The following is a 49,661-nucleotide window of genomic DNA, read 5'->3' as shown; positions in this document are numbered from 1 at the left end:
GTCGGTAAGACACGCCGAGGTCGCCGCGGACGGGCTGATATAGGGAGAGGGCCTGACCCCATATCGTTGGGGCCAGGCCCGATTTTGCCTCTTGACAATGTCCTGCTCATATTAAAAGGAACGTCCCCAGCTGCCGGATTAAGCGAGACTCTCCAGCACGCGACGGAGCTCCTGCTGGACGGCGTGGTCGCGATTACAACCCACCACGCGATCGGCCACCGCTTTGAGCGCGGGACGCGCGTTTTCCATCGCGCAGCCCGTGCCGACAAAGCGAATGATCTCGTAGTCGTTCATCGAGTCGCCAAACGCCATGACCTCGTCGCGTTCGACGCCATAGTGCTCCATGAGCTGCTCGATTCCCGAGGCTTTCGACACACCGGGCTGCATGGCATCGATCCATGCGTTTCCAGAAGGCGCAAAGGTAAAGAGCTGGCCAAGCTCGCGCTGCAGTACGTAGGCACTGTCCATAACGGCACAGTCATCGCAAAAGATACTCGCCTTGATGATATTTACGCTGGGATCGGGCAGCTCCCAAATGCGCTCGGCATTGGGAAGGTCCTTATCGACCTCACGCACGAACTTGCACTCGTCATCGAGCAGGAAGGACTTGGTTCGGTCAAAGAGCGCAAGATGCAGATTGGGAAACGTCCTGACGGCTTGGGCGAGCCTTCGAATCGCCAGGTGGGAATACACCTCACGGTCTACCATCTTACCGTCGGCGTAGACTTGGGCGCCGTTAGCGGCGACAAAGTCCATCTTGTCGCGAACGGGCGCAAAGAACTCGCACAGGCGATCGTAGCGACGACCTGACGATGCAGCGAAATGCACGCCATGCTCGTGTAGCGCCAGAATCAGTTCGTAGGTCTCGGGAGGCACCTGGCCGTTTTCGTCAAGCAGTGTGCCGTCCATATCGGATGCAATCAGTTTAAACATAGAAAAGCTCCCTTCGGGCTTGATGGAATCGGACGTATATCCAAAATCACCGTACCCAAAGGGAGCTCAAATAAGACTCCGCGGGCGCAAACGTTACAAGGACCTAGCAAATAGCTCACGCGCGCCAGAGGCCCCACGGTCGCGACGTCAGGCAGCCCGCCAAAGAGTGTCCCCGATGACTAGTCGGCGTAGGTGAAGGTCGTGACGTCGAACATGCCCTCGGGGCGGATGCGGAGCGTCGGGATGACCGGCAGGGGCAGGAAGATGATGCCCATGATGGGGTCGAGCGGTGGCTCAATACCCATGGCGCGCGCCTTGACCATAAAGTCGTCGTGCTGCGCGGCAACGTCCTCGGCCGTGCCCTCGCTCATAAGGCCACCGAGCGCCAGCGGAATGCGCGCCACGACCTCGCCGTTGCGCACCAGCACGTGGCCGCCCTGGCCCACGGCCTCAACGGCAGCCATCATATCCGCCGCATTGTCGCCCACCACGCACACGTTGTGCGAGTCGTGGCCGATCGTGGAGGCAATGGCACCACCGGTGATGGTGAAACCGCGCACCCAGCCGCGACCGATATGCTTGCCGACCAGGCCCAGGCCAGCGGGGCCGTCGCCATCGGCGCCCTCGGCCTGCAGCGACACGCCGCGGCCATGGCGCTCAATCAGCATAATGCGACGCAAGTCCTCGTCAGTCTCGGGACGGACCATGCCCGTGATAGCCATGCCCGGGATCACATCAATAACCGCCTCGCCCGGCTTAAAGGCATAATCGAACACGTCAAGCGAAAGCTTCGGCAGCTTAACGGAAGCACGCAGCTCATCGGCAAGGGCCGCAACCTCGGCCATCTCGGGTGCAATCTCGCCCACAAAGGTGCCGTCCTGCGCCACGAGCGCGCCATCGGCATATACGCGATGCGGAGCCTTGGCAAACGTCAAGTCATCGAGCAACAGCAGGTCGGCGCGCTTGCCCGGGGCGATTGCGCCGCGGAGCTCGTGCGGGTCGCGGCAGCCGTGGTCCAGGCCAAACGCCTCGGCCGTGGACAGGGACGCCATAGAGATGGCAACCACGGGGTCAATACCGGCCTCGATAGCCACGCGGCAGGCATTGTCAATCATACCGGTCGAAAGCGCATCGGAGGGAGCACGGTCGTCGGTCGCAAAGCAGCAGCGGCGGGCACGGGCAGGATTCTCCAGCAGCATAGGAGACAGGTTGGCCAGGTCATGGCTGCACGTGCCCTCACGCAGCATCACGTACATGCCGCGAGACAGCTTGTCGAGCGCCTCCTCGGGAATCGTCGACTCGTGGTCGGCGATAATACCTGCTGCGGCATAGGCGTTGAGGTCCTTACCGGCAACGAGCGGCGCGTGGCCGTCAACCTGCTTGGACGGCGTCTGGTTGGCAGCATCGATGCGAGCACAGGTCTCGGGGTCGGCCATAAAGACGCCCGGCAGGTTCATCATCTCGCCCAGACCAAAGACATCGCCCGGATGCTCGGCAAAAAACGCCTGCATATCGGCAGCCGAAATAACGGCACCGGCCTGCTCGTCGGGCAGCGCGGGCACACACGAAGGCATCATGTACTTGATGGAGATGGGTGCGCGGCGGCCGTCCTCGATCATAAAGCGCAAGCCGTCGAGACCGGCAACATTGGCAATCTCGTGGCTGTCGGCAATGGCGGTGGTAGTACCGCGCGTCGCGGCCATGCGAGCATACTCGGCGGGACGGATGTTCGAAGACTCGATATGCAGATGCCCGTCAATAAAACCGGGAGCGAGATAGCGACCCTGGCAGTCGATAACCTCGGCAGCCTCGTAGGTGCCAGCGACATCGTCGCGACCATCGTAGAGCACGCCGACGATCACACCGTCCTTGACGGCAACGCTGCCGGGCGCCACACGCTGGCCATACACGTCGACGATCTGCGCATTGGTAAACAGCGTGTCGACGGGCACGCGGCCCTCGGCGGCCTCGATCACAGACCTCATGACCTCAACGGACATACATACTCCTTTAACCGTAGAAAAAAGCTGCGGAGCGGACAGACCTTCACCGCAGCAAGCCAATAGCCATTGTATGCCCAAACGATGGGTCAACAATACGCCTCTCCGCTTAACGGCACACGCCGCTTGGCGCAATGGGGGCAGGTTACTTTGCACCAATGACAAGGAGTGTCCCAAAGTGCCGGCACAAAAGGAACGTCCCCAAGTGCCAACCACGGAAGCGCCGATGTTTTGGCATCGCCAGCGAGCGGGTCGCATTTGAGACAAGGTGACGTGAAACGAAAGGGCGCTGACCTTCTGGTCGCGCCCTTGAAGTTGAACGTCAGATTGTCCAAATGCGGCCCGCGCAGCGTCGGCCGGTCCGCCGTTCGGTAGAACGGCGGAACTAAATCAACTTGAAGCCCTTGCGCTTACCCACAGAAAGGGTGTCGCCCAGCTTGAGGGCGCTGGGATCGATGTTGTAGCTCTTGGGAGCCACGGCCTTGCCGTTGATCTTGACGCCACCGCCGTCGATATCGCGACGAGCCTGGCCGGCGCTCGCCGAAAGGCCCAAGTCCTTGAGCAGGCCGGCGAGGTAGATCTGGCCCTCGTCGTTGACGGTCAGCTCGACATGCTTCTCGGGGAAGTCGGCAAGCTGGCCCTCCTTGAACACGCGGTCGAACTCGGCCTGAGCCTCGTCTCCGGCGCCGGCGCCGTGGTAGGTGTCGCACAGGTCGCGGCCCAGAGCGCGCTTGAGCTCGTAGGGGTCGGCAGAACCATCGGCCAGGGCGGCGTCGATCTTGTCGACCTCGGCCGGGGTGAGCGAGCTGGCCAGACGATAGTACTTGCCGATCATCTCGTCGGGGATGGACATGGTCTTGCCGAACATATCCTTGGGAGCGTCGGTCAGGCCGATGTAGTTGCCATAGGACTTGGACATCTTGCGCACGCCATCGGTGCCCTCGAGCAGCGGCATGGTGAGCGCGATCTGCGGCTCCATGCCCATCTTCTCCATGAGCTCACGGCCAGCGAGCAGGTTGAAGAGCTGATCGGTGCCGCCCATCTCGACGTCGGCCTTGATCTGCACGGAGTCGAAAGCCTGCATCACGGGATACAGGAACTCATGCAGGGCGATCGGCGTCTGAGACTGGTAGCGCTTGGTAAAGTCGTCGCGCTCGAGGATGCGGGCGACGGTGAACTTGGAGCACACCTGCAGCAGACCGGCCAGATCCATCGAAAGGATCCAGTCACCGTTGTGCACGATGGTGGTCTTCTCGGGATCCAGGATCTTCATGGCCTGGCTCACGTAGGTCTCGGCATTGGCCTCGATCTGCTCCTGCGAAAGCTGCGGACGGGTGGAATTCTTGCCCGAAGGGTCGCCAATCAACGCGGTACCGTTGCCGATGATGAGGGTGACGTTGTGGCCCAGGTCCTGGAACTGACGCATCTTGCGCAGCGGCACGGCGTGGCCCAGGTGCAGGTCGGGGCTGGTGGGGTCGACGCCGAGCTTGATGTTGAGGGGCTCGCCCTTCTCAAGCTTCTTGCGAAGGTCGGCCTCGGGAACGATCTGCGCGGCGCCCGAGGTGATGATACGCATTTGCTCGTCAACAGACAGCATTGGGTATCCTCCTTTTGCTATAGCACCCTCGCCGAAAACGGCGGTGCTGGAAGTCCATAAACTCTCTTATGATAACAAACTGACGCGACGCAGCACCTACGACAGGAAAATCCTCGTCCTGCCGCATGCGTCAATGGCAACTGGCAGACGTGTACCGTCACGCTCGACCAGATAGCGTACCTGCCGACGACGCAAGCAGTCGCGGCAACGAACCTGTCCCGTCGCATCGGTGGCGCAGACGCCCTCGGCGGTCAGCAGGCAGTGCTCGCACACCATAAGCTCGGGACGGTCGGCGTCGACCGGACCCAAGACGCCGGGTTCAGCGGCCAGTTCGGCAATACGCTCCGCATCATTGCCGAGCAACTCCGCCGGCAAGCACACCCGCCCCGCACCGAGTCCGCGCAGCCAGGTAAGCGTGGCCCGATTCGCGCAGAACACCGGCGCCGCCACGTCAAACGTCACGCCCAGCTCGCGAGCGATCACCACCTGTCCCAGGTTGCGGCAGACGACGCGCCCGGCACGCTGTATCAGTGAGCGGGTCCAGTCAGCGTCACCCGTGCGGCACACCTCGTCAAGCACCACAACGGCGTCGGACAAATCAAGTTCTCCGCGCGGGTCGGCATCCATCAGCTGCCAAGCAAAAACCATGCGAGTGGGAACCGCGCACTCCACCAACTCCGTGGACGCACCGCCATCCACCGCAACGTCCTCAAAGGGCAGCACCTCAACGGCACGCGCAACGGGCGCAATCGCATCCGCCTCGGCCCGCATGCGCTCCAACACCGCCGCCGTCTGATCCAACACGCCGGCGCTGCGAATCAGGTACACCTCGCAGCCCGTGTCAACCTTACGCTTGCAATGCACGACGACGCGCTCCCCCGCTGCGGCATCCACCGGACAGGGCACCTGCGGCCAGCGCTTGGGCACATCGGGACGCGCGTCGGCACCCGGATAAAACCGGATCTCGAGCGTGTCACCCGCCGCCACGGCGGCGTCGAGCTCAACGGTCACCTCTTCGTGGCCCACAGCGACCAAGCGCCCCACGCGCACGCCCTGGTTAATCGCACGCTCAAAGCTCATCAGCTCGGCACCCGAACGCCCTCGCAGGTACGCATCGGTAAACCCACGGTTAAACGACCTTCCCAGCTCGCGCTCAAGCTCTTCCACGGCACCGGGGTCCCACGCGCCGTCGTACAGCATATCGAGTGCCCGGCGCCACACCCGCACCACGTTGAATACGTAATCGGGGTTCTTCATGCGCCCCTCGATCTTGAGCGACGCCACGCCGGCATCTACAAGCTCGGGCAGATGTGCAATACCCAGATAGTCGCGCGGGCACAGCAGGCGATCTCCCTCGACGGCGACAACGCTCTGCCCCGCCTCGTCCACCAGGTCGTACGCCAGACGGCACGGCTGCGTGCAGTCGCCGCGCATCGCCGAGCGCCCACGCCGCAGGGCCGAGAACTCGCACGCCCCCGAATAGCCGATGCAAATCGCACCGTGGCAGAATACCTCGATGGGCACGCCCGTGGCACATAGCGCCGCAATCTCGTCGACCGTCAGCTCGCGTGCCGTCGTCACGCGCTCGACCCCCAGCTCATCGGCGGCAAGTCGCACGGCGCCTTCGCTATGAACGCCCGCCTGCGTGGACAGGTGAATCTCGACCCCGGGAATCGCCGCGCGCAGCGCGCAGGCCAGCCCGGCATCGGCGACAATCAGAGCATCGGCGCCCAGCTCCAGTGCATGAGCTCCCAACACCACCGCGTCGGACAACTCATCGTCAAACACGAACACGTTGAGCGTCACGTACACACGCACGCCATGGGCATGCGCCACGGCGCAGCCGCGCGCAAACTCGTCGTCGGTAAAACCGTGCGCACTCACACGGGCGTTAAAGCCGCCCAACCCCGCATAGATGGCATCGGCGCCCGCGGCGATGGCCGCAAACATCTGGTCGAGCCCGCCCGCCGGCGCCAGCAGCTCGGGCAGCGCCGCACCGGCAGCATCCAATCCAGTCTTGTGTTGTCCGCTCGGCCCCATCGCCCGAATCGCCATCGGCAAACTCCTTACCAAGGTATGCATTCACTCTGAAAAATGCCGTCTTCCAGCATACACGAGGCCTCGCGCGCCCCGTTTGGTTTATCGTGTAATAACTTATGTCCATCCTGCCCCGACGGCACATCCGCCGTCCGGCACGACATACCTGGAGGTCAATATATGGGTCCTCGCCAACGACAGGGACGCAGCCGTTCAAAGACGCATGCCCTGCCCATAATCCTGCTCTCGTTTTTGGGCTTTTTGCTGATTGCGGGCGTGGCATTTGGCATCGGCATGGTCGGCAACGTCAACCGCTGGCTGTCCGATCTGCCCGACTACACCGACGCCAACGCGTATCTGGTGAGCGAGCCCACCGAGATCGTCGACTGCAACGGCAACAAGATCGCGAGCTTCTACACGCAAAACCGCAAGTCCATCACCAAGGACAAGGTCTCCCCCTACGTGCTACAGGGCACCGTTGACGTCGAGGACGAGCGCTTCTACGAGCACGGCGGTATCGACCTGTGGGGTATCGCGCGTGCTGCGGTGGCAACCCTCGGCGGCGGGCACGAAGGCGCCTCGACTATCACCCAGCAGCTGGTGCGCAACACTATCCTGCAGGAGGAGCAGTTCGACTCGACCATCGAGCGTAAGGTGCGAGAGGCCTACATCGCCGTAAAGATGGAGGACATGTACTCCAAAGACGAGATCCTCATGATGTACCTCAACACCATCTATTACGGTCACGGCGCCTACGGTATTGAGGCCGCCGCCGAGACCTACCTGTCCAAGAGCGCCGCAGACCTCACCCTGAGCGAGGCCGCGCTGTTGATCGGCCTTCCCAACTCGCCCTCGCAGTACGACCCCACGGTCAACCCCGACCTGGCGCTGTCCCGTCGCAACAAGGTCCTCGACAACATGCTGCGCCTGGGCCACATTACGCAGGAGGAGCACGATGCCGCACAGGCCGAGCCCATCACCCTCAACGTGACCGAAATCTCGGGCAGCGGCGTTGACGTATACTCGCAGCCCTACTTTGTCGCCTATGTTAAGCAGCTGCTGGAGCAGGAGTTCTCGACCGACGTGCTCTTTAAGGGCGGCCTGACCGTCAAGACCACCATCGACCCCACGATGCAGCAGGTGGCAGAGAATGCCGTTCGCGAGCAGCTCGACACGCTCTCGCTCGACGGCCTGGACATGGGCATGGTCGTCGTCGACCCCAAGACCGGCTACATCAAGTGCATGGTGGGCGGCTACGATTACAACGCCGACGAGAACCACGTAAACCATGCCACGGCCAAGCGTCCCGTCGGCTCCACCTTTAAGGCCTTTACGCTGGCAACTGCCATCCAAAACGGCATGAACCCCAACGTCACCCTCAACTGCAACTCGCCGCTCAAGGCCAAGGGCACCACGACCGAGGTCCAAAACTACGCCAACCATAGCTATGGCAACATCACGCTTAAGCAGGCGACGGCATACTCCTCCAACACCGGCTACATCCAGGTGGCGGAAGCCGTCGGCAACAGCAAGATCATCTCGCTCGTCAAAAAGCTCGGCATCGATCCCGCCAAGGACAACATCGAGGACGTTCCCGTCATGACCCTCGGCACCGGCTCGATCTCGCCGCTCGAGATGGCCGCCGCCTACGCGACGTTTGCCAACGGCGGCTACTATCGCCAGCCGATCGCCATCACCGAGATTGACTCTCGTACCGGTTCGGTGCTGTACCAGCACACCGACAATCCCTCACAGGTACTTACCGAGGGCGAGGCCGCCGCGGTCACCGATGTTCTGTCCGGCGTCATGAAGGGCGGCGGTACGGGTGCTGCCGGCGCCCTGAGCGTCAACCAGCCCTATGCCGGCAAGACGGGCACCACCGACAACACCACCAACCTGTGGTTCTGCGGCTATACCCCGCAGCTGGCGTGCGCCCTGTGGACCGGCTATTCCGCGGGCGAGATTCCCATCCAAAAATACGGCACAGACCTGCTGGGCGACAGCACCAACCTGCCTGTCTTTAAGCGGTTTATGAACACCGTTCTGACCGGTACCGAGCGCGAGGAGTTTGCGACCGGAACGGCGCCCACCTACAAGAACAACAGCGTCTGGAAGTTCTACGGCACCAACAACGCCAAGAAGACGGAAAACGACGACAAGGACAAGGACGAGAACGAGGACGAAGACGAAACCACCACGACGACTACCACAACCACCACGACCACCGAGACCACGGGCGGCGACACCACCGGCGGCACCGGTACGACCGGTGGCTCGACGGGCGGCTCCACTGGTGGTTCGACCGGCGACGATGGCGGCACGCCTACGCCTACGCCTACGCCTACGCCTACACCCACTCCCGACCCCTCGCCCACGCCTGACGATACGGTTGGCTAGAAATTCATCCGGCCATTAGCAACAAGGCCCCCGAGCAGCTTATTAAAGTGCTCGGGGGCCTTTTAGTTTAAAGCGACCTGGTGGACGGCCTTTATACCGGCAAACAATATAGGGGGTACCGACCAACGTCGATACCCCCTTACAAGCCACCATGTCACGCACACAGTGCCGAGCGCACGACCCGCACGCCTACTTGCGAGAATTGCTCAGCTTATTGATCAGCGCCTCGAGACGCTCGCCGTCCTCGGCCGTCTGGGCAATAACCAAAATCGTATCGTTGCCGGCAAGCGAGCCAAGCACATCGGGCAACTCTGCCGCATCAACGGCGGCGGCGATGCCGGAAGCCGTACCAGGCTGAGCCTTGATCATAACCAGATTATCGGTGCGCAGAACGCCCGTTACGAGCTCGGAAACCATACGCTGCAGGTGCAGGTCCTCTGCCAGAACATAGATACCCTCGGGGAGCTTACGCAGCCCCATATCGGCAATATCGCGAGAGACAGTCGCCTGCGTGCAATCAAAGCCCATAGCGCGGAGCTCATCGACCAGCACGCGCTGCGTGCGGACGTCCTTATTGCGCACAATATCTCTAATGGCATCCTGGCGCCCATTGCGTTTTTTAGCCATACAAACCCTCTCTCCAAAAGATGGCGGAGACAATCAATCAGTGACTGAATAGTTTAACGCTATTTGAAGGCTTTTGTGTATAAGAACGCATTTCGAAACAATTCTATGCAAATTTGTTTCGAAATGAGCCGTTTAGGCGGTTTTTGCGCCCGTCCGGTTAAGAAAAGCTGCCAGATGCGTACACATCACGCAGCGCGCGGGCTTGGCGCTGGCAATCGGCCCAAACAACAGACCCAGTCCCCGATGGTTATCCTTGAGCGCGGCGACCATCTGACGGGTTCGAGGCGCCTCGAGCATATCACGCATGCGGGCGGAACGCTCGATTGACGACACTCCATGCGGGCTAAGACACAAATTCTCGATGCAGGCGACCAGTCCGGCAAAGTAGAACTTTTGGCTTGCCAGCTTGAGCCGACCACCGCTATCTGCTTCCGAGAGTGAGTCCGCAAGCTCGTCGAGCGCTCGAGTGTCATCGGATATCCTGGCATACATGGTGGGATCAAAGGCATCTGTAAGCTTAGGTGCCACCGCGTGGAAACAAGCGTCGCCGCAACCGGACACGAATCGTGTCTGCGAGAGCGCATAAGCCATAAACTCAACCGTACGGTACGCCTTGCCGCGCGACAGGCATGCCTCAAACAGCGGACGGCTATACATCACGCCAGAGGTCTGAGCGACTAGGCCGCCCAAAATCAACTGGGGCAGCCCAGTCACCATAGAAGACTCGTCTTCTATGGCAATAGAGGCAGCATCCAAGACGCGCGAATGGCGTTCTCGATGTGCATCATAGCGGTCGAGCGACACCGTGGGGAACACTATGTCTGCCGCAGTATCGCACGCGATATCGACCATCTTGGAAAGGGACTGCGGAGCAAGCCACTCATCGGCGTTCATAGCGATGATTTGAGAGCCACGCGAGGCAGCAAAACCGGCACGAAGACAAGCACCGCGCTTCGCGTCCTCGACGTCAATCAAATCAATATGGATGTCCCTGTCGGCAGCAACTTGAAGCGAATGGCGCACACCGGGCGCAGCATCGCGGCAGACAACAACAATCTGCAAATCGTAGAGGTCTTGGTTCTGGATACTCTCGAGCGCACGCATCGCATAGCTGGGCGAACCTTCTACCACAAGGATCACCGAAAGTCGCGGATGCGAGCCACGTCGAACCAAGTTATCCGTCCTCTCGACAGCAATGAATCAAACCGTGGTTCATGGTACACCCCGGCAATAAAAGCAATGAGACACCGGTTGTATTGCACGCCAAGAACAGATGTTGAACACGCGCAGCCCACAGATGACGGGTGTCGACGCACGACGCGTCGAGCCCTCCCCTAGTCGAGCACGACGAGCTCGGCGGGATCGTAATCCACGCCCATAAACGTAAGGCCGCAGGCAGGAGCCGTGGGGCCCGCAGCGGGACGGTCGCAAGCATCGATGACCTCACGCATCCACTCGGGTTCACGGCGATGCATGCCAATCTCGACAAGCGTGCCCACGATCGTACGGACCATCGAATGCAGGAACGCATTGCCCTCGATGGTAAACGTCAGGATGTCCTCGCCAAACGCAATCTCATGGCCAAACTCGGCACGCATCACGCAGCGATGCGTGGGCTTGCCAACGGCCGAGGCAACCTTGCAAAAGCTTTTAAAGTCCTGTTCGCCCAGCAGCGCGGGGCAGGCAGCAGACATAGCCTCAACATCCAAGGGATAGCGATGCCACCACACGGCACCGCGGGACAGCACGGGGCGCGCATCTCGATCGGCAATACGGTACGTATACGTACGGGAACGCGCGTCAAAACGTGCAGAAAAGCCTTTACGGGCCCTGTAGACCTCGTTTATGGCGATATCTTTGGGCAGCAGGGCATCCATGGCCCTCAGCCACCTACGGCGCGTCAGGACAAGCTCAGCGTCCGTTACGGGCACACTAATGTACTGCGCCACCGCATGCACGCCGGCATCGGTGCGCCCTGCGCACGTCAGGTCGATCGGACGGCGCAGGAGCGTCTCGATAGCGCGGCGCAGCTCGCCCGCAACCGTCGTCTGGCCAGGCTGCTCGGCAAAGCCGCTATAGGACGAGCCATCGTAGGCCACGCGGAAAACGAGCGTGGCGTCGAGCTCGGGAATCGAATTGAAATCAGACGGCGCGGTCATGGGCGCTCCCAACAAACAGGCAATGGCATTTCGACAAAAAAAGAGGGGTACGCGAACGTACCCCTCGAATATAGCCTATGCAGACGGATTGTCTACTCAGCGGTCTCCTCAGCAGGAGCCTCCTCGGCAGCCTCGACCTTCTTGGGAGCAGCGGCCTTCTTGGGGGCCGGAGCAGCCTTCTTGGCCTTAGGCGTGCAAGGCTCGGTGACGAGCTCCATGATAACGATGGGAGCATTGTCGCCCTTACGGTTACCGAGCTTCATGATGCGGGTGTAACCGCCGTTGCGGTCCTGCCACATACCCTGGGCAGCCTTGTCGAAGATCTCGGCAACGAGCTGCTTATCGCCGAGCTTGGCGATAGCCAGACGACGAGAGTGCAGGTCGCCCTTCTTGGCCCAAGTGATGATCGGATCGACGACCGAACGCAGCGCCTTAGCGCGGGTCTCGGTGGTCTTGATGCGGTCGTTCTCGAAGAGGGCCTTAGCAAGGCTCTTCTTCATGGCCTTGGTGTGGCTCGCATCGGTGCCGAGCTTCAGGCCCTTCTTAACGTTGTGACGCATGGTCTAGTTTCTCCTCAAATATGCGAAGCATTAAGCCTTCAGGCTCAGGCCCATGGACTCAAGCTTGTCCTTCACTTCCTCGATCGACTTAACACCGAAGTTACGGATGTTGAGCAGATCGTTCTCCGAGAACTCAACGAGCTGACGGACCGAGTGAATGCTGGCGCGCTTAAGGCAGTTGTAGGAACGGACGGAAAGGTCCAGATCCTCGATCTGCTTGTCCAGCTCGGCGTTGTCGTTGGTGACCTCGGGAGCGAAGATCGAAGCCTCCTCCTCGACCTCGGGGGTCTCGGCAAGGTTCATAAAGGCGGCCATATGCTGGTTGATGATATTGGCAGCCTGGACCACGGCGTCGCGCGGGGCGATGGAGCCGTTGGTCTCGATCTCGAGGACAAGGCGGTCGTAGTCGGTGTGCTGACCGACACGGCAAGCCTCAACGAGCTTGGCGCAACGGGAAACCGGCGAGTACAGCGAGTCGACGTGGATCACACCGATGGGATCGTTGTCGCGCTTGTTGGCCTCGCCAGAAACATAGCCGCGGCCATAGCCGATGCGCATGCTCATGGTGAGATGGCCACCCTCGGTGAGCGTAGCGATGTGCTGCTCGGGGTTGACCAGCTCAAACTCGGACGGAATAAAGAAGTCCGCACCGGTGACCTCGCAGGGGCCGTCAACCGAAATGGTGGCGGTCGCCTCGTCGGTCGTGCCGAGAGCCCTGAAGACAAGACCCTTGACATTCAGGACGATGTCGGTGACATCCTCGACCATGTTAGGGATGGTCATGAACTCGTGCTGCGCACCATCGATCTGAATAGCCTCGACGGCGGCACCCTCGAGCGAGGACAGAAGAACGCGACGAAGGGAGTTACCCAGAGTATCGCCGTAGCCACGCTCGAGCGGCTCGACGGAGACACGAGCAGACGTCTCGTTGATCTCTTCGACCTGAACCTGAGGCCTAATGAATTCTGACATGTATTACCTCCAGCCTCAGCAGCCCGGATGGACTACTTAGAGTAGAGCTCGACGATGAGCTGCTCGTTGATATCACCGCTGATCTGCTCACGCGTCGGCAGAGCGAGCACGTTACCAGACAGCTTCTCGATATCGACCTCGAGCCAGCCAGGGACCTCAAAGCGCTCGGAGGAAATCAGGGCCTCCTTGATGGGGAGGAGGTCACGGAACTTCTCGCCGACAGCGACGACGTCGCCGGCCTTGACGCGGTAGGACGGGATGTCCACGCGCTTGCCGTTCACGGTGAAGTGACCGTGACGGACGGACTGACGAGCCTCTTTGCGGGTGCGGGCGAAGCCAAGACGGAAGACGACGTTGTCGAGGCGAGACTCAAGGATGATCATGAGGTTCTCACCGGTGACGCCGTTCATCTTGCGGGCCTTGTTGAAGTAGCCGTGGAACTGCTTCTCCAGAACGCCATAGATGAACTTGACCTTCTGCTTCTCGCGCAGCTGCATGCCGTACTCAGATTCCTTGCGACGGCGCTTGGGCTGACGGATAGATTCCTTCTTGCTGCTGTAACCGAGCTCAGCGGGATCGATCCCGAGCTGACGGCAGCGCTTAAGAACAGGAGTCCTGTCGATTGCCATATTGATACGATCCTTTCAGTTACACGCGGCGACGCTTCTTGGGGCGGCAGCCGTTGTGCGGAATGGGGGTCTTGTCCTGGATGCTCGAGACCTCGAGGCCAGCAGCCTGGAGGGAGCGGATGGCGGTCTCACGACCGGAGCCGGGGCCCTTGACGAAGACGGAAACCTTCTTCATACCGTGCTCCATGGCCTGCTTGGCAGCAGCCTCGGCAGCCATCTGGGCAGCGAACGGCGTGGACTTACGGGAGCCCTTGAAGCCCACCTGGCCAGCCGACTTCCAGGAAATGACGTTGCCCTGGGGATCGGTGATCGAAACGATCGTGTTGTTGAACGTAGAACGAATGTGAGCCTGGCCCACGGAAATGTTCTTACGGTCCGCGCGCTTCAGACGGGCAGCGCGAACGTTCTTCTTAGCAGTAGCCATCTATCTAGCGCTCCTTATTTCTTCTTCTTAGCACCGATCTGACGCTTCGGGCCCTTGCGGGTACGAGCGTTAGTGTGGGTGCGCTGGCCGCGGACCGGGAGGCCCTTGCGGTGACGAAGGCCGCGGTTGCAGCCGATGTCCATAAGGCGCTTGACGTTCTGGTTGCGCTCACGGCGGAGGTCGCCCTCAACCATGATCTGGTTCTTATCGATATAATCGCGGATGGCGTTAACCTCATCCTCGGTGAGGTCCTTAACGCGCGTATCCACGTTAACGTTGCACTCGACGCAAATCTTCGTCGCAGTGGTGCGGCCGATGCCGTAAATGTAGGTCAGACCGATCTCAACGCGCTTCTCACGCGGGAGGTCGACACCATTAATACGGGCCAACGTAGTCTCCTCTCTTAACCCTGACGCTGCTTATGACGGGGGTTCTCGCAAATGACGAGGACCTTGCCATGGCGCCTAATGATTTTGCACTTATCGCACATCTTCTTGACCGAAGGACGTACCTTCATCGTTCTTCCTTTCGGTAGCGCTCAAACTACTTCCCTACTATCTACTCGCCCAGCCGCAGGCGTTTAAAACTATGGCTGGTCTTCACACACAATCCGACCGTAGGTTGAGCTAAGCCTGCAGTCGGAAATGGAGTGCGTGTATGCGTGCCGCTATTTGTAGCGATAGGTGATGCGGCCGCGGGTCAGGTCGTACGGGGAAAGCTCCACGACAACCCTGTCACCGGGGAGAATACGGATGTAATTCATTCGGATCTTGCCAGAAATGTTGCACAGAACCGAATGACCGTTCTCGAGCTCGACCTTAAACATGGCATTGGGCAGCGGTTCCTTTACCGTACCCTCGAGCTCAATTGCGTCTTCCTTCTTCACAAGCAATCATCTTTCTCTAGAAAACGACAGCGATTGAGTATTCTACAACACGTATGCACGCATCGTAATAACTTCGTAATGGCTCCACAACTAAGTGGAACTTGTTACATTTCTCCGCCTTGGAGCGAACACCAAGCACCTTGGGCATCCGTGGTCAGAATCACCGGACCGTCATTGGTAATGGCGACGGTGTTCTCGTAGTGCGCGGCGGGCAGGTGGTCGTTGGTCGTAACAATCCAACCGTCGGAGCCCGTGCTCACATGGTTGGAACCCATCGTAACCATCGGCTCGATGGCAATGACCATGCCGGCCTGGAGGCGAACGCCCCTCCCCTTCTTTCCATAGTTAGGAACGTTGGGGTCCTCGTGCATCACACGGCCAATGCCATGGCCCACATAATCACGAAGCACTCCGTAACCGTGAGATTCGGCGAGGGACTGAACGGCATAACCGACGTCCCCGATATGGTTACCGGGAACAGCCTGCTCGATGGCAGCCTTAAGGCAGTCGCGCGTGACCTCGCACAAAGCCTTGGCTTCGGGCGTGGGGGTGCCGACGAAAAAGGTCCAAGCGTTATCGCCGACCCAACCGTCGACAACGGCTCCCGTATCGATGGAGATGATATCGCCATCGCGCAGGATCATGTCGGGGTTGGGAATACCGTGGACCACGGCATCGTTGATCGATGCGCAAATGGTCCCCGGGAACCCGCCGTAACCCTTAAAGGCCGGGGTGCCGCCATGCATGCGGATAATCTGCTCCGCGAGTTGATCGAGCTCAAAGGTGGAAACGCCGGGACGCACCATGGCTCCAACGTGGCGGAGCGCCATCTTAGATAGCGCTCCTGCCTTCTTCATCTGCTCGATTTGCGTTGCAGACTTAATCTTGATCATAGACCGAGAGCCTCTTTGACATCCCCGTACACGGTCTCGCGAGCCTGATCACCGTTGACCGACTTGAGCAGACCCTGGCCACGATAGTAGTCGACGAGCGGGCTCGTAGACTTCTTGTAGACGTCGAGACGGTTCTTGATGGTCTCGGGCTTGTCGTCGTCGCGCTGATACATCTCGCCTGCGCACTTGGGGCAGGTGGCATCGGCAGCGGTGCCGGTGTAACCGCAGGCGCGGCAGGTGCGACGCGAAGACAGACGATCGATAATGACCTCGGGGGCCACATCGACCAGAAGGGCGCAATCGATCTCGCGACCCATGGCGGAGAGCTCGGAATCGAGCGTCACAGCCTGGGCGGTGTTGCGCGGGAAGCCGTCGAGGATGAAGCCCTGCTGGGCGTCATCGGCGGCAAGGCGCTCCTTGACAAGGTCGATCACGAGCTGGTCGGGAACGAGCTCGCCAGCGTCCATGTACTTCTTAGCCTGAATACCAAGCTCGGTGCCACCCTTGACGGCAGCACGCAGCAGGTCGCCCGTGGAAATATGGGCGACGCCAAACTCGGCGACGAGCTCCTGTGCGACGGTGCCCTTACCGGCACCCGGAGCTCCGAGCAATACGAGGTTCATGAGCAATCCTCCTCTAGCCTATTTAAAGAATCCATCGTAATCATACATCTTGATCTGGCCTTCGAGCTTATCGACCGTGTCGAGCACGACGCCGACCATGATGAGGATGGACGTGCCGCCAAATGCCTGGATCAGATGGTTACCCGTGAAGGAGAAGATGATCGAAGGCACGATGGCGATGAGCGCCAAAAAGACAGCGCTGGGAAGCGTGATCTTGTTGAGCGCGTTCTTGATGTAGGCCGCGGTAGCCCTACCCGGACGGACGCCCGGAATAAAGCCGCCCTGCTTCTTAAGGTTATCGGCCGTGTCATCGGGGTTGAACACCATGGAGGTGTAGAAGTACGCGAAGAACACGATGAGGACAACGTTAAGCACCCAGTTGAGCCAACCGGTCGAAAGCGCGGAGGCAACTGCCTGAATCCAGCCGATGCCGGGGAAGAACACGGCAATCTGAGCCGGGAAGTACAGCAGCGCCGAAGCGAAGATGATCGGCACGACACCCGCGGTATTGACCTTGATGGGCAGGTAGGTGGTCTGGCCACCCATCATGCGACGGCCCACGACGCGCTTAGCGTAGGAGACCGGGATGCGGCGCTGGCCGCGCTCAAGGAAAACAATCAGCGGGATAACCAGCAGGATGATGGCGCAGATGATCACCATGGTGATGAGGCCACCGGCATTGCCCTCGGTGCTGGAGAAGATAGCCTGCGGCAGACCGGCCATGATGTTCGCAAAGATGATCAGCGACATGCCATTGCCGATACCGCGCTGGGTGATGAGCTCACCAATCCACATGATCAGCATGGCGCCCGCAGTGAGCGTGCCGACAATCATGAGGTCGAAGATGATCTCGGGAGCGCCGGCGCCATTGAAGCTGATGCCGAAGCTCTTAAAGAGGAAGAGGTAACCAACGGAGTTGAGGATTGCCAGAGCCAGGGTGAGGTAACGCGAATACTGCGTAATCTTGGTCTGACCGACCTCGCCCTCGCGAGCAAGCTCATGCAGGGAAGGCACGACGGCCTGGAGCATCTGGAGGATGATCGAGCTGGTGATGTAAGGCATGATGCCCAGCGAAAACACCGACACATAGCTCAACGCGCCGCCAGAGAAAAGATTCAGGAGGGCCATAGCACCTGCGGCGACCGAATTGTTATCGGTCGAGAAAAGGCCCAGCATCCCCTGGAAGGGAATGCCGGGCACAGGAACGTGCGCACCAATGCGGTACACGACGAGCATAGCTATGGTAAAAAGAATCTTTTCGCGCAATTCTTTGATGCGGAAAGCATTCTTAAGACCATTTAGCACGGCAGCTCGACCTTTCCGCCGGCGGCCTCGATCTTGGCCTGCGCAGAAGCGCTGACCTTGTCGACCTTGACCGTGAACTTCTTGGTGAGCTCACCATTGCCGAGCACCTTGACGGGCTCGAACTCGCTCTTGGTGATGCGAGCGGCCTTAAGAGCGGCACCGTCGATCACAGCGCCGTCCTCGAACTTACGCTCGAGACGCTCAACGTTAACAGCGGTGTACTCGATACGACGGGGGTTACGGAAGCCCGGAAGCTTGGGCAGGCGCATAGCCAGCGGAGTCTGGCCACCCTCGAAGCCGGCACCCTTGGTGCCACCAGAGCGGGAACCCTGGCCCTTCTGACCGCGGCCAGAAGTGGTGCCGTGACCCGAAGAATTGCCACGGCCGACGCGCTTGCGGTTCTTGGTGGAACCGGGCGCGGGAGTAAGATCGTGAAGCTGCATTTGCTACTCCTCTACAATCTCGACAAGGTGCTTGACCTTGAAGATCATGCCGCGGACGGACTCGTTGTCAGCAATCTCGCGAACCTCGCGGATCCTGTGGAGACCGAGGGCACGGACAGTACGGACCTGGTCCTGCTTGCAACCGTTGGTGCTGCGGACCTGCTTGATCTTGATGGTGTCAGCCATGCTTAGTTCTCCTTACCGACGAACATCTCGGAGACCGTCAGGCCACGGCGAGCCGCGACGTCCTCAGGGCTGGAGAGCTCCTTGAGGCCCTCGACGGCAGCCTTGATGATGTTGAGGCCGTTGTCAGTACCGAGGGACTTGGACAGGACGTTCTTGATGCCAGCAAGCTCAAAGAGGGGACGCACAGCGCCGCCGGCGATAACGCCGGTACCCTCGACAGCGGGCTTGATGATGATGCGGCCGGCACCAAAGTGGCCGAGAACCTCGTGCGGGATGGTGCCCTGCTCGGTCACCGGCACGTGGAACATGTTCTTCTTGGCATCGAGAGATGCCTTGGAGATGGCCATGGGCACCTCAGCGGACTTGCCCATGCCAACGCCGACGTTGCCCTTGCCGTCGCCAACGACGACGAGAGCGACGAGGCTCATGCGACGACCACCCTTGACGGTCTTCGACACGCGGTTGATGTAAACGACGCGCTCCTCGAACTCGGAGGCCTCGCGCTGCTGCTTCTGATTACGAGCCATGTGCTACATACCTCCTAGAACTCGAGACCGGCGGCACGAGCACCGTCGGCGAGGGCCTTGACGCGGCCATGGTAGATACGGCCACCACGATCGAAGGCGACCTTGGTGATGCCGGCCTCGATGGCGCGCTTGCCAACGAGCTGACCGACCTTCTCCGCAGCCTCCTTGTTCGAGGTGTGGGTGCCCTTGAACTCGGCCTCGAGGGTCGAGGCAGAGACGAGCGTCAGGCTGGAGCCCTTGCTGTCGTCGATGATCTGGGCATAGATGTTGGCGTTAGTACGGGTCACGCGAAGACGCGGACGCTCGGCGGTACCCGAGACCTTGCCGCGAACACGACGCTGACGACGCTTGAGGCCTTCCAGCTTCGCCTTATGCTTGTTCATACGTAAACTCCTAAAAAGGTTGATCTTGCCAGCACCTGACGGGGTGCTGGTCTTATGCGAGTGAGTCGGTTACGACTACTTGGCGGCCTTACCCAGCTTGCGGCGGATGTGCTCGCCAACATAGTGGATACCCTTGCCCTTGTAAGGCTCGGGAGGACGATGACCGCGGATCTCAGCGGCGATCTGACCGACCTGCTGCTTGTTGATACCCTTGACGTTCACGTGGGTGTTGTCGGGAACCTCGAAGGTAATGCCCTCGGGAGCCTCGACGATCACGGGGTGCGAGAAGCCCAGGGAGAACTCGAGGTTCTTACCCTTCTGCTGCACGCGGTAACCGACGCCGGCGAGCTCGAGCTTCTTCTCGAAGCCCTCGGAAACGCCGACAACCATGTTGTGGATGAGGGCGCGGGTGAGGCCGTGGCGGGCACGGGTCTCACGCTCGTCGTCGGGACGGGAAACGGTGAGGACGTTGTCCTCGACGTTGATAGCGAGCTTCTCAAAGACATCGAGCTCGAGCTGGCCCTTGGGGCCCTTGACGACAACGTTGTTGCCATTGACTGCCACTTCGACTCCGGCGGGAATCTGGACAGGCTTATTACCGATACGAGACACGGTGATCTCCTTTCCTTCTACCTACCGAGCGAATTACCAGACGTAAGCGATGATCTCGCCGCCGACGTTGTGCTTGCGAGCATCGCGGTCGGTCATGACGCCATGGCTGGTGGAAATAATGGCGGTACCAAGGCCACCGCGGACGCGGGGCATGTCGGCAACGCCGGTGTACTTACGCAGGCCCGGCTTGGAAATGCGGCGGATGCCGTTGATGACCTTAGCCTTCTTGGGACCATACTTAAGCGTGATGTGCAGAGTCTTCTGGGGAACGGTGTCCTCGACATCGTAGCCCTCGATGTAGCCCTCCTCGTGCAGAACACGAGCGATCTCGACGAGCTTCTTGCTGCTCGGCATGGAGACCGTGGCCTTGTTCACAGAGTTAGCGTTACGGATGCGCGTAAGCATATCTGCGATCGGGTCTGTAAGGTTCATACAGATTCTCCTTCGTTCTTGATGAACACGTGCTCTTGGTTCTTCGCCGCCCTTAACGGCAAAGCCTAACTAGCGCGTTTTCCCTGTTCCAAACGGATGCTTGAAACGCTGGTAGTGACTTACCAGCTGGCCTTCTTAACGCCGGGAAGCTCGCCCTTGAGTGCAAGCTCACGGAAGCAGACACGGCACAGGCCGAACTTGCGGTACACAGAGTGCGGACGGCCGCAGCGCTGGCAGCGCGTGTACTCACGAGTAGAGAACTTCTGCTTGCGATTGCACTTGACGATCATCGATGTCTTAGCCACTTATATCCTCCTCACATAGAGTATTGTTCGCCCCAAGCGCCGCTCCCTTGTGGAAACGGCGCTTTTAGGGCAGGTGAACCTATTTCTTGAACGGGAAACCGAAGGCGTCCAGAAGGGCCTTGGCCTCCTCATCGGTGTTGGCGGTGGTCACGAAAGTGATGTCCATACCACGCTGGTGATCGACGGAATCGAAGTCGATCTCGGGGAAGATGAGCTGCTCGGTGACGCCCATGGAGAAGTTACCACGGCCGTCGAAGCTCTTGGCGGAGATGCCGCGGAAGTCGCGGATACGGGGGATCGCGACGGAGGTCAGACGATCGAAGAACTCCCACATACGGTCGCCACGCAGGGTAACCTTGCAGCCGATCGGCATACCAGCGCGCAGGCGGAAGGTAGCGATGGACTTACGGGCACGGGTGATCATCGGCTGCTGGCCGGTGATGGCGCGCAGGTCGCGCACGGCACCGTCGATGGCCTTGGAATCGGTAGCGGCCTCGCCGACACCCATGTTCACGACGATCTTCTCAAACTTGGGGATCATCATGACGTTCTCGTACTGGAACTTGTCCTGAAGCTGCTGCTTGACCTCGTTGTTGTACTTGGTCTTCAGACGCGGCACATACTTCTCTTCTGCCATTGTTCACTCCTTCTTGGGGTTTTAAGCACGGGGCGTGGCCACGGTGGGTTGTCCTCGTGCCTCCTGACTGCATCCGCACCGCTCATGGCATTTTGCGGTTTGGACTCGACGCAGCAGGAGCCGACAAAACAATCGGTACTATACGCGCATCGGGAGCGTATTTCCAGAAAAACCTCGTCTGCCTGCACAACTCCACAACTCCCCCGCACAAATGGATCCCAACAAGCAGTTGCGGTGAAATAGGGACTGTTTGGCGGCCTAACAGGCTTAAACAGTCCGTATTTCACCGCAACTTATTGGTGGGGATGCGATTAGCGCTTGCGGGGGACGAGTTTGGTGCGGCGCAGGTGGATCATCTCGGCGGCGATGGAGATGGCGATCTCCTCGGGGTCCTCGGCCTCGATGGCAACGCCGATCGGAAGGTGCAGCTCGTCGATCTGGTCCTGCGTAAAGCCTTCCTGCTCCAGGCGGGCACGCACAAAGGCCGTCTTGCGGCGCGAGCCCAGACAGCCCAGGTAGGCAGGCTTGGCGCGCATGGCCTGAATCACCACGTCGATATCGGACTTGTGACCCGCCGTGGCGACGACCACCAGGTCGCGCGGGCCGATGGGGCACAGCTCGCTCAGGTTCTTGTAATCGACCAAGCGACGATCGTAGACACCGGGCACCCAATCGGGGGTCAGCGTGCCGGGGCGGTCGTCGCACGCCACGACGGCAAAGCCCGCCGCCGTGAGCACCCGCGCCGTCGCGGCGCCCACGTGGCCGCAGCCAAAGATATAGGTCAGGCCCTCGGGGCAGAGCGTCTCGATGTGCGCGGGAGGAATCTCGGAGGCGGCGTTTGTATAGGTAACCTTACTCCCCTCCTCCACCAGCGAAAGCCCGGGGCAACCCGCAATGGTGCGGCGCGATTCCTCGCCATGGTATTCAGTAGCGTCGCTTTCGAGCGCGCTTGCGATAAACGGCTCAAAGTCGATGACGAAGTCGCCGATACGTCGATACGTCAAGACGTCGGCAATTTCCTGGAGCAACTGTGCCTGGATCGCATCCAGATGCAGATAGCACAGGCAGATGGCTCCGCCGCAGATCATGCCGGTATCGGAGTTCTCGCCGCCCATGGTGTAGCGGACCAGACGCGATTGCCCCGCGGCCAGCAGCTCTCGCGCCTCGTCCAGCGCAAAGAGCTCGATCTTGCCGCCGCCGATGGTGCCCGCCTGGCTGCCGTCGGCAAAGACGACCATCCAGGCGCCCACGCCGCGCGGCGACGACCCCGCCGTGCCGGCCACGACCACGAGCTCGCACGTCTCGCCAGTACGCAGGGCGACAAGCGCCGCATTCACAACATCGAGCTTTTCCATTGCCGCCTTCTATCCTCTAAAGATATCGGTGAGCATAGCGAGTGCCTCGAGCACGCCGCCGCCGACCGACGTCGCCTTGTCCGAAATGTAGTTGATATAGCTGGCATCGCCGCGCGGATCGACATCGGCGCATTTAAAGCCCTCGGTCACCTGCACGCCGTTCGCCAAAAGCCCGCGCAGACAGCCATCGATCTGCGTGCGCATGGGCGTATCGCCCGCGTAGCCAATCACGTCTCCGGCGCGCACGATGTCGCCGATTGCGCGGTCGGACCGAAACACGCCGGCGGCGGGGCTGTGGATTACGCGCTCCTTGCCATAGCCGGCGATAATGCCCGGCACGCCCGTGTTGGGCTGGGGCGAACCTTGGATAATGACACGGCCCAAGAAATGCCCGCGCATGGTCTCGACCACGGCGTCGCAGTCAACCGGCGCGGTAAAGCCCGGCCCCACGGCGATGACGGCAGGCGCCATGTCGCGCGTGGTACCCAGGTTGCGCTTGGCCAAAATCGCGTCGACCACGGCAGCGGGTTTAAGCTCATCGAGCATCTTGGCCTGGGGGTCTACCACCACGGCGACATCCCCCGCTTGGGTAATCTCGAGCGCCTCAGCCGGCGTCTGCGCCAAGCGGGCGCGAATGCCCTCGACCTGGACCTCGCCCAAGCGAATGGCCTCGCAAAAACTGATTGTGCGACGGATGCACGTGGGAACCGCGATATCGGCCATGACAACCGACACGCCGGCGCGCACCAAGCGAGCGGCGACGCCCGTGGCGATATCGCCAGCGCCGCGAACATAAACGAGCATTCCCGGGGCACCTCCCTGTGCTACGGTTTGAGCAGAGCAAAAGCGGTTCGACCGCTACTCTGATGATTATTTATTATCACAGTATTATACGGCGGTGAACAGATGGAAACGGTTAGCGGCAATCTTGCCTCGGCGCTCAGGATCGAGCCGGGCATTACCGCGATTATCGGCAGCGGTGGCAAGTCGACCTTGCTAAAGACGCTCGGCCTTGAGCTTATGCGCGCTGGCGGCCGCGTGCTCCTCTGCACCACCACGCGCATGTTCCCCGTCGCCGGCGTGCCGTGGGACGGGTCGAGCCGTCGCCTGGACGCCGCGCCCTGGAAACCGGGGACCCTGCATGTTCCCGGCTGCACCTGCGAGGCATGCGCGGGCCTTGCACGCGGAGGCATCTGCCAGGCAGGCGTCTTGGACCCGGAGACAGGCAAGCTCTCCGCCCCCGCCGAGCCACTCGGCGGGCTGGCACAGCGCTTTGACTATGTGTTGGCCGAGGCAGACGGTAGCAAGCGACTCCCGCTCAAGGCGCATGCCGCCTGGGAGCCGGTAATTCCCGCCGGCACGGCCAATGTCATCTGGCTCGTCGGCGCCTCGGGGCTCGGCAAGCCCATCAACGAAACCGTCCACCGCCCCGAGCTCTTTTGCGAGCGTTGCGGCTGCGAGCTCACCGACATCGCCACGCCCGAGCGCGTCGCCCAGGTGCTCAATTCCGAGATGCAGGCGCTGAAACTCAGCACCGCACGCGTCATGCTCAACCAAGTCGACACGCTCAGCGACCCCACGATGGCCGACTGCTTCGAGGCAGCCCTCGGCCGCCCCGTCGTCGCCAGCAGCCTCAAATAGCCGGCCCCATCTCGTCAGTTGCGGTGAAATACGGACTGTTTGGCCACCTAATGGCTGCAAACAGTCCGTATTTCACCGCAACTGCGGAGGGGAGGTCCGGCACTCCCCCTGTTAGCGAGGCACGTAGCGGCCGGGTTGGGCTCCGGTGGGCTCGCCGTCGCGTGCCACCAGCACGCCGTTCACAAACACGACCTTGGCGCGGCCATGTGCCTCAAAGCCTTCGAGCGGCGTGTAGTCCACAGCCTGATGCTGTGTCGCGGCGCGAATGGTCCAGCGCGCCTGGGGATCCCACACGCACACGTCGGCATCGGCACCCTCGGCAAGACAGCCCTTGCGTGGATACATGCCAAAAACGCGCGCCGGGTTCTCGCTCATCAAGCGGCAGAGGTCCTCGGGGCCCAGCTGGCCCTCAAAGCTCGTGGCAATCGCGACGGGACGATGCTCCACGCCGGGCCCGCCGTTGGGAATCGCGCGGAAATCGTCGCGCCCGCGGTCCTTTTGCCCGTGCAGGTTAAAGCTGCAGTGGTCGGTGGCGATAGTATCGATCTCGCCGGCCACAAGCGCCTCGCGCAGCGCGGCACGGTCACCGGCATGGCGCAGCGGCGGGCTCATCACATACTTGGCGCCCGCAAAGCCGTCCTCGCCCTGCTCCAGATAACAGGTGTCGTCGAGCATCAGATACTGGGGGCAGGTCTCGACATAGATATTCTTCTGCCCGCGCGCTTTGGCAGCACGGATGGCCTCGAGCCCCAGCTTGGTCGAAAGGTGCACCACGTTGACCGGTGCGTCGCCGGCCAGGTGCGCCAGATATAGCAGACGGCTCACTGCCTCGGCCTCGCACACGTCCGGACGGCTGAGCGCGTGGCCCTCGGGCCCGTGGATACCCTGCTCGTACACGCGCTTCTGCAGTTCATTCACCAACGTGCCGTTCTCGCAATGCACGCACAGGATACCGCCCAGGCGCTTGAGCTCCTCCAACACCTCGAGCGTCTCGGCATCGTCCAAGCGCAGGTGGTCATAGGCAAAGTAGGTCTTAAACGACGACACGCCCGCCTCGCGCATGGCCGAAAGATCGGCGCGGTTGCGCTCATTCCACTCGGCGAGTGCCATATGAAAGGCGTAGTTGGCCGTGCAGGTGCCGTCAGCGCGGCGATGCCACTCGGCCAAGGCATCGGGCATGGTCACGCCGCGATCGGCCGTCGCGTAGTCGACGATGGTCGTGGTGCCGCCGCAGGCAGCCGCACGCGTGCCGGTCTCAAAGCTATCGGCCGTCCAGTCCATGCCGGTCCAGCACTGCATGTGCGTGTGCCCATCGATAAAGCCGGGAAACACCCAGCAGTCCGCGGCATCTTCGACGGTATCGCCCTCGGCCGGCTCAATCGCCGCGGCGATCCGCACGATCTTATCGCCATCCATGGCAAGATCGGCGCGGCGAAGCCCCTGGGGCGTCACGAGCGCGCCGTTTTTGATGATGATCATGTTGCTCCTTATTGATTCATACAGTTGGCCACGCGATCAAAATACGAGCAGGCCGCGATATGCTCCGTTATGCGTCGCTGTCCCTTGGCGGTATCGACATCCCACAGCTCATAGGCGCGCGCTTCGACCAGCACCACGTCGGTACGGTCCTTGAGAATCGAGCCCCCGCCGTCCTTGCCCTCAAGACGTATGAGTGCATCGAACAGTTCCGCCGGAAAGAGCACCGGGCTCGAAGGCTCACCGTTGCACGCAAGACGCACCGGATGTTTGCGGCCACGCTCGTCAAATGCACGAACCATAGCCTCAAAAGAATCCGAACTCACGAGCGGCTGGTCGCCCGGCAAAAAGAGGCAACCTTTCCAGTTGCGTTCGACTCCCCACGAAAGGCCCGCACGGACGCTTTCGCTGCGCAGCTCGCCATCGTGCAGCACGCACGGGCAATGCTTGTCCTCGCAAATCTGAGCGACCCCGGGCCAACGCGTCGAAACCACAACGTCAAAGCCCCGGGGAACCGAATCGATAGTCCAGGCAATCAGCGGCTCGCCATAGATATCGGCAAGCATCTTGTTGGAGCCAAACCGCTTGCCCTCGCCCGAGGCCATAATGACGCATCCAAGTTTCATGGTGATACCTCCCCTGAAACCATCGTACCCATAACTCGCGCCGCGGGCATCCACATCGAAAGCGCTTATCCCGCACGCCCGCGATGCACAAAAGGGGCACCCCGCCGGTTGGCAGAGCGCCCCCTTTACATGGCTTACCTCAACCCGGCTTTAGGCCTGGAGCCAACGGGCGGTGTTGCGCTCGTCGAGGGCCTTGAGGGTAGCGGCGGGATCGGCAACCTTCTGCAGGAACATCATGGCAGCGATGGCGTACGGCTTGTAGCTGGCCTCCTTGTACATGCCCACGCGGTGCATGTCGAAGACGTCGGCGTTGACCTCGCCGTGCTCGCAGGAGACACCGGAGATGTCGGCGGGCAGCGGGTGCATAAAGATGGTGTCCTGGCCGTTGGCAGTCTTCTCCATGAGCTCGGTCGTGGAGCACCAGTCCTGATGGGTAGCGTTCTGGGCAAGCAGCTCCTTCTCGAGCGCTGCGATGCCGGCGTCGTCGCCCTCGGCGTACAGGTTGGTACGCTTCTCCATGGCGGCAAACGGAGCCCAGCTCTTGGGGATCACGATGTCGGCGCCCTCGAAGGCCTCGGCCATGGTGTTGACCTGCTTAAAGGTGGTGCCGGACTCGGCGGCATAGCCCTTGGCGCGCTCGACGACCTCGGGCATGAGGTCGTAGCCCTCGGGGTGGGCCAGGGTGACGTCCATGCCAAAGCGGGGCAGCAGGCTGATCAGCGACTGCGGGCAGGACAGCGGCTTGCCGTAAGAGGGCGAATAGGCCCAGGTGACGGCAACCTTCTTGCCCTTGAGGTTCTCGAGGCCGCCAAACTCGTTGATAAGGTAGAGCATGTCGGCAGAGGACTGCGTGGGGTGATCGGAGTCAGACTGCAAGGAGATGAGCGTGGGACGGTGATCCAGAACGCCGTCCTCGTAGGCCTGCTGGACAGACTCGGAGACCTCGGCCATATAGGCGTCGCCCTTGCCGATGTACATGTCGTCGCGGATGCCGATGACGTCGGCCATGAAGGAAATCATGGTAGCGGTCTCGCGGACGGTCTCGCCGTGAGCGATCTGGGACTTCTTCTCGTCCAGGTCCTGCAGCTCAAGGCCGAGCAGGTTGGCGGCCTTAGAGAAGGAGAAGCGCGTACGGGTGGAGTTGTCGCGGAACAGGGAGACGGCAAGGCCCGAGTCGAAGATCTTGGACGAAACGTTGTTCTCACGCAGCTCGCGCAGGGCGTCGGCGACGATGTAGAGAGCCTTGAGCTCATCGGTGGTCTTGTCCCAAGTGTGCAGGAAGTCGCTGCCGTACATACCCTTAAAATCGAGGCCGTTCAGCTGCTCGACGAGCTCGGTAAACTTAGCGTCCATGGAAATGTCCTTTCTAAAGATGAAACGATCGCAATGAGTAGATGTGCTCCGGCATGCGCGTGTGGCCAGAACATGCAGAGCACCATGACGAGGACCCGCCACCGTCGAGGAAGCATGGGAGATAACGACCGCGGGCCCCAAGTCAACAGAGGGTGCCGGGGACACGAGCGGCCCCCGGCTCAACAAAATCGAGGAATGGGACTAATCGATCTTGTTGTTGGTCAGACCGGCGCGGAACACGGTGGCATCGCCATCGGCCTTGCTCGGATCGTAGAGGTTCAGGGCAGCCACGTACATGGCGGCAGCGGTGACCAGGTCGTCCTTGTAGGTGACCTCGTTGGGAGCGTGAGCCTGAGACTCGGCACCCGGGCCAAAGCCCACGCAGGGGATGCCGTAGCGGCCCTGGATGGAAACGCAGTTCGTGGAGAAGGTCCACTTGTCGCACAGCGGGCGACCGGTGCGCTTGTCCATGCTAGGCTCGCAGCCGATGCGCTCGTCACCAAACATGGCCTTGTGGGCGTCGACGAGAGCCTTGACGTGCGGAGCGGTCTCCTTGTTGATCCACGTGGGGAAGTAAGCCTCGGTCTCGTAGACCTCGCCGGTCCAGGACGGACGGTCGTACATGTACATGGAGACCTTCACGTCGTCGCCGTACTTCTTGGCGGCCGGCAGGTTGCGGATCTCGTCCAGGCAGGACTCCCAGGTCTCGCCGGCGGTCATGCGACGGTCGATGGAGATGGCGCAGGAATCGGCCACGGCGCAGCGGCTGGGGCTGGTGTAGAAGATCTGGCTGACGGTGCAGGTGCCGCGGCCCAGGAAGCGGGCATCCTCGTAGTGCTCGGGGTTGTACTTGGGGTCGAGCATCTTGACGAGACCCTTGATGTCGGTCGACTCGTCGCAGCCGTTGTTGTTGAGGGCGCGGACGTCAGCGATGATGTCAGCCATCTTGTAGATGGCGTTGTCGCCGCGGTCGGGAGCAGAGCCGTGGCAGGAGGTACCGTGAACGTCGACGCGGATCTCCATACGGCCGCGGTGACCGCGATAGATGCCGCCGTCGGTGGGCTCAGTGGAAATGACAAACTCGGGCTTAATGCCGTCCTTGTTGTAGATGTACTGCCAGCACATGCCGTCGCAGTCCTCTTCCTGGACGGTGCCGACGACCATGATCTTGTAGCCCTCGGGGATGAGGCCCATGTCCTTCATCATCTTGGCAGCATAGGTAGCAGAAGCCATGCCGCCCTCCTGGTCGGAGCCGCCGCGGCCGTAGATGATCTCGTCGGTCTCATAGCCCTCGTAGGGATCGGCATCCCAGTTCTCGATGTTGCCGATGCCGACGGTGTCGATGTGGGAGTCGATGGCGATGATCTTGTCGCCCTCGCCCATAAAGCCCATGACGTTGCCCAGGCCGTCGACCTTGACCTCGTCATAGCCAAGGCTCTCCATCTCGGCCTTGATGCAGGCAACAACCTCACCCTCCTCGCAGGACTCAGAGGGGTGGGAGATCATGGCGCGCAGGAAGCGAGTCATATCAGCACGATGAGACTCAGCAGCAGCCTTGATAGCGTCGAAATCGAGTTCTTTAGCCATTGTTCATAACCTTTCAAACGAAGGAATCTACCTGTGAGGTGGCGGAGCGATACCTATTTACTCCGCCCCAACGATTAGCAAGTGGGATATTCGCCTTCCCAAACAATGCGGCGATACTGGTCGGGATCCGTATCGCCCTCGGTGGAGAAGCAGAGCACGGAGCTCGTCTTGTCCAGGCCGATGAGTTCCTTGAGCTCGGCGTACTCGGGATCGAGCATGAGAGTCTCGACCAGGCCGGTGGTCACAGCGCCGGACTCGCCGGAGATGACGCGCGGGTCGCCCTTCTCGGGAGCGCCCAGGGTGCGCATGCCGCGAGCGGTGACCCAGTCGGGGCAGGACACGAAGGCGGTGGTGTGGTTGCGCAGGATATCCCAGCCCAGGATGTTGGGCTCACCGCAGCACAGACCGGCCATGATGGAGGGCATGTCGCCGTCCACGATGCGCGGGTCACCGTCGCCGGCGGCAGCGCCCTTGTACAGGCAGGCGGCAGGCGCGCACTCAACCACGACGAAGGTGGGCGGGTTATCGGGATACAGGTTGGTGAAGTAGCCCACCACGGCGCCGGCGAGCGAACCCACGCCAGCCTGGACAAACACGTGGGTCGGGCGGTTGATGGCCATCTCGCGCAGCTGCTCGGCAGCCTCGGAAGCCATGGTGCCGTAGCCCTCCATGATCCAAGACGGGATCTTCTCGTAGCCCTCCCAGGCGGTGTCCTGAACGATGACGCCGCGCTCGCAGGCGTCGGCTTCGGCGGCGGCCATGCGCACGCACTCGTCGTAGTTGACCTCTTCGATGGTCACCGTGGCGCCCTCGGCGGCGATGTTATCGAAGCGGGGCTTGGTGGAACCCTTGGGCATGTGCACGACGGCCTTCTGGCCCAGCTTGTTGGCAGCCCACGCCACGCCGCGGCCATGGTTGCCGTCGGTGGCGGTAAAGAAGGTGGCCTGGCCAAAGTCCTTGGCAAGCTGATCGGAGGTCAGGTAATCAAAGGTGCAGTCGGCAACGTCCTTGCCGGTCTCGTCGGCAATGTAGTTGGCCATGGCAAACGAGCCGCCCAGGACCTTAAAGGCGTTGAGGCCAAAGCGATAGCTCTCGTCCTTAACGCACAGGTTGGACAGGCCCAGGCGCGCGGCCTGACCGTCCAGGCGAGCAAGCGGAGTGACGGTGTACTGGGGGAACGACTGGTGGAAGGCGCGGGCCTTCTTCACGTGGTCGAGGCTCATGATTCCCAAGTGCTTGTCATCGCTCTTGGGCATCGTGTTGCTCGCCCACTGGATCTTATCGGCCATACGGTGAACTCCTTAAGTCCTCTCTTGCCGGCCCCCGCATACGCGTTTCAGCCCATTCCCATTCATACGACTGAACTTTTATGTGGATGCCAAACAAAAAGTTTGTTAGTAATGTTCTATCACACTTTTTGATTGGCATACCTAACGAATTGTTTGTTGCCGCAATCGGTACTTTTTCGCCGCCGAACGGTCATGAATTGCCTTGTTGATGGATTTGTTTGCGGTCATGTGTGGTTTATGGCACAGTGAGCCCAAACTAATTTTTAGGAAGGCACCTATGACCCCCGCACAGATTGAGTTTTATAAGCGCCTTGCACACGGCCTGGCGCTCCAATTTGGCCCCAACTGCGAAATCGTCGTCCACGATCTGGAGACCGAGGACGTGGACCACTCCATCGTAGTGATCGAAAACGGCCACGTCAGCGGACGCAAACTGGGTGACGGCCCCAGCCATATCGTGTTTGAGTCCATGCACGAGGGCGCCACCGACGTACACGACCGCGAGCCATACCTCACCAAAACAACCGATGGCAAGCTGCTCAAGTCCTCTACCATCTTTATCCGCAACGACGAGGGCAAGCCCGTCGGCATTTTGGGCATTAACTTTGACATTACGCTCATGAAGGCTTTTGAGCGCTCGCTCGATGCCTTTACCGGCACCGGCGGCACGGGCTATACCGAGCCCGAGCCCATTACCAAGAACATCGGCGACCTGCTCGAGGACCTGCTGCACGAGTGCGAGCAGTTTGTGGGCAAGCCCGCGGCACTCATGACCAAAGACGAGCGCATTCGTGCCATTGGCTACCTCGACCGTCGCGGCGCCTTCCTCATTTCCAAGTCGAGCGAGCGCGCCTGCGAGTTCTTTGGCATCTCCAAGTACAGCTTCTATAGCTACCTCAATGAGGCCAAGGCGGCGGCCGGCGACAAGTAGGCACTCGCCTGGATTGCCCCTCCCCTTTTGGGCGCGAGTTCTGGAAAGCACGAATCCAAGACCGAGCCGCTTGGGAAGTTCCATATAATCGATGTCATTAGTATTTCGAAAGGATGGGACAGAATGGCGTTGAGCAAGGCATCATGCACCGGTCGCGGATTGATTCCGGCAATTGGTGGACATGTGCACCGCATGTTCGATGAGGGTGAAGACGACCTGTTTTCGCTAAGCCTTGACGACGTGATGGATGATCGCCCGTGGACCGCCGACGAACTCATGGGCGGCGGGGCTCGCCCGTCAAGCCCCGATCCCACACTTGCGCCTAAGCCCGCATCTGCGCCGACTCCTGCGCAGTCGCCTGTTTCGACGCCCGCGCCTACGCCCGCACCCACTTCGGCGCCCACGCCCGCTCCCCGCCCCGCAAGCGACCCGTCCGAGACGGCGGCATTTCTCGCTGCAGCGACGCAGGGCAAATCGGCCGACAGCACCGTTATGTACAGCGCCCAGCAGTTGCCTGTTCCTGCGGCACGCAAGCCTCCGGTCGCAAGGCTCGATGAGCCCGTTGCCCATCAGGTTGCCTACGATTCCTGGGCTGCAGCCGATCTGGATGAGACCTCTACCGGCATGCCGGCGCTCGACGTTCCAGTTAATCCGCTTTTTGCCGCCAACACGAGCGCCGCGGACTATGAGGGCGGTGCGGCATATTCCGATTATTCCGATGGCTATGCTGGCACCAGTCGCATCGAGACCGAGGATTATGGCACCGCACCGAGCGATTATCTCAACGATCCGTACGCTGCCACGCGTGCACCGGAATATGACCCGGAGGCCGCGTCCGCACCGGCGTACACCAAAAGCACGGGCGAAGAACGCTTCGCCGATTATTACGCCGAGGAAAAGGCACTGCGTTTCTCGGAATTTCCGCAGGCAGTCAAGATTGCCTTTCTCGCCATTGTCATTGCCCTGTTCGGCGTCATTGCGTTTGAGGGATTCCAGCTGTTCCGCGGCCCCACCCAAGCGGAGTCGGAGACCCAGCAAAAAGAGGACGATAACCAGTACCTGGACATCAACACCCTCAAGGGCGACCCCAACGACGGAGACGATGAGTAGCGGGAGCTGAAGGCGGCCGCAGGATCCCGCATCCAGCGCCGGCTTCTAAGTGCTGTTTTGTCATCCAGCCACACTTTTCCGAAGTTTTAAGGTGCCTATTTCGACACTTTTCCGTACTTTTACACGGCTGATTTCGACACTTTTCCGGATGAAAGCCGAATAATCACTTGGGAAACCAACGCCATCCGCGCGTCATTTCGCGGATGGCGCTTGATTTCTGTCCGTACACGTTGAGTCCGTACACGTTGATAGACTTCCTCTTGCCCGCAAGGAGCGGGCACGTTTTATCCAGAGTCGGGGTAGAGAGTTGGCTCCACGATCCCGACGCCAACCGGCCAAAAGGCACGGTGGCCCTGCCAACATCGATGAAAGGAGTCCGTATGGACAATTTCTCTGTGCGCAGCGAGCGCAACTTCCACAACCTGGCAGCCAAGCCAAAACGAATGCATCTTCTGGACGAGCCGAGCGGCTATGCCTCGGCCATGGTCAAGAACAGCCGCTCCCACCAGATGCGCTTCACGGTACAGAAGCTCGAGGAAGAGCTCTGCGCTGCTGGCAATCCGCATGTGCTACAGATTAAGTTGTTCGGAGACGATTTGCGTGAGCCGTCTAGCTGGAAGCTCTTTGCCGACGGCGCGTGCGTCGCAAGCGGCTCGGGCGACTTTGCCCGCGAGTGCTTCTGCGAGGGAGCTGAGGTGTTTCTGGACCTGTGTCGCGACGCCGTACGCACAGCCGAGCTGCGGCAGTGGAGCGAAAGGGAGTATGAGCTGTTGAGTGCGGCCCGCGGGATTGCGATGGTGTAGGCAGACAGACCAGACAGCTCGTCATACTGGTTGACGCTTCGATTCAAACAGCAGTGCGAAGTCGCGCTTACAGCCCTGCCATGCCAAACCGAATGGCGTTCTCAAAAGGCCTACCTTCCCTCCGCTTTCAACTTCAGCAGCAGATCGCTCAGCTCGGGGCACTTGCTGGAAAGGCGCGTCTGAGCTCGCTCGCCCATCCCCCATCGTTGGCGGATCTCCTGGGCGCGCGGGCTCACGCGGTAGTTCCCGTCCATCATCTGCTTGAGCAGCTTGGCGGTCACGCGCGCATCGGCTAAGGCGCTGTGGGCGTGACCCGTCGACTCGTCGAACTCGATGCCAAACCACGTTGCCGCGTCACTCAAAGAGACGCACCCGTGGCTGCCCACGTCCATGATCGAAGTGTAAAACGCCTGCAGGTCGGCCCAGTCCGTAGGAAATGCGGAAAGGTCCATGTGCTTTGCCTGGCACTCGGTCATAAGCTGTCGATGATCCGCCCCGCTCCAGCAAACTATCTGGGCGGAGTAGCGACCGATCCAATCGCTGAGTCTTTTGATCACCACATAGAGCGGATCAGCCATCGCGGTGTCCACGGCCGATATCCCCGTAAGCTCGCGGACGGGAAACGCAACGCCTTCGGTAAATTCTGTCTGCACAAACTGCGAGAACTCGCCCATAACGTTGCCGCGGTTATCGAGCTTAACCGCGCCGACCTCGATAATCTCGTTGCGCAACCCGCGGCGCTGGCGCTGCCTTGGCACCGGCGCAAACTCAAAGTCCAGCACGATCTGGCGCGCAAAGTTCGTCGTATCGATAGCCGAGATACCCGGCATCTTTTCAGCTGACACGGTTAGGGCCTTTCTCCGTCAACTGCCGCTTGTTACATAAGCGGCTACATTGCCGTAAGGATAGGCGCCCGTGCGGACACAAAAGCGGGGTGCAACGCCATGCGCCGGTCGCACGCCATGCAGACCGCCCCAAGAGAGTCGCCCGCTCTATTCAAATGCATGAAAAAGATTTAGGCCCGGTGACTTGAATCAGCGGTCATCCCGGGCCCATCAGAGCTCGTAGAGCTCTTGGTTGCTTTGGTCTCGCTCTTCACGGTGCTTATCGAACTTTCCGAGGCACTCAAGCAGCATTCGAAGCATAACAAGTCGCTGCCATTAAGGCACTGACCTCTTGACCAAGCAACGGCGCTGCCCAGCTCTTCACCACTTGGGCTGCCGTCGACTTTATTCTATCCGCGAGCATCTGGTTTACCAAATGGATTTTCGGTAAAGGAAGCACGGCACGCCCGCAAAACCACTACGCCCCAAGTGCCGCCATGGGGATCACCGCCACGCCGTCGTCGCGTGTGCAGGCAATGCTTCCCTTTCCAACCACAACCGCCAAAAACGCCGGCGCGGTATTCTAAGACGCGCTTTCCACTTGAAGCCATGTCGATTCTGGGACACAGTTTCCGCTTGAAGCCCATCCGGAAAGCACGTCCCATTCCGAGGCTTGAATCCGGGACGCAGTTTCCACTTGAGCTCCTGACGGGAAAGCACGTCCCACTCTGAAGCTCGATTCCGGAATACAGCTTCCGCCAGAGACCTCAACCGGAAACGGCATCCCACTCTGGAGCCAGAATCCGGGACGCATCTTCCTCTTGAGGACCGATCCGGAAAGTGCGTCCCAGTCTGAGCGCTCATTCCGGGATGCAATTTCCGCTGGCAGCCAGTACGACAACAGAGGGCCCCGTTCCAGCCATTCGAGGACAGGCTTTACCCCCGAGCAGCGTTATCCCGCCCTCACATCTCGGCAAACGAGATCAGCTTGACGTCTCCCCTACTCTCCGCGGCATCCCGACATCCCTGCGTAAAGCCGCTTTTTGAGAAAAGTGCATAGCTTTTTCGTTGCCGTCTAAAGAGCTCGCTTCGGTGCACGAGCTTTTGCAGCACGTCTTCGCCCGCCGGTTCATTGCGCCATTTGCACTCCGCAAACAGCGCAGCGCCCTCGCCATCGTCAACAATCAAGTCGATTTCTTCCTGCGTATGCGTGCGATTGTCCGTCCCCCACCAGCGCCCGACGCTCGCCGGAACCACATCGAGCTGGCCCGCGCGCGCGAGTTCGTACACGTATTGTCTGCATATAAGCTCAAAGACCGTACCCATGTAATCCGATACGTGCGGCTCAATGCGCTTATACGCCATCTCGGCCATATCGTTTTGAATCAGCCCAATGTTCTGCGGAACAAACTTGTACCAGAACCTAAACATCTGGTCGCTCAGCAGATACACGGCTCGCTTATTGCTCGTCTCGTTTAGGGGCAGCTCGCGCTCGACAATCCCAAGCGACGCCAGCTTATCCACATAGCTCTTTACGTTGCTCGCAGGGATTCCCGTAGAGCTCGCAATCTCCGAGATCTTCGAGCGCCCCTGAGCAATTGCTTGCACGATCGCATCATATTGCTCGGGATTGCGGCACTCTTGCAATAGCAGGTTACTCGGCTCTTCAAAGAGATAACCCGTAGGGGTAAGAAAAAGACGCTTGATGTTGTCCTTGAGCGGTGCGGCAGGATCGACTTTCTCGATATATGCAGGAATGCCACCCGTCATGCCATAGCAAACTGCAGCGTCTTCGCGACCCATGCTCTGCCACAACCCGAGGGTCGTCGTAAAATCGAGCGGCATGATCTTAAACTGGGCCGTACGCCTACCGTATAGTGGGCTCTCGTAGCCCAACACCTGTTCCTCCATAAACGAAAGAGACGAGCCGCATAGGATCAGCATGAGCCCGGTCTCTTTGTATAAGTGGTCGATCTTGTCTTGCAGCAACGAGCTGATTTCGGGATTCGATTGGGCGAGATAGGGATACTCGTCAATCACGACAACCAAACGTTCCGTGCGAGCCATGGTGGCCAATGCATCGAACGCTTCGTCAAAACTACGAAACGACACGCCTGTAGCACCAACCGAGCCTGCAAGTATCGCCTGGCTAAAGCCGTGCAGGTTTGCCTCCGCATTGGTACGACGAGCTTGAAAGTAAATAGCCTTCTTGCCTTGGATGAACTCTGTGATAAGACGCGTTTTGCCCACACGACGGCGGCCGTAAATCACAGGCATTTCAAAGGAGCCCGTGCCATACAGTCGATTGAGCTCGGACATTTCCACTGTTCTTCCGATAAACATAGGGCCATCCTTCCTCTACGTTATAGCTAGCTATATTATACCTTCCTATAATATAGCTAGCTATAACGTAATTCGACAAGCGGCGCACACGAAAGGGGCGGTACACCACCGCACGTGGACCGTTCCGGAAAATGCATCCCGTTCTGGAGCCAAAACTGGGCCGTAGTTTCCGCCAAGCATCCCATCCGGAAAGCGTGTCCCGTTCCGAGCGGCAATTCCGGGTCACAGTTTCCGCAGATACAAGGCGACAGTCCGCCGCCCTTATCACATGCCTTCAAATATGCGATCCAGAAACACAAAACAGCAGATAGAATGCTCTTTTTCAAAAAGTACACGTCCCGAAACTTACCAAGACTTCATATCCAGCTACCGTTCACGGTCGCCGATTACCGCCCACCGATTCAAACAAGAAATATGTCGTCAAAAGCAGGTCATCTACCTGCATGGTTAGATTTTGGTCAGCTTTTGGTCAGCTGAGCGGCAAGTTCCAGCTGATACGTTTTTGCTACCCAAAAGGAGGCGGTAGCTCATGACCCATTGCAATGACCAACTCATCGACCAGCTGCTCACTCAAGCCGAACAAGAGGGGCGCTGTCTGATTCCCCCGAGCACGGCGATCCGAAAAGCGCTCCTTCGGCGCATCGGCGACATGGTTGTCTCCCCCATGCCGGGACTGTTCGCGCGAAAAACGCGCTGGGATGAACTCAACCGAGCGCAACGCCATTGCGAGATTATCCGCGCCCTTGCGATCATCCATCCCGATTGGACGTTCTGCTCGTTTTCGGCAGCTTGCCTGCTGGGGCTCGAGATCTCGTGGCGACACCTGAACGTCGTGCATGTTTGCAGCTCGACAAAGCCGTCGGCTCGTCCGGGCGCACATATTCAGCGGCACCAGATTGAGCCGGCCGGAGCAATACGCAGAGCCGGCATATCGGTAACGCCGCCCATCCAAACGGCCACAGATTGCCTGCTGCAAACTGGTTTTGCCGACGGCATGCCCATTGCCGATTCGGCGATCTCAAAGCTCGGCCTTGCGCCGGAACAGCTGACGGAGGCCGTTGAGCAACGAGCGACTGCCCGCAATGGTCGCGCGATTCGCACCGCCCTCACAACGCTTCGATATGCCGACGCCCGCGCCGAGAGCGGCGGGGAATCGGTCGCCCGAGCCATCATGATCGAGACGGGCTTTGCGCCCGACTGGCTTCAATACGAGCTGACGGACCCCTTCGATTCGGCCAAGCCCATACGAACGGACTTTGCCTGGGAGCGCCAGGCGCGGGAACTCACGCTGGGCGAGCTCGACGGGCTCATCAAATATACCGACCAGACTATGCTGGCCGGACGCACCACCGCCGAGGCGCTCGTTGCCGAACGACAGCGCGAGGCGCATCTATCGCTCTACGGTCACCCTCTGCTGCGCTTTACCATCAGCGAGGTCCGCTCGGCAGGAGTGCTCGCCAAAAAGCTGCAGACGGCAGGCATCCGGCAGACCGCGCTGCCGACATGGCTCAACGAGGTGGACCTGTAGGAGCTGTTGAGCTTATGCCCGCCTGCCCATCAAACTGGGGCACACTTTCCAGTTGGCGGCACCGCGGAAACCATATCTCAGATTGAGTGCTCAGAATGGGATGCGCCTTCCATATGGCATACCTAGCGGAAACCGTGTCCCGGAATCAAGGCCCAGAACGGGACACGCTTTCCGGCTGAAGCGCCCAGCGGAAACTGCATCCCGGAATAGACGCTCAAACTGGGACGCAATTTCCGCTGAGGTTCCATCCGGAAACTGTGTCCCACTCCGAGCGTCTATTCTGGGATGAACTTTCCGCCAGAGGGTTCAGCCGGAAACGGCATCCCACTCTGAAGCGAAATTCTGGGACGCAGTTTCCGGTTGAGAGCTGTTCCGGAAAGTGCGTCCCATTCCAGGCGCGGATTCCGGGATGCACTTTCCGTTTGAAGCTCCAACCGGAAAGTGCATCCCACTCTGGAGCCAAATTCCGGGATGCGCTTTCCGCTAGAGGCTCAAAAGGAAAGCGCGTCCCATTCTGAGGCTTGAATCCGGAACACAGTTTCCGCTCCAAACAAAAGGCCCCGGCTCGCGATGGAGCCGGGGCCAAAGGTGCAGCATATACAGTTGGTGTTGTGCGCGAACAGCCCATCAGCAATGCCGTCTGCGCTCTACCCTACCCGCGGTGACGAGCGCGGCTGTACGGGGTATCCACCATGGGCAGATTTGGACGCAGCTTACCGTCAAACGCGCGGTAGGCGTTCTGCACGGCGGGCGCCGTGGGGATCGTTGCGATCTCGCCAATGCCCTTGCCGCCGTATGCCACGGGCAACAGCTCGTCCTTCTCCACGTAGATGGCGTGGATATCCGGAATCTCGGGCGCTCGGAACAGCCCGAGCGTGCCGTACCTGGCCTGGGGTACGCAGTCCTTGAGCGGCCAATCCTCGGTAAGCGCATAGCCCATACCCATGAGCACGCCGCCTTCGATCTGACCCTGGATGGAGATGGGGTTGACCACCTTGCCGGAATCGTGCGCGGCATAGACCTCGCTCACGCGGCCGTCATCATCCAGAATGACCACATGCGTGGCAAAACCGTAGCAGATGTGGCTCTTGGGGTTGGGAACGTCGGCACCCAGCTTGTCGGTCGGCTCCAGATACACGTAGCCAAACTCGCATCCCTCGAGTGCCTTGATGGCGGCCGCGGGATCCTGAGGATGCATGCCCTGGCCAGCGACGAGCTCCTGCGTGTGCAGCTGATAGGCGCGACCGTCGTCGTACTCGATCTTGACGCCGTCGCCATGCGCGCTCACGGGAGCGTCGGGTGCGGGCTTGCCGGCCTCGATGCCAACCATGGCATCGCGCAGCAGGAAGGCGGCACCGCGCACGGCCTCGCCGGTCACGACCGTCTGACGCGAGCCAGACGTGGTGCCGGAGTCGGGAGCGTTCTCGGTGGAGCACTCGCCGTTGGCGATGCAGCGAAGCGGCAGGCCACATGCCTCGGCAACGTCCTGCAAAAAGACGGTATTGCAACCCTGGCCGATGTCGGACGTGGCGGCATAGACCACGGCCACGCCATTCTCGATGCGAATCTTGCAGCGGCCGGCATCGGGCAGGCCCACGCCCACGCCGGCGTTCTTCATGGCGCAGGCGATACCGGCATGTCCAGGATGCGCGTAGTAGGCATCCTTGACCTCGAGCAGCGTCTCCTTCAGCGCCGTGGAGCAGTCGGCAATCTGGCCGTTGGGCAGAACCTCGCCCGGCTCGATGGCGTTACGGTAGCGGATCTCCCACGGATCCAGGCCGACCTTCTCGGCCAGCAGGTCGATCAGGCTCTCGAGCGCAAACTCGGACTGGCAAACGCCAAAGCCGCGGTACGCACCGGCGGGCGGGTTGTTGGTGTAGTAGCCAAAGCCGCGAATGTCGGTATTCTGGTACTTGTAGGGGCCGACGGCATGCGTGCAGGCGCGCTCGAGCACCGGGCCGCACAGCGACGCATAGGCGCCGGTGTCAAAATTGATCTCGCAATCCAGGCCGGTAAAGTTGCCCTCGGCGTCGCAGCCCAGCGTAAAGGTGCCGTCCATGGCGTGGCGCTTGGGATGGAACGCGAGCGACTCGGCGCGCGTGAGCTTGCACTTCACAGGACGCTGGAACTTATAGGCAGCGAGCGCGGCCAGGTGCTGGATGGACACGTCCTCCTTGCCGCCAAAGCCGCCACCCACGAGCATGGTCTCTACAACCACGCGCTCGGGTTCGCTATCCCACCCAAACATGTGGGCACACTCTTTGCGCGTGTCGTAGGCACCCTGGTCGGTCGACTGCACTTTGACGCCGTTCTTGTACGGGAAGGCGACGGCGCACTCGGGCTCCAAGAAGGCGTGCTCGGTAAAGGGCGTGGTAAAGCGCTGCGTCACGGTGAATGCGCTCTCCGCTAGCGCCTTGGCGGCGTCGCCACGCGTCACGTGACGGCTCTGGCATACGTTGTCCTTGAGCTCCACCGTGTTGCCAAAGGCAAAGAAGCTGTCGTGCAGGCGCGGGGCGTCGGCAGCCCTGGCCTCGGCGATGTTGCGCACGGGCTCCAGAGGCTCGTAATCAATCTTGACGAGCTTCTTGGCCTTCTCGAGCGTCGCCTCGTCCTCGGCGACTACCAAAACGATGGCGTCGCCCACGCAGCGGGTGATATCGCCCTGGGCGATCATGACGTCCCAGTCCTGGATAAGGTGGCCGACCTGGTTGACCGGCACGTCCTCGGCGCGCAGAATGCCCACCACACCGGGCAGGGCCTCGGCCTTGGAGGTGTCGATGGAGAGCACGCGGGCGCGCGGATACTTGGAGCGAACGGCGCTGGCATAGGTCAGGCCCGGCTGATCGAGCTCGTCGATGTCGTCGGGGTACTTGCCCTCGCCGAGCACCTTCTTGCGCACGTCGATACGGAAGGCGCGCTTGCCCACGCCGTAGTCGTCGCCGCGCTCCAGGTCCTCGTCGATCTGCTTTTCGCCGCGGAGCACCGCAGCTGCCAGCGAGATGCCTTCGATGATCTTCTTGTAGCCGGTGCAGCGGCAGACGTTACCGCGGATGGCGTACTTGATCTGCTCCTCGGTGGGCTCGGGATCCTCGGCGATGAGCGCTGCACCCGCCATGACCATGCCGGGAATGCAAAAACCGCACTGCACGGCGCCCACGGCGCCAAAGGCGTACACAAAGGCCTCGCGCACGTCCTCGGGCAGGCCCTCGACGGTCACGATGTTGCGGCCGGCGGCAAGAGCGGTGGTCAGCACGCACGCCTTGACGGCCGCACCGTCCACATGGATGGTGCAGGTGCCGCAGGCGCCCTCGGAGCAGCCGTCCTTGGCGGAGTGAATGTGCAGGTCGTCGCGCAGATAGCGCAGCAGTGGTTTATTCTCCGTCGTCGTGTGCTCGACACCGTTAACGGTAAAAGTGAATTCCTGTGCCATGGTGATTCCCTTCTACACGCCGGCGGCGATGCCGGTGCGGTCGTGGATGGCGCCATGCGGGCAGACGACGGCGCACATGCCGCACGACAAGCAGTCCACGCCGTCGATATGGGCGCAGTTGTCCTCGATGCGGATAGCGCCGGCAGGGCACTTTTTGGCGCACATACCGCAACCGATGCAGCTCGTGTCGCAGACCTTGCGCGCAATGGCACCCTTATCGGTGTTGTTGCAGCGCACCAGAATGTTCTGGTAGCCGGGGACGAAGGCAATCACGCGCTGCGGGCACGCCATGCCGCACAGGCCACAGCCCGTGCACTTGGAGCGGTCCACGCGGGCGATGCCATCGACCAGCGCAATGGCGCCGTGGGGGCAGGCCGTGACGCAGGCGCCACAGCCAATGCAGCCTTCACTGCAGTGGGCGTCGCCGCCTGCGGAGGCGCAACCGCTTCCGCAGGCAACGTAGGCCACATTATGTTGAATGGATTTGGCCATAGGAGACTCGCCTATTTCTTAAGAAGGTACGGATAGTTGTCGCGCACAGCCCTGATGGTCAGGCGGACGGCCTCGGGAAGACCGGTGTTGACGGCATCGACCGAGACGGTGCGGACCGTGCCGGCGACGCGAACCTTAAAGTGGTCCTCGTCCACGGCCAGGAAGCCCTCGTTCTCGGAGTTCTCCATGTCCTGCTCGCTCCAGAACAGGGTGAGCTTGTCCTTGTAGGGACGACCCTCCTGGTAAGGGCAGAACACGGCGCAGTTGCCGCACTCGTTGCACATGCCGTCGACATGGACGACCTGATGCTTGGCCAGGCCCGGCACCTTAATTGCCACGTTGGCGCGGTTGGGGCACACGTCGCAGCAGACCTCGCACACCGAGCCGCAGCCCAGGCAGCGAGTCTTGGTGCAGTTGCGCTTGTCGCGGCACAGCGACCCCTTGCGCTCGTAGCAGGTATCCTCGCGACCGGCCTGAGCATTCTGGTCGGCGTACTTGTTAAAGTCCACACCGGCGATGGCACGGGCGACCTCGGCGGCGTCGGCAATAGCCTCGACCACGGTAGCAGGACCGCGACGGCAGTCACCTGCAGCCCAGACGCCCTCGACGCCGGTGGAGGTGGCGGCAAGACGGCCGCGACGGTCGTGCTCGACGCCCGCGGCATCGTACAGGCTGGCATCGATGCCCTCGCCCACGGCGCAGATCACCGTGGTGGCGGAAAGCTCGACGGTCTCGCCCGTGGCGACGGGGCTGCGACGGCCGCTTGCATCCGGCTCGCCAAGCTCCATAACGTCGCAGGTCAGCACGGCGCCGTTAAGCGCCTTGGGGGCCAGCAGCTCGCAGAACTCAACACCGTCGGCAAGAGCAAGATCAAGCTCTTCCTCATCAGCGGGCATCTGCTTCTTGGTGCGGCGGTAGACCAGGCGCACGTTCTTCACGCCGGCCAGGCGCTTGGCCACGCGGGCCGCGTCCATGGCGGTGTTGCCGGCGCCAATGACCACGACGTCCTCGCCCAGCTCGAGCTTCTCGCCCTTCTTGGCGGCCTCGAGGAACTCCAGCACGTCGAGCTCGGCGCCCTCGCCCAAGCCCGCAGAGCCGGGCATCCAGGCACCGGTGGCCACGACCACGTCAGTAAAGCCTTGAGCCTTGAGTTCGTCGATGGAATCCACGCGAGCGTTGAGCTGCACCTTGGCGCCAAAGGCCAGGCAGAGCTCAGCATCGTGGGAGATATCGTCGCTCGCGATACGGAACTCGGGAATCACGTGACGGACCACGCCGCCGAGAGAGTCGCGGGCCTCGAAGATGGTGACGGGCACGCCGGCGCGCGTCAGGAAGAACGCCGTCGCCAGACCGGCCGGGCCGCCGCCGATAACGGCAACGTTGCGCTCGCCGTCGTTGGCGATGGCCTGGGCGCGCAACTTGGGCAGCACGGCGGTCATGGCCTCACGGGCGGCCTTGAGCTTGCTGGCGCGGATCTGGGCGCCCTCGGGCTCGTAGAATGCACGCTCGCAGGCACGGCCGCAAGGATGCGGGCAGATGGTGCCGGTAATGAACGGCAGGGCGTTGCGCTCGATGATGATGTTGAGTGCGTCCTCGTAGCGGCCCTCGTCAACAGCCGCCAGATAGGCGGGAATATCCTGCTGGATGGGGCAGCTCGTGCGGCACGGCGGGGTAAAGCAGTCGGAAAGCGGGCTCTTGCCGGCGACCTTGCGGTCGGGCAGCGGGCGCAGCGGCTTCTTGTAGAGCGGATTGGTGAGCGAGTCGGTCTGAATCGCAGTCACGGCCTCGAGAGAGACGCCCGCGAACGGCTTGCCGTCCAGGTCGGTAAACTCGCCGGCCATCTGGCTAAAGCGCTCGTAGCCACCAGGCTTGAGCACGTCGGTCGCCAGGGTGACGGGCCAAATGCCGGCATCGTACAGGGCGCGGATGTTGTAGACCGTGGCACCGCCGGAGTAGCTGATGCGCAGTTTGCCATCAAACTGCTCGGTAATGCGGCGGGCAGCCTCGATGGTCAGCGAGAACAGCGAACGGCCGGACATGTACATCTCGGTGGAGGGCAGCTCGTTCCTCGTCACGTCGACGGGGAACGTGTTGGTCAGCTTGACGCCAAACTCCAGGCCGCGCTCGGCGCACAGGGCAATCAGGCGCTCGAACATAGGCACGGCATCGGCCCACTGCAGGTCCTCGCGGAAGTGCGTGTCATCGAAGACGATGTAGTCAAAGCCCAGCTCGTTGAGGCGCTGGCGGGCAAACTCATAGCCCAGCAGCGTGGGGTTGCACTTGATGTAGGTGTTGAGACCCTTCTCGGTAATCAGATAGGTCGCGATGCGCTCGATCTCCGCCGGCGGGCAGCCATGCAGCGTGGACTCGGTAATGGAGTTGGAGACGCGCGCCGGGATGGACTCGACAAACGCGGCATCGATATGCTCAAACTTGTCCAGGTTGGCGAGCGCCCATGTGCGGCACTCGTTCCAGACGTCAGAGCCGCTGGCGTCCTTCATGCCCTCGATGTAGACGTCGACCTTGGGGCTCTTAATACCCTCCAGGTCATAGCCCACGGACATGTTAAAGACAAAGCCGTCCGGGCTGCCCAGACCATACTCGCGGGCAATCAGGTGGCAGGCAAACCATGCCTTCACGTACTCGGCAAAGGCCTGCGGAACCTCGAGCTCGGTCGACCACTCGCAGTTGTAGCACTCGTCCTGCGCCACGATGCAGGGCTTGTTCACACACTTGGAGAGCTCCTCGCCGTCCATCACCTGAACGGTCTTGAGCTCAAAGAAGCGGGAACCGGCCACGTAGGATGCCACGATGTTCTGGGCCAGCTGCGTATTGGGACCGGCGGCCGGGCCAAACGGAGTCTCGATGCGCTCGTCAAAAATGGGAAGCGCGCCCTCCTGGTTGGTCGTGACCATCTTGCGCACGCCAAAGACGGCGCCCTGAGTCTTGTGCTCCTCGATGATCCAGTTCATCAGCTGCGAAAACGGGATCGGCCTCATGATGTCGCTCATAATGAGCTCCTCTCTGTAACGCCCGGCGAGACCGCGCGACGGGCGCAAATACGGTGTAGCGCTAGCACAGCGCCGGCGACCCCGCGGAGGTCGTCTATACGCGCGTCGGATGCGGCGAAACATCCGACGCGCGTGAATCTACTTGTAATTAGTAGGCGCGATCGTTGAGCGTGCTCCAAAGCTTCTTGGACTCAGCCATGGTCCACGCGTTGATCTTGTCCTCATCAATGCCAACGAACTCGCGATCCTTGTACAGGACGCGGCCGTTGATGATGGTGGTGCGGCAGTTTTTGCCCATCATGCCAAAGAGCATGTGACCGTCGATGTTCTCCTCGCTCAGCGGCGTAAAGGGCTTGTAGTCCATAACGATAACGTCGGCAGCGGCGCCGGCCTCGAGCACACCGAGCTTGCGATCGAAGTACTTGCTCGCCATCTTGGCGTTGTTCTCGAACAGCATGGTCATGGCCTCGCACCAGCCCACGTTGGGCATGGCAGCGTTGTGGCGCTGAATGATCAGGAAGACCTTAAGGCTCTCGAGCATATCGTGGGTGTAGGCGTCGGTGCCCATGCACACGGGGATGCCGCGGCGGAAGAACTCGAGCACGGGGGCGCAGCCCACGGCGTTGCCCATATTGGATTCGGGGTTGTTGACGAGCCAAGTGCCGGACTCCTTGACGATATCCATCTCGGCAGGCGTCACGTGGATGCAGTGGCCGAGCATGGTGTCGGGACCCAGCAGGTTGTGCTGCAGCAGGCGCTCGACGGGGCTGATACCACCGCGGTTGAGGCGGGAATCCCACACGTCGTTCATGCCCTCGCACACATGGATGTGGAAGCCGGTCAGGCCGTTGTTGGCCTCGGCCATCTTATCCATGGTCTCGTCCGAAAGCGTAAAGGTGGCATGTCCGCCAAACATGGCAGCGATCATGTGGTTGTCGTTATCGCGACGCTCCTTGGCGGCCCACTGGGCAAATTCGGCGTTCTCGGCAATGGCCTGGTCGCATTTTTCCTGGCCACGGCGATCGGAAACCTCGTAGCACAGGCACGAACGCATGCCCAGCTCCTGAGCTGCATCCTTAATGGTAAAGAGGCTTCCCGGGATCTCACAGAAGCTCGCGTGATGATCGAAGATCGTGGTGACGCCATCGCGGATGGAGTCCAGAATCGTGGCATAGGCGCTGGCCTTGGTGCCGTCGAGCGTCAGGTTGTCGTCGATCTTCCACCACTGCTGCTCAAGATTCTCCAGGAAGTTGGTGGGGTTGCAGCCCTTAATGGCGAGCCCGCGGGCCAGACCCGAGTAGATGTGGGTGTGGCAGTTGATAAGTCCGGGCATGATGAGGTTGCCCCGGGCATCGACGTACTCGGCATCCGGGTACTTGGCCTTGAGCTCGCGCTCGGGGCCCACTTCGACGATCGTATCTCCGTCAATGGCGACCGCACCGTTTGGAATGAACGGGGTCTGAGCGTTGCGGGTAAAGACGGAACCGTTAGCGACCAGAAGCATGGATGCTCCCTTCAACATCAGAGGCGGGGTTTGACACCTCTGACATGGCGGAGTGCGAAGCGCCGGCCTACACCGGAAACGGGCCCTCTCCCGTCAACGCTTCACCAAAGGGACAAGCCCTTTGAAGTGCGGCTTGGCGCCGCATGGCGTCGGCGGACGAGGCGATGCGTCCGCCGACGAATAGCACCAAATTGGTTACTTCTTGCTCTCGGGCAAGACCAGATCCACGGCAGCGTCTTTGGCGGCATCGATGTGCTGAGCCACGACCGGCGTCTGCGGAAGGATCAGGTTGAGCACGATGGCCATGATGGCGGTGGGGGTTACGGCATTGGAGCCGATGACGGTGGACACCCAGGTGGGCATACCCTCGCCGGCAAGGCAACCGCTGGCCATCCAGATACCCAGGCCAAAGACGACGGAGGTGCCGACGATGGTGGTAGTGCGCTGCGTGAGGCCCTCGCGGGTGAACATGCGCACGCCGTTCATGGTGATGGTGCCAAAGACGCCGACGGTCGCGCCGCCGATGACGGGCTGCGGGATAGCGGAAAGGACGGCAGAGAGCTGCGGGAACAGACCGGCGATGGCAAAGACGGCCGCGATGATCACAAAGACCCACTTGTTGACGACCTTGTTGGAGCAGATGATGCCCACGTTCTGGCCAAGGGCGCTGGTGGGAAGACCGCCCAGCAGACCGCCGACCATAGAGGTGAGGCCCTGGGACACGATGGCGCCGGAGAGCTCGCGCTCGGTGGGCATACGGTCGATGGAGCCCAGGCAGGCAGCGGAGACGTCGCCGATAACCTGGATGGCAACCATGGGGAACACGACGGCGAGGGTAATGCAGACCTCGGGATCAAACTCGAGCGCGTAGGGCATGAGCTTGGGAAGGGCGAAGACCTGAGCGGTGGCGACGCTGGAGAAGTCGATCATGCCAAAGGGGATGGAGACGATCATGCCAACGATCATGCCAAAGAACACGGATCCCAACTTGAGCGTGCCCTTGCCAAAGTTGGCGAGCGCAAAGACCACGGCGAAGGTGATAAGAGCAACGCACCAGGCCTGCGGGGTGCCCCACAGCGGCGTACCCATACCGCCGGCCATGTACTTGACGGCCGTGGGATAGAGAGAGACGCCAATGGAGAAGATGACCGTACCGGTCACGACGGGCGGGAACAGCCACTTGATCTTGCTGTAGGCCAGACCAAAGAGGACCGCGACGGCGCCGCCGACGATCTCGCCACCCAGCAGCGCACCAAAGCTAAAGCCCGAGGCACCCATGGCCTGCAGGGCCGGCAGGAACGCGAACGAAACGCCCATGACGATGGGCAGGCCGCCGCCGATGCGACGGAAGGGAGCGAAGGCCTGAAGGGCCGTGTCGATCGCCGAAAGAATGAGCGCGACCTGGATGATGTCGGTACTCTGCTGGCTATTAAAGCCGTAGACGCCGGCCATGATGACCGCCGGGGTAATGATGCCGGCAAACGATGCCAGTACGTGCTGAAGGGCACACGGGATCATTTCCTTAACGGGAGGCATGCCTTCGCGAGTGAACAGGGCTTCAGTGCCGTTCGTAACCGTCTCCTGGGTCATTTGACCACCAATCCTCGAAGTAGTTGTTTTCGCATCTAACGCTCTATTGTGACGCAGTGCGGGGTTGAGGTTGTGCCTTCATTGCATATCGTATTAAAGATGATTCTCATTCTCAATAATAATTTTTTGTTATCAGACTATTCTTCAGCTGAAATAACACATTTCCGCAGGTCAGAAAAGTGTCTGGTCAAAATAACATCTAACATTTCTTTTGGTCAACCGTTTACCGCTAAATTCCTACCGTTCGTCTGCATTACGCAATGTACCTGCGGATATACGAGATGATGGGCAGCGTGTTACCATGAGAAAAAATTGTTATGAACATTTCCGATTTCACCCAAAGGAGTTGCCCGTGAACGAGACCGTACGTCGCTTTTTGCCGATGGTCGATTTTCTGGAGCAGATACTCGGCAAGAACAGCGAAATCGTGCTGCACGATTTCTCGGATCCCGACCACGCCATCGTCGATATTCGCAACGGCATCGTGAGCGGCCGCAAGGTCGGCGGTCCCGCCACCGATCTGGCACTCAAGATCATGCACGACGCCAAGTATCGCGACCTGCCGTTTATTACGGGCTACGAGGGGCGCGGTGCCGGCGGCAAAACGTTGGAGTCAGCGACGTACTTTATCCGCGAGAATGACAAGATCGTCGGTATGCTCTGCGTCAACACCGACCTTTCGACCGTGCGCTCCATCAACGCCATGGCGCAGCAGCTCATGGCGTGCTTCGACGCGGCGCCGACGCGCACGGAGCCCGCCCCTATCGAGGTCGAAAGCCTTTCGGAGTCTACACAGGAGCTCATCGACCGCAGCATTGCCGAGTTGCTGAGCGCGCGCGGGCTGGATGTAGCGTCGCTTGGTCAGAGCGACCGCGTGGACGTCATTCGCCACCTCAACGGTAACGGGGTGTTCATGCTCAAGGGCGCCGTGGCCTGCGCCGCCGCCGCGCTGGGCATCTCAGAGCCCAGCGTCTACCGCTACCTGCAAAAAGTCCGCAAGGAAGGCTAACGAGCAAAATGAAGCGCGGCTCCACAAGCGATCCGTCACTTGACAAAAGACCCTGCAGCTCGCACTGAACTGCGCCCCAAATCTTGGACGCCCTAAATAGCGACTAGGCCGCAAGGGCCTGATTCCGGTACTCCTCCGGGGTCAGGCCCTTCAATCTTACCTGCCTCCGGCTCGTGTTCCAGTGGACTATGT

The 49,661-nt window shown here is 60.7% G+C and carries 46 protein-coding genes and 1 riboswitch; of the genes, 7 read left to right on the top strand and 39 right to left on the bottom strand.

Features of this window, described 5'->3' with window-relative positions:
- Positions 1-138: 138 nt before the first annotated feature.
- The 4 genes from AAAX75_RS08970 to AAAX75_RS08955 all read right to left on the bottom strand — a co-directional run bounded on the left by AAAX75_RS08970 (position 139) and on the right by AAAX75_RS08955 (position 6,585).
- Entirely contained in the window at positions 139-933 is a 795-nt protein-coding gene (locus tag AAAX75_RS08970; RefSeq protein WP_195569051.1) for an HAD family hydrolase, read from the bottom strand.
- A gap of 179 nt (positions 934-1,112) precedes the next feature.
- A complete protein-coding gene (locus AAAX75_RS08965) occupies positions 1,113-2,933 on the bottom strand; it encodes an adenine deaminase C-terminal domain-containing protein (protein ID WP_349091926.1) in 1,821 nt (606 codons plus the stop codon).
- Positions 2,934-3,318: 385 nt separating this feature from the next.
- Positions 3,319-4,530, bottom strand: a complete 1,212-nt coding sequence (tyrS, locus tag AAAX75_RS08960; protein ID WP_006235283.1) for a tyrosine--tRNA ligase — start codon at positions 4,528-4,530, stop codon at positions 3,319-3,321.
- A 96-nt stretch (positions 4,531-4,626) separates the two neighbouring features.
- Positions 4,627-6,585, bottom strand: a complete 1,959-nt coding sequence (locus AAAX75_RS08955) for a U32 family peptidase (RefSeq protein WP_349091925.1) — start codon at positions 6,583-6,585, stop codon at positions 4,627-4,629.
- A 162-nt stretch (positions 6,586-6,747) separates the two neighbouring features.
- Here AAAX75_RS08955 and AAAX75_RS08950 point away from each other — a divergent pair, with 162 nt between their 5' ends.
- Positions 6,748-8,964 carry a PBP1A family penicillin-binding protein gene (locus AAAX75_RS08950; RefSeq protein WP_349091924.1) on the top strand — a complete coding sequence of 739 codons (2,217 nt, stop codon included), beginning with the start codon at positions 6,748-6,750 and terminating at the stop codon, positions 8,962-8,964.
- Between the two features lie 189 nt (positions 8,965-9,153).
- Here the strand turns inward: AAAX75_RS08950 and AAAX75_RS08945 are convergent, their stop codons facing one another.
- The 23 genes from AAAX75_RS08945 to yqeB form a co-directional block, all read right to left on the bottom strand.
- Positions 9,154-9,591 carry an ArgR family transcriptional regulator gene (locus tag AAAX75_RS08945; RefSeq protein ID WP_006235280.1) on the bottom strand — a complete coding sequence of 146 codons (438 nt, stop codon included), beginning with the start codon at positions 9,589-9,591 and terminating at the stop codon, positions 9,154-9,156.
- Between the two features lie 132 nt (positions 9,592-9,723).
- The gene (locus AAAX75_RS08940) at positions 9,724-10,722 is read right to left on the bottom strand and encodes a glycosyltransferase (RefSeq protein WP_349091923.1); all 999 of its coding nucleotides are present in this window, start codon (positions 10,720-10,722) and stop codon (positions 9,724-9,726) included.
- A gap of 203 nt (positions 10,723-10,925) precedes the next feature.
- Positions 10,926-11,750 (bottom strand): tRNA pseudouridine(38-40) synthase TruA, encoded by an 825-nt coding sequence (gene truA / locus AAAX75_RS08935; RefSeq protein ID WP_349091922.1) that lies wholly within the window; start codon positions 11,748-11,750, stop codon positions 10,926-10,928.
- A 92-nt stretch (positions 11,751-11,842) separates the two neighbouring features.
- On the bottom strand, positions 11,843-12,310 hold the full coding sequence (gene rplQ, locus AAAX75_RS08930) for a 50S ribosomal protein L17 (protein WP_055287451.1): 468 nt from the start codon (positions 12,308-12,310) through the stop codon (positions 11,843-11,845).
- Positions 12,311-12,340: 30 nt separating this feature from the next.
- Complete coding sequence (locus tag AAAX75_RS08925) at positions 12,341-13,282, bottom strand: DNA-directed RNA polymerase subunit alpha (protein ID WP_006235276.1); 942 nt, start codon at positions 13,280-13,282, stop codon at positions 12,341-12,343.
- Positions 13,283-13,314: 32 nt separating this feature from the next.
- A complete protein-coding gene (gene rpsD, locus AAAX75_RS08920) occupies positions 13,315-13,911 on the bottom strand; it encodes a 30S ribosomal protein S4 (RefSeq protein WP_006235275.1) in 597 nt (198 codons plus the stop codon).
- A gap of 19 nt (positions 13,912-13,930) precedes the next feature.
- Positions 13,931-14,335 (bottom strand): 30S ribosomal protein S11, encoded by a 405-nt coding sequence (gene rpsK / locus AAAX75_RS08915; protein ID WP_006235274.1) that lies wholly within the window; start codon positions 14,333-14,335, stop codon positions 13,931-13,933.
- Positions 14,336-14,349: 14 nt separating this feature from the next.
- The gene (rpsM, locus tag AAAX75_RS08910) at positions 14,350-14,724 is read right to left on the bottom strand and encodes a 30S ribosomal protein S13 (protein WP_022094275.1); all 375 of its coding nucleotides are present in this window, start codon (positions 14,722-14,724) and stop codon (positions 14,350-14,352) included.
- Positions 14,725-14,738: 14 nt separating this feature from the next.
- Positions 14,739-14,852 carry a 50S ribosomal protein L36 gene (gene rpmJ / locus AAAX75_RS08905; RefSeq protein WP_006363204.1) on the bottom strand — a complete coding sequence of 38 codons (114 nt, stop codon included), beginning with the start codon at positions 14,850-14,852 and terminating at the stop codon, positions 14,739-14,741.
- A 150-nt stretch (positions 14,853-15,002) separates the two neighbouring features.
- Positions 15,003-15,221, bottom strand: a complete 219-nt coding sequence (gene infA / locus AAAX75_RS08900; RefSeq protein ID WP_035137443.1) for a translation initiation factor IF-1 — start codon at positions 15,219-15,221, stop codon at positions 15,003-15,005.
- Between the two features lie 104 nt (positions 15,222-15,325).
- Complete coding sequence (gene map, locus AAAX75_RS08895) at positions 15,326-16,114, bottom strand: type I methionyl aminopeptidase (RefSeq protein WP_006235270.1); 789 nt, start codon at positions 16,112-16,114, stop codon at positions 15,326-15,328.
- On the bottom strand, positions 16,111-16,737 hold the full coding sequence (locus AAAX75_RS08890; protein ID WP_349091920.1) for an adenylate kinase: 627 nt from the start codon (positions 16,735-16,737) through the stop codon (positions 16,111-16,113). The genes map and AAAX75_RS08890 overlap by 4 nt, the downstream gene beginning before the upstream one ends.
- A gap of 18 nt (positions 16,738-16,755) precedes the next feature.
- The gene (secY, locus tag AAAX75_RS08885; RefSeq protein ID WP_349091919.1) at positions 16,756-18,042 is read right to left on the bottom strand and encodes a preprotein translocase subunit SecY; all 1,287 of its coding nucleotides are present in this window, start codon (positions 18,040-18,042) and stop codon (positions 16,756-16,758) included.
- Positions 18,036-18,485: a 50S ribosomal protein L15 gene (gene rplO, locus AAAX75_RS08880; RefSeq protein ID WP_006235267.1), complete on the bottom strand. Its 450-nt coding sequence runs from the start codon at positions 18,483-18,485 to the stop codon at positions 18,036-18,038. Before rplO ends, secY begins: the two co-directional genes overlap by 7 nt.
- 3 nt (positions 18,486-18,488) lie before the next feature.
- On the bottom strand, positions 18,489-18,671 hold the full coding sequence (gene rpmD / locus AAAX75_RS08875; protein WP_006235266.1) for a 50S ribosomal protein L30: 183 nt from the start codon (positions 18,669-18,671) through the stop codon (positions 18,489-18,491).
- 2 nt (positions 18,672-18,673) lie between these two features.
- Positions 18,674-19,198, bottom strand: a complete 525-nt coding sequence (gene rpsE / locus AAAX75_RS08870; RefSeq protein WP_006235265.1) for a 30S ribosomal protein S5 — start codon at positions 19,196-19,198, stop codon at positions 18,674-18,676.
- 14 nt (positions 19,199-19,212) lie between these two features.
- Positions 19,213-19,581, bottom strand: coding sequence for a 50S ribosomal protein L18 (gene rplR, locus AAAX75_RS08865; protein ID WP_055252235.1), 369 nt, complete (start codon positions 19,579-19,581; stop codon positions 19,213-19,215).
- 75 nt (positions 19,582-19,656) lie between these two features.
- The gene (gene rplF / locus AAAX75_RS08860; protein ID WP_006235263.1) at positions 19,657-20,193 is read right to left on the bottom strand and encodes a 50S ribosomal protein L6; all 537 of its coding nucleotides are present in this window, start codon (positions 20,191-20,193) and stop codon (positions 19,657-19,659) included.
- 33 nt (positions 20,194-20,226) lie between these two features.
- On the bottom strand, positions 20,227-20,625 hold the full coding sequence (gene rpsH / locus AAAX75_RS08855; RefSeq protein ID WP_006235262.1) for a 30S ribosomal protein S8: 399 nt from the start codon (positions 20,623-20,625) through the stop codon (positions 20,227-20,229).
- A 119-nt stretch (positions 20,626-20,744) separates the two neighbouring features.
- Positions 20,745-20,930, bottom strand: a complete 186-nt coding sequence (locus tag AAAX75_RS08850; protein ID WP_022094280.1) for a type Z 30S ribosomal protein S14 — start codon at positions 20,928-20,930, stop codon at positions 20,745-20,747.
- 79 nt (positions 20,931-21,009) lie between these two features.
- A complete protein-coding gene (rplE, locus tag AAAX75_RS08845) occupies positions 21,010-21,567 on the bottom strand; it encodes a 50S ribosomal protein L5 (RefSeq protein WP_006235260.1) in 558 nt (185 codons plus the stop codon).
- Between the two features lie 311 nt (positions 21,568-21,878).
- Positions 21,879-22,922 (bottom strand): XdhC family protein, encoded by a 1,044-nt coding sequence (locus AAAX75_RS08840; RefSeq protein ID WP_349091918.1) that lies wholly within the window; start codon positions 22,920-22,922, stop codon positions 21,879-21,881.
- A 9-nt stretch (positions 22,923-22,931) separates the two neighbouring features.
- Complete coding sequence (gene yqeB / locus AAAX75_RS08835; protein WP_349091917.1) at positions 22,932-23,726, bottom strand: selenium-dependent molybdenum cofactor biosynthesis protein YqeB; 795 nt, start codon at positions 23,724-23,726, stop codon at positions 22,932-22,934.
- A 102-nt stretch (positions 23,727-23,828) separates the two neighbouring features.
- On the opposite strand from yqeB, the gene yqeC reads away from it, so the two are divergent.
- Complete coding sequence (gene yqeC / locus AAAX75_RS08830) at positions 23,829-24,563, top strand: selenium cofactor biosynthesis protein YqeC (RefSeq protein WP_349091916.1); 735 nt, start codon at positions 23,829-23,831, stop codon at positions 24,561-24,563.
- A gap of 111 nt (positions 24,564-24,674) precedes the next feature.
- On the opposite strand, the gene hydA is transcribed toward yqeC, so the two are convergent.
- The 5 genes from hydA to dpaL form a co-directional block, all read right to left on the bottom strand.
- Entirely contained in the window at positions 24,675-26,042 is a 1,368-nt protein-coding gene (gene hydA / locus AAAX75_RS08825) for a dihydropyrimidinase (protein ID WP_349091915.1), read from the bottom strand.
- A gap of 8 nt (positions 26,043-26,050) precedes the next feature.
- A complete protein-coding gene (locus AAAX75_RS08820) occupies positions 26,051-26,665 on the bottom strand; it encodes a nucleotidyltransferase family protein (protein WP_349091914.1) in 615 nt (204 codons plus the stop codon).
- A gap of 150 nt (positions 26,666-26,815) precedes the next feature.
- On the bottom strand, positions 26,816-28,018 hold the full coding sequence (ygeW, locus tag AAAX75_RS08815; protein ID WP_055287465.1) for a knotted carbamoyltransferase YgeW: 1,203 nt from the start codon (positions 28,016-28,018) through the stop codon (positions 26,816-26,818).
- Between the two features lie 201 nt (positions 28,019-28,219).
- Complete coding sequence (locus AAAX75_RS08810; protein ID WP_118450491.1) at positions 28,220-29,605, bottom strand: YgeY family selenium metabolism-linked hydrolase; 1,386 nt, start codon at positions 29,603-29,605, stop codon at positions 28,220-28,222.
- A 74-nt stretch (positions 29,606-29,679) separates the two neighbouring features.
- Positions 29,680-30,894: a diaminopropionate ammonia-lyase gene (dpaL, locus tag AAAX75_RS08805; RefSeq protein WP_349091913.1), complete on the bottom strand. Its 1,215-nt coding sequence runs from the start codon at positions 30,892-30,894 to the stop codon at positions 29,680-29,682.
- 277 nt (positions 30,895-31,171) lie between these two features.
- Here dpaL and AAAX75_RS08800 point away from each other — a divergent pair, with 277 nt between their 5' ends.
- The 3 genes from AAAX75_RS08800 (at position 31,172) to AAAX75_RS08790 (ending at position 33,738) form a co-directional block, all read left to right on the top strand.
- Positions 31,172-31,825, top strand: coding sequence for a helix-turn-helix transcriptional regulator (locus AAAX75_RS08800; RefSeq protein ID WP_349091912.1), 654 nt, complete (start codon positions 31,172-31,174; stop codon positions 31,823-31,825).
- A 123-nt stretch (positions 31,826-31,948) separates the two neighbouring features.
- On the top strand, positions 31,949-32,935 hold the full coding sequence (locus AAAX75_RS08795; protein ID WP_349091911.1) for a hypothetical protein: 987 nt from the start codon (positions 31,949-31,951) through the stop codon (positions 32,933-32,935).
- Positions 32,936-33,216: 281 nt separating this feature from the next.
- Positions 33,217-33,307, top strand: a riboswitch (SAM riboswitch).
- Between the two features lie 8 nt (positions 33,308-33,315).
- Complete coding sequence (locus AAAX75_RS08790; RefSeq protein ID WP_349091910.1) at positions 33,316-33,738, top strand: hypothetical protein; 423 nt, start codon at positions 33,316-33,318, stop codon at positions 33,736-33,738.
- A 110-nt stretch (positions 33,739-33,848) separates the two neighbouring features.
- Here the strand turns inward: AAAX75_RS08790 and AAAX75_RS08785 are convergent, their stop codons facing one another.
- Together AAAX75_RS08785 and AAAX75_RS08780 are read right to left on the bottom strand one after the other, a co-directional pair.
- Positions 33,849-34,583: a 3'-5' exonuclease gene (locus AAAX75_RS08785; protein WP_260698752.1), complete on the bottom strand. Its 735-nt coding sequence runs from the start codon at positions 34,581-34,583 to the stop codon at positions 33,849-33,851.
- Positions 34,584-35,525: 942 nt separating this feature from the next.
- Positions 35,526-36,905 (bottom strand): ATP-binding protein, encoded by a 1,380-nt coding sequence (locus AAAX75_RS08780; protein ID WP_349091909.1) that lies wholly within the window; start codon positions 36,903-36,905, stop codon positions 35,526-35,528.
- A gap of 529 nt (positions 36,906-37,434) precedes the next feature.
- On the opposite strand from AAAX75_RS08780, the gene AAAX75_RS08775 reads away from it, so the two are divergent.
- Entirely contained in the window at positions 37,435-38,433 is a 999-nt protein-coding gene (locus AAAX75_RS08775) for a hypothetical protein (RefSeq protein ID WP_349091908.1), read from the top strand.
- 652 nt (positions 38,434-39,085) lie between these two features.
- Here the strand turns inward: AAAX75_RS08775 and xdh are convergent.
- The 5 genes from xdh to AAAX75_RS08750 form a co-directional block, all read right to left on the bottom strand.
- A complete protein-coding gene (xdh, locus tag AAAX75_RS08770; RefSeq protein ID WP_349091907.1) occupies positions 39,086-41,863 on the bottom strand; it encodes a selenium-dependent xanthine dehydrogenase in 2,778 nt (925 codons plus the stop codon).
- Positions 41,864-41,875: 12 nt separating this feature from the next.
- The gene (locus AAAX75_RS08765; protein WP_055309382.1) at positions 41,876-42,355 is read right to left on the bottom strand and encodes a 4Fe-4S binding protein; all 480 of its coding nucleotides are present in this window, start codon (positions 42,353-42,355) and stop codon (positions 41,876-41,878) included.
- Between the two features lie 11 nt (positions 42,356-42,366).
- Entirely contained in the window at positions 42,367-45,366 is a 3,000-nt protein-coding gene (gene ygfK / locus AAAX75_RS08760; protein ID WP_349091906.1) for a putative selenate reductase subunit YgfK, read from the bottom strand.
- Positions 45,367-45,514: 148 nt separating this feature from the next.
- Positions 45,515-46,870, bottom strand: coding sequence for a putative aminohydrolase SsnA (ssnA, locus tag AAAX75_RS08755; RefSeq protein ID WP_349091905.1), 1,356 nt, complete (start codon positions 46,868-46,870; stop codon positions 45,515-45,517).
- 195 nt (positions 46,871-47,065) lie between these two features.
- Positions 47,066-48,460, bottom strand: a complete 1,395-nt coding sequence (locus tag AAAX75_RS08750; protein ID WP_035137475.1) for a solute carrier family 23 protein — start codon at positions 48,458-48,460, stop codon at positions 47,066-47,068.
- A 352-nt stretch (positions 48,461-48,812) separates the two neighbouring features.
- On the opposite strand from AAAX75_RS08750, the gene AAAX75_RS08745 reads away from it, so the two are divergent.
- On the top strand, positions 48,813-49,469 hold the full coding sequence (locus AAAX75_RS08745; protein ID WP_349091904.1) for a PAS domain-containing protein: 657 nt from the start codon (positions 48,813-48,815) through the stop codon (positions 49,467-49,469).
- Positions 49,470-49,661 lie beyond the last annotated feature (192 nt).

The sequence above is a fragment of the Collinsella sp. CLA-ER-H7 genome, assembly GCF_040092345.1.
In the GTDB taxonomy this organism is placed as follows: domain Bacteria; phylum Actinomycetota; class Coriobacteriia; order Coriobacteriales; family Coriobacteriaceae; genus Collinsella.
Note: the sequence above shows the minus strand (reverse complement) of the source record. Positions and strands in the feature narration are given on the sequence as shown.

What these genes read in the sequence shown, in the direction of transcription:
- tyrS (WP_006235283.1), bottom strand. Translation starts at nt 4,530, where the DNA reads ATGCTGTCTGTTGACGAGCAAATGCGTATCATCACCTCGGGCGCCGCG.
- rpsK (WP_006235274.1), bottom strand. Translation starts at nt 14,335, where the DNA reads ATGGCTACTGCTAAGAAGAACGTTCGCGCTGCCCGTCTGAAGCGCGCG.
- AAAX75_RS08820 (WP_349091914.1), bottom strand. Translation starts at nt 26,665, where the DNA reads ATGAAACTTGGATGCGTCATTATGGCCTCGGGCGAGGGCAAGCGGTTT.
- AAAX75_RS08750 (WP_035137475.1), bottom strand. Translation starts at nt 48,460, where the DNA reads ATGACCCAGGAGACGGTTACGAACGGCACTGAAGCCCTGTTCACTCGC.
- rpsH (WP_006235262.1), bottom strand. Translation starts at nt 20,625, where the DNA reads ATGAACCTTACAGACCCGATCGCAGATATGCTTACGCGCATCCGTAAC.
- rpsE (WP_006235265.1), bottom strand. Translation starts at nt 19,198, where the DNA reads ATGGCTCGTAATCAGAAGCAGCAGCGCGAGGCCTCCGAGTTCGAGGAG.
- AAAX75_RS08950 (WP_349091924.1), top strand. Translation starts at nt 6,748, where the DNA reads ATGGGTCCTCGCCAACGACAGGGACGCAGCCGTTCAAAGACGCATGCC.
- ygfK (WP_349091906.1), bottom strand. Translation starts at nt 45,366, where the DNA reads ATGAGCGACATCATGAGGCCGATCCCGTTTTCGCAGCTGATGAACTGG.
- rpsD (WP_006235275.1), bottom strand. Translation starts at nt 13,911, where the DNA reads ATGGCAATCGACAGGACTCCTGTTCTTAAGCGCTGCCGTCAGCTCGGG.
- AAAX75_RS08810 (WP_118450491.1), bottom strand. Translation starts at nt 29,605, where the DNA reads ATGGCTAAAGAACTCGATTTCGACGCTATCAAGGCTGCTGCTGAGTCT.
- yqeB (WP_349091917.1), bottom strand. Translation starts at nt 23,726, where the DNA reads ATGCTCGTTTATGTTCGCGGCGCTGGCGATATCGCCACGGGCGTCGCC.
- AAAX75_RS08795 (WP_349091911.1), top strand. Translation starts at nt 31,949, where the DNA reads ATGGCGTTGAGCAAGGCATCATGCACCGGTCGCGGATTGATTCCGGCA.
- AAAX75_RS08780 (WP_349091909.1), bottom strand. Translation starts at nt 36,905, where the DNA reads ATGTTTATCGGAAGAACAGTGGAAATGTCCGAGCTCAATCGACTGTAT.
- AAAX75_RS08945 (WP_006235280.1), bottom strand. Translation starts at nt 9,591, where the DNA reads ATGGCTAAAAAACGCAATGGGCGCCAGGATGCCATTAGAGATATTGTG.
- AAAX75_RS08890 (WP_349091920.1), bottom strand. Translation starts at nt 16,737, where the DNA reads ATGAACCTCGTATTGCTCGGAGCTCCGGGTGCCGGTAAGGGCACCGTC.
- yqeC (WP_349091916.1), top strand. Translation starts at nt 23,829, where the DNA reads ATGGAAACGGTTAGCGGCAATCTTGCCTCGGCGCTCAGGATCGAGCCG.
- rpmJ (WP_006363204.1), bottom strand. Translation starts at nt 14,852, where the DNA reads ATGAAGGTACGTCCTTCGGTCAAGAAGATGTGCGATAAGTGCAAAATC.
- rplQ (WP_055287451.1), bottom strand. Translation starts at nt 12,310, where the DNA reads ATGCGTCACAACGTTAAGAAGGGCCTGAAGCTCGGCACCGATGCGAGC.
- rplR (WP_055252235.1), bottom strand. Translation starts at nt 19,581, where the DNA reads ATGAACAAGCATAAGGCGAAGCTGGAAGGCCTCAAGCGTCGTCAGCGT.
- AAAX75_RS08970 (WP_195569051.1), bottom strand. Translation starts at nt 933, where the DNA reads ATGTTTAAACTGATTGCATCCGATATGGACGGCACACTGCTTGACGAA.
- ygeW (WP_055287465.1), bottom strand. Translation starts at nt 28,018, where the DNA reads ATGGACGCTAAGTTTACCGAGCTCGTCGAGCAGCTGAACGGCCTCGAT.
- AAAX75_RS08955 (WP_349091925.1), bottom strand. Translation starts at nt 6,585, where the DNA reads ATGGCGATTCGGGCGATGGGGCCGAGCGGACAACACAAGACTGGATTG.
- AAAX75_RS08765 (WP_055309382.1), bottom strand. Translation starts at nt 42,355, where the DNA reads ATGGCCAAATCCATTCAACATAATGTGGCCTACGTTGCCTGCGGAAGC.
- AAAX75_RS08965 (WP_349091926.1), bottom strand. Translation starts at nt 2,933, where the DNA reads ATGTCCGTTGAGGTCATGAGGTCTGTGATCGAGGCCGCCGAGGGCCGC.
- AAAX75_RS08800 (WP_349091912.1), top strand. Translation starts at nt 31,172, where the DNA reads ATGACCCCCGCACAGATTGAGTTTTATAAGCGCCTTGCACACGGCCTG.
- rplO (WP_006235267.1), bottom strand. Translation starts at nt 18,485, where the DNA reads ATGCAGCTTCACGATCTTACTCCCGCGCCCGGTTCCACCAAGAACCGC.
- xdh (WP_349091907.1), bottom strand. Translation starts at nt 41,863, where the DNA reads ATGGCACAGGAATTCACTTTTACCGTTAACGGTGTCGAGCACACGACG.
- AAAX75_RS08790 (WP_349091910.1), top strand. Translation starts at nt 33,316, where the DNA reads ATGGACAATTTCTCTGTGCGCAGCGAGCGCAACTTCCACAACCTGGCA.
- map (WP_006235270.1), bottom strand. Translation starts at nt 16,114, where the DNA reads ATGATCAAGATTAAGTCTGCAACGCAAATCGAGCAGATGAAGAAGGCA.
- rpmD (WP_006235266.1), bottom strand. Translation starts at nt 18,671, where the DNA reads ATGGCTGACACCATCAAGATCAAGCAGGTCCGCAGCACCAACGGTTGC.
- ssnA (WP_349091905.1), bottom strand. Translation starts at nt 46,870, where the DNA reads ATGCTTCTGGTCGCTAACGGTTCCGTCTTTACCCGCAACGCTCAGACC.
- AAAX75_RS08775 (WP_349091908.1), top strand. Translation starts at nt 37,435, where the DNA reads ATGACCCATTGCAATGACCAACTCATCGACCAGCTGCTCACTCAAGCC.
- truA (WP_349091922.1), bottom strand. Translation starts at nt 11,750, where the DNA reads ATGACCGCGCCGTCTGATTTCAATTCGATTCCCGAGCTCGACGCCACG.
- rplE (WP_006235260.1), bottom strand. Translation starts at nt 21,567, where the DNA reads ATGGCAGAAGAGAAGTATGTGCCGCGTCTGAAGACCAAGTACAACAAC.
- AAAX75_RS08840 (WP_349091918.1), bottom strand. Translation starts at nt 22,922, where the DNA reads ATGGAAAAGCTCGATGTTGTGAATGCGGCGCTTGTCGCCCTGCGTACT.
- hydA (WP_349091915.1), bottom strand. Translation starts at nt 26,042, where the DNA reads ATGATCATCATCAAAAACGGCGCGCTCGTGACGCCCCAGGGGCTTCGC.
- dpaL (WP_349091913.1), bottom strand. Translation starts at nt 30,894, where the DNA reads ATGGCCGATAAGATCCAGTGGGCGAGCAACACGATGCCCAAGAGCGAT.
- AAAX75_RS08925 (WP_006235276.1), bottom strand. Translation starts at nt 13,282, where the DNA reads ATGTCAGAATTCATTAGGCCTCAGGTTCAGGTCGAAGAGATCAACGAG.